General features: G+C 40.5%; 40 protein-coding genes, 1 pseudogene and 1 riboswitch (1 of these 42 running past the window's edge). Of the genes and pseudogenes, 16 read left to right on the top strand and 25 right to left on the bottom strand.

The window, feature by feature from the left end:
• From pepT to B2O97_RS16270, 3 genes are all read left to right on the top strand, one after another.
• On the top strand, positions 1-145 hold the end of the coding sequence (pepT, locus tag B2O97_RS16280) for a peptidase T (protein WP_070570281.1). It extends 1,118 nt beyond the left edge of the window; the window shows 145 of its 1,263 coding nt (coding positions 1,119-1,263); the start codon falls outside the window, past its left edge; it ends in the stop codon at positions 143-145.
• Positions 146-162: 17 nt separating this feature from the next.
• A complete protein-coding gene (locus B2O97_RS16275; protein ID WP_236560304.1) occupies positions 163-726 on the top strand; it encodes a nitroreductase family protein in 564 nt (187 codons plus the stop codon).
• Positions 727-935: 209 nt separating this feature from the next.
• Positions 936-4,109, top strand: coding sequence for a TonB-dependent receptor (locus B2O97_RS16270; RefSeq protein WP_115046466.1), 3,174 nt, complete (start codon positions 936-938; stop codon positions 4,107-4,109).
• A gap of 72 nt (positions 4,110-4,181) precedes the next feature.
• Here the strand turns inward: B2O97_RS16270 and B2O97_RS16265 are convergent, their stop codons facing one another.
• The 8 genes from B2O97_RS16265 to B2O97_RS16230 all read right to left on the bottom strand — a co-directional run bounded on the left by B2O97_RS16265 (position 4,182) and on the right by B2O97_RS16230 (position 16,351).
• Positions 4,182-4,889: a hypothetical protein gene (locus B2O97_RS16265; RefSeq protein WP_070570288.1), complete on the bottom strand. Its 708-nt coding sequence runs from the start codon at positions 4,887-4,889 to the stop codon at positions 4,182-4,184.
• The gene (locus B2O97_RS16260) at positions 4,879-5,427 is read right to left on the bottom strand and encodes an RNA polymerase sigma factor (RefSeq protein ID WP_070570290.1); all 549 of its coding nucleotides are present in this window, start codon (positions 5,425-5,427) and stop codon (positions 4,879-4,881) included. Before B2O97_RS16260 ends, B2O97_RS16265 begins: the two co-directional genes overlap by 11 nt.
• A gap of 143 nt (positions 5,428-5,570) precedes the next feature.
• A complete protein-coding gene (locus B2O97_RS16255; protein WP_070570292.1) occupies positions 5,571-8,168 on the bottom strand; it encodes a TonB-dependent receptor in 2,598 nt (865 codons plus the stop codon).
• Positions 8,169-8,938: 770 nt separating this feature from the next.
• A complete protein-coding gene (locus B2O97_RS16250) occupies positions 8,939-10,195 on the bottom strand; it encodes a YeiH family protein (RefSeq protein WP_115046465.1) in 1,257 nt (418 codons plus the stop codon).
• Positions 10,196-10,317: 122 nt separating this feature from the next.
• Entirely contained in the window at positions 10,318-12,099 is a 1,782-nt protein-coding gene (locus B2O97_RS16245) for an acyl-CoA dehydrogenase family protein (protein WP_115046463.1), read from the bottom strand.
• Positions 12,100-12,234: 135 nt separating this feature from the next.
• Positions 12,235-13,410 carry an acetyl-CoA C-acyltransferase gene (locus B2O97_RS16240; RefSeq protein ID WP_070570298.1) on the bottom strand — a complete coding sequence of 392 codons (1,176 nt, stop codon included), beginning with the start codon at positions 13,408-13,410 and terminating at the stop codon, positions 12,235-12,237.
• A gap of 30 nt (positions 13,411-13,440) precedes the next feature.
• Complete coding sequence (locus B2O97_RS16235) at positions 13,441-15,870, bottom strand: 3-hydroxyacyl-CoA dehydrogenase/enoyl-CoA hydratase family protein (protein WP_070570300.1); 2,430 nt, start codon at positions 15,868-15,870, stop codon at positions 13,441-13,443.
• A 40-nt stretch (positions 15,871-15,910) separates the two neighbouring features.
• Positions 15,911-16,351 (bottom strand): MarR family winged helix-turn-helix transcriptional regulator, encoded by a 441-nt coding sequence (locus tag B2O97_RS16230; RefSeq protein WP_046673745.1) that lies wholly within the window; start codon positions 16,349-16,351, stop codon positions 15,911-15,913.
• 275 nt (positions 16,352-16,626) lie between these two features.
• Here B2O97_RS16230 and B2O97_RS16225 point away from each other — a divergent pair, with 275 nt between their 5' ends.
• Positions 16,627-17,589, top strand: coding sequence for an isopenicillin N synthase family dioxygenase (locus tag B2O97_RS16225; RefSeq protein ID WP_070570303.1), 963 nt, complete (start codon positions 16,627-16,629; stop codon positions 17,587-17,589).
• Between the two features lie 88 nt (positions 17,590-17,677).
• Here B2O97_RS16225 and B2O97_RS16220 read toward each other — a convergent pair.
• The 4 genes and pseudogenes from B2O97_RS16220 to B2O97_RS16205 form a co-directional block, all read right to left on the bottom strand.
• Positions 17,678-18,403 (bottom strand): annotated as a pseudogene (locus tag B2O97_RS16220) (porin family protein).
• A 35-nt stretch (positions 18,404-18,438) separates the two neighbouring features.
• Complete coding sequence (locus B2O97_RS16215; RefSeq protein ID WP_236586155.1) at positions 18,439-19,635, bottom strand: PCMD domain-containing protein; 1,197 nt, start codon at positions 19,633-19,635, stop codon at positions 18,439-18,441.
• Between the two features lie 145 nt (positions 19,636-19,780).
• The gene (locus tag B2O97_RS16210; RefSeq protein ID WP_046673659.1) at positions 19,781-20,143 is read right to left on the bottom strand and encodes an MmcQ/YjbR family DNA-binding protein; all 363 of its coding nucleotides are present in this window, start codon (positions 20,141-20,143) and stop codon (positions 19,781-19,783) included.
• Between the two features lie 500 nt (positions 20,144-20,643).
• Complete coding sequence (locus B2O97_RS16205; RefSeq protein ID WP_070570305.1) at positions 20,644-21,198, bottom strand: thioredoxin family protein; 555 nt, start codon at positions 21,196-21,198, stop codon at positions 20,644-20,646.
• A gap of 227 nt (positions 21,199-21,425) precedes the next feature.
• Here B2O97_RS16205 and B2O97_RS16200 point away from each other — a divergent pair, with 227 nt between their 5' ends.
• From B2O97_RS16200 to dnaK, 3 genes are all read left to right on the top strand, one after another.
• Positions 21,426-24,113 carry a TonB-dependent receptor gene (locus B2O97_RS16200; RefSeq protein WP_286767704.1) on the top strand — a complete coding sequence of 896 codons (2,688 nt, stop codon included), beginning with the start codon at positions 21,426-21,428 and terminating at the stop codon, positions 24,111-24,113.
• Complete coding sequence (locus B2O97_RS16195) at positions 24,106-24,990, top strand: GLPGLI family protein (RefSeq protein WP_070570311.1); 885 nt, start codon at positions 24,106-24,108, stop codon at positions 24,988-24,990. Before B2O97_RS16200 ends, B2O97_RS16195 begins: the two co-directional genes overlap by 8 nt.
• Before the next feature lie 132 nt (positions 24,991-25,122).
• Positions 25,123-27,027, top strand: a complete 1,905-nt coding sequence (gene dnaK / locus B2O97_RS16190) for a molecular chaperone DnaK (protein ID WP_046673656.1) — start codon at positions 25,123-25,125, stop codon at positions 27,025-27,027.
• A 109-nt stretch (positions 27,028-27,136) separates the two neighbouring features.
• Here the strand turns inward: dnaK and B2O97_RS16185 are convergent, their stop codons facing one another.
• From B2O97_RS16185 to B2O97_RS16175, 3 genes are all read right to left on the bottom strand, one after another.
• Positions 27,137-27,820: a TIGR02117 family protein gene (locus B2O97_RS16185; RefSeq protein WP_070570357.1), complete on the bottom strand. Its 684-nt coding sequence runs from the start codon at positions 27,818-27,820 to the stop codon at positions 27,137-27,139.
• A 99-nt stretch (positions 27,821-27,919) separates the two neighbouring features.
• A complete protein-coding gene (locus B2O97_RS16180; protein ID WP_046673742.1) occupies positions 27,920-28,831 on the bottom strand; it encodes a sugar phosphate nucleotidyltransferase in 912 nt (303 codons plus the stop codon).
• A gap of 133 nt (positions 28,832-28,964) precedes the next feature.
• A complete protein-coding gene (locus tag B2O97_RS16175; RefSeq protein ID WP_046673654.1) occupies positions 28,965-30,506 on the bottom strand; it encodes a helicase HerA-like domain-containing protein in 1,542 nt (513 codons plus the stop codon).
• Positions 30,507-30,673: 167 nt separating this feature from the next.
• On the opposite strand from B2O97_RS16175, the gene B2O97_RS16170 reads away from it, so the two are divergent.
• From B2O97_RS16170 to B2O97_RS16150, 5 genes are all read left to right on the top strand, one after another.
• Complete coding sequence (locus B2O97_RS16170) at positions 30,674-31,012, top strand: hypothetical protein (RefSeq protein WP_239468770.1); 339 nt, start codon at positions 30,674-30,676, stop codon at positions 31,010-31,012.
• A 224-nt stretch (positions 31,013-31,236) separates the two neighbouring features.
• The gene (locus tag B2O97_RS16165) at positions 31,237-32,778 is read left to right on the top strand and encodes a SulP family inorganic anion transporter (RefSeq protein ID WP_046673653.1); all 1,542 of its coding nucleotides are present in this window, start codon (positions 31,237-31,239) and stop codon (positions 32,776-32,778) included.
• A gap of 209 nt (positions 32,779-32,987) precedes the next feature.
• The gene (locus B2O97_RS16160; protein WP_046673652.1) at positions 32,988-33,635 is read left to right on the top strand and encodes a carbonic anhydrase; all 648 of its coding nucleotides are present in this window, start codon (positions 32,988-32,990) and stop codon (positions 33,633-33,635) included.
• A gap of 178 nt (positions 33,636-33,813) precedes the next feature.
• Positions 33,814-35,484, top strand: a complete 1,671-nt coding sequence (locus B2O97_RS16155) for a glutamine--tRNA ligase/YqeY domain fusion protein (RefSeq protein WP_172462415.1) — start codon at positions 33,814-33,816, stop codon at positions 35,482-35,484.
• A gap of 456 nt (positions 35,485-35,940) precedes the next feature.
• A complete protein-coding gene (locus B2O97_RS16150) occupies positions 35,941-36,606 on the top strand; it encodes an OmpW/AlkL family protein (RefSeq protein WP_070570317.1) in 666 nt (221 codons plus the stop codon).
• Positions 36,607-36,750: 144 nt separating this feature from the next.
• Here the strand turns inward: B2O97_RS16150 and B2O97_RS16145 are convergent, their stop codons facing one another.
• From B2O97_RS16145 to B2O97_RS16125, 5 genes are all read right to left on the bottom strand, one after another.
• The gene (locus B2O97_RS16145) at positions 36,751-39,780 is read right to left on the bottom strand and encodes a DUF2723 domain-containing protein (RefSeq protein ID WP_070570319.1); all 3,030 of its coding nucleotides are present in this window, start codon (positions 39,778-39,780) and stop codon (positions 36,751-36,753) included.
• 243 nt (positions 39,781-40,023) lie between these two features.
• Entirely contained in the window at positions 40,024-40,980 is a 957-nt protein-coding gene (locus B2O97_RS16140) for a methylenetetrahydrofolate reductase (protein ID WP_046673648.1), read from the bottom strand.
• 70 nt (positions 40,981-41,050) lie between these two features.
• A riboswitch (SAM riboswitch) is annotated at positions 41,051-41,153 on the bottom strand.
• 229 nt (positions 41,154-41,382) lie between these two features.
• Positions 41,383-42,234, bottom strand: coding sequence for a hypothetical protein (locus B2O97_RS16135; RefSeq protein WP_070570361.1), 852 nt, complete (start codon positions 42,232-42,234; stop codon positions 41,383-41,385).
• Between the two features lie 110 nt (positions 42,235-42,344).
• Positions 42,345-42,869 (bottom strand): ribosome maturation factor RimM, encoded by a 525-nt coding sequence (rimM, locus tag B2O97_RS16130; RefSeq protein ID WP_046673647.1) that lies wholly within the window; start codon positions 42,867-42,869, stop codon positions 42,345-42,347.
• A 119-nt stretch (positions 42,870-42,988) separates the two neighbouring features.
• Positions 42,989-43,510 (bottom strand): 30S ribosomal protein S16, encoded by a 522-nt coding sequence (locus tag B2O97_RS16125; RefSeq protein WP_070570321.1) that lies wholly within the window; start codon positions 43,508-43,510, stop codon positions 42,989-42,991.
• Between the two features lie 442 nt (positions 43,511-43,952).
• Between B2O97_RS16125 and B2O97_RS16120 the strand changes: the two genes are divergently transcribed.
• Both B2O97_RS16120 and B2O97_RS16115 read left to right on the top strand, forming a co-directional pair.
• Positions 43,953-47,303, top strand: coding sequence for a UvrD-helicase domain-containing protein (locus B2O97_RS16120; RefSeq protein WP_070570323.1), 3,351 nt, complete (start codon positions 43,953-43,955; stop codon positions 47,301-47,303).
• 7 nt (positions 47,304-47,310) lie between these two features.
• Positions 47,311-50,190: a PD-(D/E)XK nuclease family protein gene (locus tag B2O97_RS16115; RefSeq protein ID WP_070570325.1), complete on the top strand. Its 2,880-nt coding sequence runs from the start codon at positions 47,311-47,313 to the stop codon at positions 50,188-50,190.
• Between the two features lie 107 nt (positions 50,191-50,297).
• Here the strand turns inward: B2O97_RS16115 and B2O97_RS16110 are convergent, their stop codons facing one another.
• From B2O97_RS16110 to B2O97_RS16100, 3 genes are all read right to left on the bottom strand, one after another.
• Positions 50,298-51,167: a cupin-like domain-containing protein gene (locus B2O97_RS16110; protein ID WP_286767703.1), complete on the bottom strand. Its 870-nt coding sequence runs from the start codon at positions 51,165-51,167 to the stop codon at positions 50,298-50,300.
• A gap of 422 nt (positions 51,168-51,589) precedes the next feature.
• A complete protein-coding gene (locus tag B2O97_RS16105; RefSeq protein WP_046673642.1) occupies positions 51,590-52,360 on the bottom strand; it encodes a uroporphyrinogen-III synthase in 771 nt (256 codons plus the stop codon).
• A gap of 11 nt (positions 52,361-52,371) precedes the next feature.
• Positions 52,372-53,346, bottom strand: a complete 975-nt coding sequence (locus B2O97_RS16100) for a DUF4271 domain-containing protein (protein ID WP_070570329.1) — start codon at positions 53,344-53,346, stop codon at positions 52,372-52,374.
• Between the two features lie 123 nt (positions 53,347-53,469).
• Here B2O97_RS16100 and B2O97_RS16095 point away from each other — a divergent pair, with 123 nt between their 5' ends.
• Together B2O97_RS16095 and B2O97_RS16090 are read left to right on the top strand one after the other, a co-directional pair.
• Positions 53,470-54,033, top strand: a complete 564-nt coding sequence (locus B2O97_RS16095; protein ID WP_046673739.1) for a DNA-3-methyladenine glycosylase I — start codon at positions 53,470-53,472, stop codon at positions 54,031-54,033.
• Between the two features lie 104 nt (positions 54,034-54,137).
• A complete protein-coding gene (locus B2O97_RS16090) occupies positions 54,138-54,635 on the top strand; it encodes a hypothetical protein (RefSeq protein WP_070570331.1) in 498 nt (165 codons plus the stop codon).
• 44 nt (positions 54,636-54,679) lie between these two features.
• Here B2O97_RS16090 and B2O97_RS16085 read toward each other — a convergent pair whose 3' ends face one another.
• Both B2O97_RS16085 and B2O97_RS16080 read right to left on the bottom strand, forming a co-directional pair.
• Positions 54,680-55,219, bottom strand: a complete 540-nt coding sequence (locus B2O97_RS16085; protein ID WP_070570333.1) for a phosphoribosyltransferase — start codon at positions 55,217-55,219, stop codon at positions 54,680-54,682.
• Between the two features lie 27 nt (positions 55,220-55,246).
• Complete coding sequence (locus B2O97_RS16080) at positions 55,247-57,421, bottom strand: transglycosylase domain-containing protein (RefSeq protein ID WP_286767702.1); 2,175 nt, start codon at positions 57,419-57,421, stop codon at positions 55,247-55,249.
• Positions 57,422-57,671: the final 250 nt, after the last annotated feature.

Here is a 57,671-nt window from a genome sequence, read left to right as displayed (position 1 = left end):
TTCGTTTATGGGGCTGCCTTGTCCAAATATTTTTGCCGGAGGGCATGCTTTCCATGGAAAACAAGAGTGGGTAGCTGTACAAGATATGGAAAAAGCCGTCAAAACAATTTTGCATGTTGTATCTTTATGGGAAGAAAAAGCATAAAGGAAAAATAAATTATAATGAAAAACGACGTATTAAAGGCAATACACTACAGAAGATCAGTATTTCAAGCTTCCTTTACTGAAGAAGAAGTCAGTAAAGAAGATATCTTGAGTATCTTGGAAGCGGCCAATGCTGCTCCAACACATAAAAGGACACAACCTTGGCGTTTTGTCATCTTCCGCAAAGAGGGATTGGAACGTTTGGGCACGGAGTTATCACGTATTTACAAATCGGTAACACCAGCAGAGAAGTACACTGAGGCAACAGAAATAACAATGGGCAAAAAAGCAACACAGTCAAACGTTGCGATCGCTATTGTTGTCAATTATACAGGTGAAGTTCCCGAATGGGAAGAATTGGCCTGTACAGCTGCAGCAGTTGAAAACATGTGGTTAGCTGCACACTCGCTAAACATTGGTGGATACTGGGCGACTCCCGGTTTAATCAATCATTTGGGTGGTTTCTTAAATCTCGAAGAAAATCAAAAATGTATTGGTCTATTCTACTTAGGACACCATCAATCTGAGGCGCGCGAACCTATCCGCACACCAATTGCAGATAAAATTCGTTGGGAAGAATAAATCTTCTCAACTTTATAATAAACAGCGAGCGGCTTAGAGGTATCTGAGCCGCTCGCTGTTTATAGGTTAATTAATTATGCATGACGGACCATCAAAACCCATTTTTATTAAATATTTCATAATGAGATCTTAACCATTTAACAATCTTGCAGAGATAATTTCGCAACATACTTGTGACAGACGCTAATCAACTAAAAAGTGAAATTATTATGCAAAGAAACATCGTTTGGTTAATGGTATTAACCATTATTACATTTCTCCAAATTCCAACCAACAGTTGGGCTCAGGGTACCGAAGCGACGATTACAGGTCGGATCATAGACAACAATGGGCCTGTAAAAGGAACATCTGTATCGGTAAGGAATGAATCAACAGGATTTAAACAAACGACACTGACCAACCAAAATGGTGTCTATACCTTTCAGCAATTACCTTTGGGTTCGCCATACAGCATCACAATCAACCACGTTGGCTATGCAGAACAAAAAAAGACCGACTATAAATTGAGCTATGGTGACGAACTCAATGTGGATTTCACCTTATCGTCAGCTGAAAATAAATTGGATGAAGTTATCGTTCAAGGCACTGCGGCTGACCTAAAAAACAAGATCAAGACATTGGGTGCATCTACCGCCATTACGGCCAATGACCTCAAAAAAATGCCTGTAAATGGACGTAATTTTTCCTCTCTGATTGATTTATCGCCTGTCAGCAGTGGTACAAATCTAGCTGGACAGCGCGCTTCATCGACCAATTTTACGGTAGACGGAATGAATTCGCGCAGCACAGTGGCCGGTGGAAATAGCGGCGGAGCTTATTCAATCTCCATGGAAGCCATTCGAGAGTTCAAAGTAGTGACCAATGACTACGATGTCACATTCGGTCGCAGCGGAGGGGGCAGCATTACCACCGTAACCAAATCCGGTACAAATACGTTAACTGGAAGTGCATTTACTTTTGCCCGGGCAGGTTGGCTTTCGAGTAAGTACAACCTCAATGGAACAGCCCGAAAACAAAAATTCTCCACCTATCAATATGGATTCTCACTTGGAGGTCCAATCATAAAAGACAAAGCTCACTTCTTTGTAACTTGGGACCGTCAGATGGACACCCGTCCTCTTCAGATCGCAGACATTCAAACAACGGAGGACATTGCACGTTACAAAGTAACCCAGGCTACATTAGATGAGTTTACCCGCATTGCTGTAGGTAAATATGGTGCAAGTGCCGATCGCCTGTTTGGTTCCTTTGACAAGAAGAAAAAGACCGACGCGGCCTTCGCCCGCATTGATTGGCAATTGAACGATAAAAACTTATTGACTATTCGGAACAACTTTGTCTACGACATGGACAATCAACAAGAGGGAGACAATACAGGCATCAATGCTTTTGAATCCTACACCAACAGAAGGTATATTAACAACAGCCTCATGGCCTCCTTGCGCACGTCGATCAGTTCCAAATTGACCAACGATTTGAAGGTGCAACATTTTTATGAGCGTTCTGAAGCACAGCACAATGTAGCTGGATTTGATCAGTCACACAGTATTCCACGTGCGATCGTTGAATCTGTTCAATCGGTGGACGGCACAAATAAATATACCAATTCAATACAGCTTGGTGGTCAGCGTTATGCACCAGAATGGTTCAACGGAAATATGTTACAACTGGTCAACAACCTCTATTATAACACAGATAAAATCAAATATACCTTCGGTGCAGATGTCATGTATACGAACATGGATTTCCGCTACGGCAGCGAAATGAATGGTCGTTTCTATTTTACTGGTCTACAAAATTTCGATAACCTGACTTCTTATCGCTATGCCCGTGATGTATATATGACTGACAAAGAAAACACCTTGGTCAACAATCTAGCTGTAGGTCTCTATGGACAGATGGAAGCTAAAATCGCTAGGGGTCTTGATGTTGTCGGCGGCCTACGTCTGGACAATACGAAATACCTAAAGAAGGCTACATTCAACCAAACAGTCTATGACGAACTGGGCCTTTCAACCGATAATGGTATCAACACTTTTCAGATACAACCCCGCGTGCAGTTCAACTGGGATATCAATGAAGAAAAGAAAAATATAATCCGTTTTGGCGCTGGTATATTCGGTTCGGCCCTCAACCCCTATTCTATGTTAAACAATATGTTGTTTGATGGCTCACGCATTGCCGGTGTAGATATTACTGACCCTACTTTAATTCCCAAACCAAATTTTGCAGGATATCGCCAAGACCCCGATACAGCTCCAGGGCGCGAACTGCTGGACAACCCGAAGATCGAAAAACTTGTTACCATCAATACCAATAGCAAGGATGTAAAAGTGCCAACTGTATATAAAGCGAATATTTCCATCAATCACTTTTTCACACCTTCGCTACGCATCGGTTTAAGCGCTTACGGAACCTGGGGGCGCAACAATTATATGTATGTAGATCGCAATATGGTGGAGGATCCTTACTTTAGGCTGACCGCCGAAGGTAACCGTGGGGTGTATGTTCCGGCATCAAGCATCAATACGACAAATGGTGCCGCCAACTGGACCAATAGCCGTAAAACAAAACAAATAGGCCGCGTACTGGAAATGAACAGTGAAGGAAAAAACAATTCTTATACGGTTGTGCTGGACGGAACTTATCGTTATTATAAAGACGGGCAGATAACCGTATCTTACACCTGGAACGACACAAAAGACAATACCTCCTACAACGGCAACGTCGCAAATTCCGCTACCCTTTCGCTGATGGTGAAAGATGATCCACGCGACTTGAGTACGATGACGTATTCGGACAATCAATTCCGCCATAAAGTTGTTTTTTATGGTACTATGCCATCGCTATGGGGTGTATCTATGGGTTTACGTTTTAGCGGAATTGCAGGAACGCGCTATTCCCTAGCGGTTAACGGGAATGTTAATGGTGATTTTGTAAATTCCAACGATCTTGCCTTCGTTTACAACCCCAGCAATAAAAACACACCCGATTACATCAAATCGGGCATTCAAGCCATTTTGGATGATCCAAAGGCAGAACAGAGCATTAAAAAATACATCAATGGTAACCTCGACCGCATCGCCGAAAGAAACGGCGGCATCAACGGTTTTTACGGCGTATTTGACTTACATTTGGCTAAAAATCTAAAAGTTTACAAGAAACATGGCATTGAAGCTTCGATAGACATTTTCAATGTAGCCAACCTATTGAAAAAAACTTGGGGTGTAGGACACAATCTGGGTAAGCAAAATCTATATGCCATCAAAAGCTTTGATGCAACCAGTCAACAATATATTTATAATATGAGTTCTGGTGTGGGAGTATCCAATTTAAATGGTAATCCTTATCAAGTACAATTAGGCCTGAGATATGCATTTTAAGTAATTCAGACTATATAAAAAAGCAGCGAGCCATTTCCTATGAAAGAAATGGCTCGCTGCTTTTTATCACTATTATTTTTTTTCGATTCCAAAACAATGCGGCGGTTTAATTACAATTACTTGTGCCGAGTTCCGTTCCTCTTTGACGGGGAACACAATTTTCAGACGCCCTTTTGTTCCCTGCCATTTTGGCCCAAACTGCAAAAGTCGAACCGCTTCATCAACGAGCGACTGATCTGGTTGTCCTTCAGCACTGATATGAGTAGGCACTCCATTTTTGTCGATTGTAAAATTGACAATAATTTCGCCTCCTCTTACAGATGTAACGGACTTCTGATTGAGGTACTGTTCAAAAATTTTCCATCCTTCACGCGGCGTTGCATCACCTCCATCCAACAATGGTTCAACAGACACCTTATTTTCAGGCTCGCTCAACTCTACATCCGTTGTACGCTCCGCTTTACCGCTAAAATGTTTAAAATAGAGCAAGGCCAATAAAGTCACAAAAAGTACCCCTGCGGTAGCACCTATCGCCAGACGCTGCCAAGTGAAATATTGGGCATGTCTTGTCGCAACTGTATCTTCTACACGACGATTGAGACGTTGCTGCAATAGACTCAATTGTCGGGCATCCACACCATTTTGTAATCGATAACCATCGATAGCATCTTGTAAAAAGGGATCTTCCAATGCTTCTCGTTCCAGTTGAAACATGTCCTCCTTAGTCATCAAACCATGGATGTAATTATGAATCCGTGATAATTGATAATTATTTTCCATTTTCTTTCCTTTCCATACAGATTTTTAGATTGCGCTTTCCATTTTGAATAGCACTCTTGACCTTATTCAAGTCATATCCGGTCAAATCTGCAATATCTTTATAACATTTTTGCTCGAGATAGAATAAACGTACACATTCTTGTTGTTCGTGGTTTAAAGTCTGCATACATCCCTCCAGTTTCTCAAAGTCTTTTTCTTCCCATTTGACTTCACTGGTATCATTTAACTTTTGTTCACTTTCGAACAAATTGTCTTCAATATCAACCTGTGTTGTCCGCTTATCTTTACGTAACTGCATCAGGCAATAATTTTTGCTGTAAACGTGTAACCAGCTCTTAAAATTATCGACTTCATATTGCCGAAGCTTCGTGATAAGTTCTTCAAATATCTGCATCACAGCATCCTGACTACGGTCGGGGTCTTGTAAGTATTTAAAGCACACACCATAAAGCAAGGACATATAGGGCGAATATAGTTTCCCCAGCGTAGACAAGTCACCGCTTGTTTTATAGTGTTGTAAAAGCTCTTTTTCGTTCATGCGCAAATCATTCACCTTAATGATGATTTAAGATACAAATTTCCATATATAAAAAAAGGAGCTATTGAAAATTAGCGCAAAACAAAAACCGTCCCCATAACGAAATGGAGACGGTCGATAAAAATATAATATGAATTACGGATTTAATTTCCTTGTTTCCAATTGTATCGCAGTGTAACACCGTAAGTCCGCGGATCGGCAACTACTCCTGCATACTGTCCATAGCTTCCAGGTGCTGCCAGCAATTGTTCGTAATAATCTTTATTGGTTAGATTTCTACTCCAAACAAACACCGAAATACCATTCGATCCCCTGAATCCTAGCCGAGCGTTCAATACCGAATAGGCATCAATGTTTAGGTACTGTGATGGTGAGGAACTGGATGAGAATTTAGACCGGTGAAATAGGTCTGCGCCCAAAAAGTAAGATCCATTAATTCCGATCAGCTTCCCACTTTTATTCGCTTCGCCGCCCAAGGACCAGGACCATTTGGAAACACCAGGAAGGACGCCACCAGAGATATCTTTAAAAGCTTGCGCTCCGCCAACCTCTTCTAAGGGAACAGGTGCGTTGGTAAATTTAACATATTTGGCATCAGTATAGGCCAATGCTCCATTCAATCGGAGAAAATGTCCGATGTTGATATTTCCATCCAATTCAATACCCTTTACACGTACCTTTTCGGCATTGGCCAGATAACCACGGTTTACCCCAGGCTCGGGTGTCTGCACTTGCGTTTGATAGTCTTTGATATCCGTTTGGTAGACGGTCAGATTGAGGAGTGAATTGCGTGTTGGATTTGTCTTCACACCAATTTCCTTATGACGGACAGCCTCAGGTTTTACTTCGGCGAGATCCAGCAACACCGCTCCATTGGCTGTGGGCAATCCGCCGACGTTGATACCGACAGGTTTATAACTGATTGAATACGTTGCGTAAGCATTTATCTTCGGATTGAAGCGATATCTTGCGGAGAGTTGACCAGAGAAATTGTCTGCATCCGCATTGACATCAAAAGTCTGATTGGTATATACACCGTTCTTTAAGGCAAGCAGGGCGGGATCTGAGGTCTGCAAACCACCATAGGTCTGTCTATCGTAGTTAGCCACCTTTTTATCGTAGTTGTAGCGCAGCCCTGGGAGGATATGTAATTTTGGCGTTACAGCCCAATCAATCTGTGTATAGGCTGCCAAGCTTGTGCTTTTAATCCCGTAAACGGTCTTGATTCCAAAATTATCAAATAATCCCGGTGTCTGCCACAAAGCACTGGTAGAGCTTTTTTGAAAACGCCAAAAGGCAGATCCTGTTTCTTCGGTATGTACAGGGTCTGTGCCCAGATCCTGCCAAAGACCAAATAAACCAACAACCCCGCTGACCTTTTCACTGATTTTACCAGAGTATCTGAACTCCTGTGACCACTGGTTATGGACGGAATTACCTGCTGAAACGGTGTATACCGGAAGTCCTAAATAATCGCGGTCATTGAGCGGAACCCATGTCCATGTCCGCCACGCAGAAGTTGAGGTCAGTGTCCCTTCTCCAATCTTGATATCGGCATTCAATGCGACCCCACCCAATTTATTATCAGCTTTAGATTGAGTATCCAAATCTATCTTACGTTCGAAAGCACTTTTATAGGGCAACTCGTAGCCAAGATCTTTAATAATTGCATCAAATTGTCTGTAGTCCGCACGCTGTGTTTTTACAACTCCGGCAACCGCCCAGCCATAACCGTCCGGTTTTTGTGATGACACGTCCCCAGAAAGTACGAGTTTGATATTTTCGGTTGGGGTAAACAGCAATTGCCCTCTAAAGCCCAGGTTGTTGATATCATTGATCTTCCTATTGGTATGTACATTAAACAAGTTTCCATCCCGCTGTGTACCAGAGAAAGAAGCTCTCGCAGCCAAGTTTTTGGCCAATGGTCCTGAGATTGAAGTCTTCGCCTGAATAAACCCCTGGTTTCCATAGCTGACTTCCACATTGGCCTCGGGTGTAAATTGAGGCAGACGTGAGGTGATATTGAAAGCTCCCGCGGTTGTATTTTTTCCAAAGAGGGTACCCTGTGGTCCCCGTAGTACTTCAATCTGATCAATATCAATGAAGTCTAGCCAAGTTGCGGCAGGACGAGCAATATATACGCCATCAAGATAAAACCCAACACCAGGATCAATCCCATCATTGGTGAGGCCATAGGTGGAACCAAGTCCGCGTATGTTAAGTGTTGTATTACGTGCGTTCGATGCATACAACTGAACAGTTGGCACCAGTTCTTTCAACCGGTTAACATTAAAAGCACCTGCATCTTCTAATGCTGCTCCACGAATAATTGATACGGGAATAGGCACGTCCTGCAATTGCTCTTTACGGCGACGTGCGGTGACGACCACTTGATCCAAAGCTTCCAATCGTGGCGTAAGTTCAATCACGGCCGGAGAATGATCTACCACGATGTGACGAGTTTGATAACCGACGATGGATACGATCAATGAAAATGGTAATTTTTGTCCAGTTACAAACTGAAAAACTCCTTTACTGTCTGTTTTTACTTGGTGCGTAACAGCTTCCAGCTGAACCGTTACCCCCTGTAATGGTTCTTTTGTTACGGCGTCAATTACGGTACCTGTTAATGAGGCATTTATAATAGGTTTAGGATTTTCTACTTGCGCATAGCTGTGGTAAGAACCCGTTAAAAGCAAGCTAAAAACGACGCTAATTCGAAAAATAGCATTTTTTTTCATAAATTTATTCAGTTTAATGGTGAATCTAAACAAGTGCCAACGCCAATCGATACTTGCTTCATTGTTAAAACTTTGTGAAAGGGAAGCCTCGGCTTCCCTTTTCTAATATAAGAGAGTGTAAGAGAGAAATTTTAACAACACATTCGTTTCTTGTCACTTTTTAGGGTAACAACAGATCCTTCTACCGAAGCAACCAATAAACTTGTTTTTGGAGAGTAATTTTGTTTCATTCTTTTTATCTTGTTATTTTCTTTTATTTCCTGCTGCATAAACGAATCAGTATATGCACTTATCAGGCGGCAATTTCAAACAACTTTCATCACATTTCTTTGTTATAAAATCAATTTCATGGCTAGTTCGATTCATAATCAAGTCAGTCCTTTTTGCTCGCCTTCCTATTTACCTGTAAATCAGATAACGATACAAATATATAAATATTTTTTAAAAGACTACTAATTTGATAGATTTAATGATATTTTTTTTCAAAAAGCCATTAAACCTTAATTTTAAGACACTTAAAGCAAATAAAAAGCGGCTCAAATTTCTTTCAGCATGAAAAAAATCGCGAAGGCAACCATCCTAATCACCAACTACCCAGCGAAAATCAAGAAGCAAGCGATTGTATAAAAAACGAAGATCTGTGCTACGAATCAGAAAAAAATTCACGCATAAACCCTTGATGAAAAAGCATAAAAAAGGCCGTCCTAGTTAGACGGCCATCTTTACAGTCATATTTTAACGATCTATTTCACCTTGAAACACTTACCGTCTTAGCGAAATAGCACCAGAGCAATCAATAAGGTAATAATAACATTAAAAGTTTGGGCAATCAGAAAAGCATATAGCGGTTTCTTATTGTCTTGAGCAAAAAGATCCTTAAAGTTCGTTTCCAAACCAATGGATGTAAATGCCAAGGTAAACCAGAGGCCCTGTAAGTTTTTCAAACTTCCTTTGACGGCATCAATCTTCTCAGGAGATATCACGAATGAAAAGAGCAACGATGCAAATACAAATCCCAACACAAACTTCGGGAAACGTTCCCATATAATTTTCAGCGTAGGCTTATCCCGCTTGGTTTCATCATCAACCGATTTCGCATAAGTCCAATAAATACTGATGGCAAAAGCAGCCAGCCCCAACAATACGTTTTGGGAAAATTTCACAATGGTACTGATTTTCAACGCTTCTTCTCCTACCAGGGAACCTGAAGCCACGACAGCACCAGTTGTATCAATACTCCCGCCGAGCCAAGCACCGGTAACTTCTTGCGACAAGCCCATCCACTCCGCCATATAAGGCATGAAAATCATCATTGGAATCGCTGTAATAAGGACCAGTGAAATGACATAGGAAAGCTTTTTGCTATCACCTTTAATTGCTCCCGAAGTTGCTATCGCTGCGGAAACACCGCAAATAGATACTGCACTCGACAGCATCAGCGACATCTCCTTGTCAATCTTTAATTTTTTACAAATCCAGAACGCAAAGTACCAAACAGACAATACGACAGCCAGTGCTTGAATAAGCCCCAAGGATCCCGCTTTCAGGATATCCCCGAAGATCACGGTAGTCCCGAGCAGAATTAGGCCTATCTTGACATACAGCTCGGTACTGAGCGCCTCTTTAAACCAATTAGGCAGTTTAAAGCAATTGCTGATGACTAAACCGATAATCAAACTAAAAATTACAGCTTCGAGATTGTATTCTTTAACTGTTGCATTCCCTGCCAGCACCAATGCAAATACGGTAAGGATAAATACAACAGGAAATACAACGAATAATTGTCTTACAGATTTCCCCAAAAGAAAGGCGCCCAATATCGCGGTAACGAATACAAAAATAAACTGCTCAAAAAGCTTCATTAAATTTGTCGGGTCGAAAACCGTTGCGACGAGTTCGGCGGAATTACTCCACGAAAAACTAGGTACTGGCGCAACAATTCCTGAGAGTGCGAGAAATATGGTAGCGATCCCCAAAATGACGACTACCCAGTCTTCTGTAAATGTAAATGATCTTGAAGATGTCATATAATGGTTAGGGTTTAAAAGGTTAAATTTAGCATAATTACAGTGACTTTCTAGGATTGTAACACAAAAATGGCCGAAGATTTCTCTCCGGCCATTAACCAAAACCAATAATCTATTATCAATCAAAAACAATATTTATTCTCATCTATCAATTTCTTTGCGATTCGCTGACGTGCATCTTTCACATTAAATGGCTGTGCTTTTGTGAATCTGCGCAAACCAACCAACATCATATTCAGTTCATCACCTTCACCAAAAGAATATAATGCTTCTTTACCGGCAGCGCTGATTTTATCAATAGCACCATACAGATAGATCTTAGCCATATCTTTTGCATAGTCTGCTTTATCAGATCCTGTATGCAGCAATTTTTCCGCACGCAACAAGACTGACTCGGTGATATAAACATACCCGATAATATCCGCAATATTCATGAGGATTTCCTCTTCTTTGGAAAGAGACATCATCAATTTTTGCACTGCTGCTCCCGCAATCAATAACCCAGCTTTTTTAAGGTTTGCCACAATTTTCTTTTCTGCAGCGAGAGGTGCATCGTCCTCTTCACCAAAATCTGGAATAGCTAGAAGCTCTCCAGCTACAGTTTGGGCAGGTCCCATCAGATCCAATTCACCTTTCATGGCCCGTTTTAACATCATGTCAACGACAAGCAATCGATTCACTTCATTCGTACCTTCAAAGATCCTGTTGATCCGTGAATCCCGATAAGCGCGTTCCATTGGCGCATCTGCTGAGTAACCCATTCCACCATAAATCTGTACCCCTTCGTCAACCACATAATCCAACATCTCCGAGCACCATACTTTGATGATAGCGCACTCAATTGCAAACTGCTCCACAGACTTCAATTTTGCTTTTGCTTCATCCATCCCGCCAGCAATCAATGCATCGTAAGCATCATCAATATTTTGACCGGCACGATACGATGCCGACTCCACAGCAAACAAACGTGTTGCCATCTCAGCCAGCTTATAACGAATGGCACCAAATTTAGAAATCGGCAGATTAAACTGCACACGTTCATTGGCATACTGCACCGCATGGTTGATCACCATACGTGCCGAACCGATCGTGGCAGCGCCCAGTTTTATACGACCAATATTCAGGATATTTACAGCAATCTTAAATCCGTTTTCACGATCAGAAAGCATATTCTCTACAGGAACGGCGCAATCATTGAAAAAGATCTGACGTGTTGAAGATCCCTTGATACCCAATTTATGTTCTTCGGGATTCATCGTGATGCCACCAAAATCTTTCTCGACAATAAATGCCGTTAGGTTTTTATCATCATCGATTTTTGCAAATACGATGAAGATATCTGCAAAACCACCGTTTGTAATCCACATTTTTTGTCCGTTGATCAAATAATGTGTCCCTTCGGCATTTAATTTAGCAGAAGTACGACCCGAATTTGCATCCGATCCAGCATTGGGTTCTGTCAAACAATACGACGCCTTCCATTCACCAGTAGCAAGCTTTGGAACATATTTTGCCTTTTGGGCATCATTACCATAATACAAAATAGGCAGCGTACCGATTCCCGTATGAGCAGACAATGCCACAGCAAAAGAAAACCCGCCACCTACCGCATCGGCAACAAGCATAGAAGTGTTGAAATTCTTGCCGAAACCACCATATTCTTCGGGAATAGAAACACCCAACATCCCCAGTTCACCGGCCTTATCCATCAAACTAGGCATAAGTCCTTCTTCTTGCGCATCGATACGGTCCAGCTTGTTCAATACTTCCGTATCCAAGAAATCCAAGCAGGTCTGACGAATCATTTTGGCTTCTTCATCAAATTCTTCCGGAATAAAAACGGCTGTATAGGGAGTCTCTCTAATCACGAACTCTCCGCCTTTAATTGCTTTATTTTCGCTCATTGTCTTTCTAGATTTATATGGACCAGGAAATCACTGCTTAGTGATGCTGCTGTCCACCATGTTTTTAAATACTTCTATGCGTTATGAGATCAGAGATCCATATTTCGTCTATATTGCTATTCCTAGCGGCTAATTTTAGTCCAATAACTCAAAAATACCAGCCGCTCCTTGACCAGTTCCGACACACATCGTCACCATGCCATATTTTTTGCCTCTGCGTTTCAACTCGTTTAAGACTTGGACCGTCAATTTAGCTCCTGTACATCCAAGTGGATGCCCTAAAGCGATGGCACCGCCATTGACATTCACTTTCTCTTCGTCTAATCCAAGTTCACGAATTACGGCTAGCGATTGAGAGGCGAAAGCTTCATTCAGCTCAAAGAGGTCAATATCTTCCTTTTTAAGACCGGCTTTTGCCAAAGCCTTGGGTATGGCATAGATAGGTCCGATACCCATAATGCGCGGTGGAACACCTGCTACAGCAAAACTAACAAGCTTTGCAATTGGTTTAACACCAAGTTCTTTCACTTTTGCTTCAGACATCACCAAGACAAATGCTGCTCCATCAGAAGTTTGTGAGGAATTCCCCGCCGTTACTGAACCATTCGCTGCAAAGACTGGTTTTAGTTTCCCTAAAGCCTCCAGGGAAGTATCAGCCCGAGGACCTTCATCTGTATCAACAACATATTCGCGCGTTGCAATCTTACCGTCTTTCAGGTAATTTTCTTTTACAGTAATAGGCACAATCCCATCTTTCAAATGACCGTTTTGAATAGCTGCAACTGCCTTTTGATTTGATTTAAGTGCAAAAGCATCCTGATCTTCGCGTGAAACATTGTAATCTTTGGCTACGGCTTCGGCAGTCAATCCCATTCCCCAATACCAGTCAGGATGCTCTTTTGCCACAACAGGATTAGGCACAATCTTCCAACCTCCAAAAGGCATTCCGGACATCACCTCTACACCACCGGCAATGATAACATCTGCCATCCCAGTCTTAATCTTTGCTACCGCGGTTGCAATGGTTTCTAGGCCTGATGCGCAGTACCGGTTAACGGTTACACCCGGGACCTTATCCGTGTCCAATCCCATCAGTGAAATGAAACGGGCCATATTGAGTCCCTGCTCCGCTTCCGGCATGGCATTCCCAACAATGACATCATCTATATCTTCTTTATTTAAATTCGGCACAGTGGATACAAGATGTTTAATAACATCCGTGGCTAAATCATCGGCCCGCATAAAGCGAAATACTCCCCGGGGCGCTTTGCCTACTGCTGTACGAAATCCTGCTACTATATATGCTTCCATTATTTTTAATTTTTTCGTGAGTAGTGAGTTCTAGTTCCGTAAAGGCTTACCCTTGGTCAACATAAATTGAATTCTTTCAAGCGTTTTGCGTTCAGCACAAAGCTCAAGGAATGTTTTACGTTCAAGATCCAGTAAATACTGTTCAGACACTTCCGTCGGTGACGATAAATTTCCACCACACATTACCCAGCCTAGTTTCTCTGAGATCTTACGATCATAATCAGAGATGTAATTGCCTTCACGCATTGATGAAGCGCCCACATAAACGATTCCTAATCCTTGATTTCCCAAAACTTTGATATCATTGCGAGGAGCAGGCTGAACATAACCCTCATCTGCCAATTCTAATGCCTTTGCCTTGGCATCCGCCAGAAGACGGGCACGATTCATGGTGATTGCAAATTTATCTTTCTGCAAATAGCCGAGCTCATAGGCTTCATAGGCAGAAGTCGAAACTTTTGCCTGACCAATAGTCAGGAATTTATCTTTTAACGTATTTTGGACAATTTGATCATCTTTAAATTCCTCCGAGGCACGTAGCGTAAATTCTTTAGTTCCGCCACCACCAGGAATAACACCAACCCCCAGTTCAACCAAGCCCATATAGGTTTCGGCGTGAGCCTGCACAAAATCGGCATGCATGGAGAATTCACAGCCCCCACCAAGCGTCATTTGAAATGGCGCAACGACTACAGGTATTGACGAATAGCGTAAGCGCATGGATGTATTTTGAAATGCACGAACGGCCATATTCAATTCATCAAAATCCTGTTCGACGGCCATCATGAAAATCATTCCGATATTCGCTCCAGCAGAAAAGTTTTTTCCATCATTGGACACCACTAAACCGCGATACTCTTTTTCAGCAAGGTCAATGGCTTTATTCAATCCCTGGATAACATCCCCACCAATGGTATTCATCTTGGTATGAAATTCACAATTAATGATACCATCGCCCAGATCAATAATAGAAACACCCGTATTTTTCCAGATTGTCTTACTTTCCCGGATGTGATCCAATACGATCAGATCTTCGGTACCGGGAATAGCTTTATACGATTTGGTCGCAATATCATAATAGTGACGTACACCATTTTCTATTTTATAGAATGATTCACATCCGGCTTCCAACATCTCGTGTACCCAGGAAGCAACCTCCCCGTCCTGACCCGGAAGTCGTTTTTCTTCGGTCTTAATTTTAGCTAAAGTCTCGCGAACACCTAGCGCATCCCATACTTCAAATGGTCCTAACTCCCAACCAAATCCAGCACGCATGGCATCATCGATCCGGAAGAAGTCATCTGTAATTTCGGGAACACGGCGGGATACATATTCAAACAATGGATAATGCATGGCACGGAAGAGTTCCGCCGCTTTATCGCTCCCTTGTTCATATACTTTCATCCGCTTGCGGATATCCTCCACAGGCTTGGTAGCTTCCAAGGTAGTGGATTTCACTTTTTGCTGTGAACCAAATTCCAGTGTTTTTAGATTTAAAGATAAAATCTCCGAATTACCATCGGCAGCTTTTACTTTTTCATAAAACCCTTTCTTGGTTTTCTCACCCAACCATTTATTCTCGACCATCTTGCTGATGAATGCAGGAAGCTGGAAAACGCCTTTGGCTTCATCTTCTGGGGCATTCTGCGCCAGTCCATTGGCAACATTCACCAAAGTATCAAGTCCTACCACATCGGCTGTACGAAAAGTCGCCGATTTGGGATGCCCCATTGCAGGACCGGTATATTTGTCGACCTCCTCAACGGTCAATCCAAGAGGTTCCACTAAATGAGTAACCGCCAACATCGAATAAACACCGATACGATTACCAATAAACGCCGGAGTGTCTTTACATAACACAACCGATTTACCCAGCATTTTGTCACCAAAGTGAAGTATAAAGTCAACAACCTCTGGCTTAGTATGCGGTGTTGGAATAACTTCCAATAAAGGGAGATAGCGCGGCGGATTGAAGAAGTGTGTGCCGCAGAAATGATCTTTAAAATCTTCACTTCGCCCTTCTGTCATTAAATGAATAGGGATACCAGAAGTATTGGAAGTAATCAATGTCCCAGGTTTTCGAAATTGCTCAACACGCTCAAAAACAGATTTTTTAACATCGAGCCGCTCAACAACAACCTCGATAATCCAATCCACAGAAGCAATGTCTTTTAGATTATCGTCAAAATTCCCTGTTTTGATACGTCTTACAAATGACTTGCTATAAATTGGCGAAGGGTTTGTTTTTAAAGCCGTTTCTAAGGAGCTGTTGACAATTCGGTCCCGAACGATCTTACTCTCCAAAGTTAAGCCTTTGGCTTGTTCTGCCGGAAGCAGTTCGCGCGGAACAATATCCAACAGCAAAACTTCAACACCAATGTTAGCAAAATGACAAGCAATTCGCGAGCCCATAACACCCGATCCGAGAACTGCCACTTTTCTAATATTTCTGTTCATCATAACATATTTATCATGCACTTCTGTACATTTGGTTTAATTCCTAGATGATTACTTCTTCTTTGTAACTTGTTGCGAGCTCATTGAGTTTCGCTAAAGAAGCAATCAATTGATCCCGTTCATTTTCTGAAAAATTGTCCGCTAAATATTGATTGAAATTACGAACAACATCTTTAGCAATCCGTCTTTTCTCTCGCCCCAATTCGGTTAAATACACTTTTACGGACCTCTTGTCGGTCTCACTCGTTTCGCGGTATATAAATCCCAATGACTCCAAATTATTCAACACCCGAGACAAACTAGTTGTTTTAACTCCTGTCAAATTTGCAATCTGAGAAACAGGTGTACCCTCTTTATGGATGTTAATCAAAATATATCCCGCAGCCTGGGTAAAACCGTACTGCGAAGCAATTTGATTATATTTATTGGCTATTGTCTGCCACCCTGTTTTTAAAAAATAATCGATTGTCTGATTTTGGTTCATAAGCGTACCCACAAGCTATTTATTATGCTTGCATAACAAATATACCAGTTAGCAATTAGAATAACAAGCTCGAAATTATAAATTTTGTCATATGTTCGTCAGCATAATTCGGCACACATACCTAACGATACTTGTCGTCAATTGTGAAATGTGGAAAACTTTTAAACACTGACATACAGCAAAATAAACAGAAACACAAAACTTTTATTAACAGTCCCTGTTTAATAATCAAAATTAATTCCGTTAACTTTGTCCTGAACAAACATCAACACTGTATGGCTTTAGTAAACATACCTCGCTTGGACTTGCTACATTATACACAAGGAACCCAAGAACAACGAAATCAATTTATCCAAGATATTGGCAAAGCTTTCAATGAAACAGGCTTTGTAACGATTGCAAATCATGGCTTATCAAAAGAGCTGATTGAGGAATTATATCAGGTGGTTCCTGAATTTTTTGCTTTGCCTACTGAGATCAAGGAAAAATATGAATTTCCAGAACTTGCAGGTCAACGTGGCTATACCGCAAAAGGAAGAGAAAAAGCCAAAGACGCGAAAACACCTGACTTAAAAGAATTCTGGCAACGCGGTCAAACGATTGTTGGTGAAGAATATTCCAAAGCTGATTTTCCGGACAATCCTGAAGTAGCTGAAATTCCTCGCTTTAATGGCGTAACCGCTGAGGTTTATAAAAAACTAGAAGATACAGGCCGCGACTTATTGAAAGCGATCGCGACCTACCTCGATCTGGAAGAAAATTACTTTGAACAATATGTCATCAACGGTAATTCTATTCTACGTGCTATCCATTACTTCCCAATAAACGATCCTGACGCCTTAGCCCCTGACGCAGTACGCGCAGGCGCCCACGAAGATATTAACCTCATCACCTTATTGATTGGAGCTAGTGCGGATGGTCTTGAAGTGATGACAAAAGACGGGGAATGGTTTCCTATCAAAGCCAAGGGTGAAGATATCGTCATCAATGTAGGTGATATGTTGCAACGGTTAACAAACAATAAGTTGAAATCTACTACGCATCGCGTAGTAAACCCACCACGTGAGAAGATGGGTACTTCCCGTTTTTCTATTCCTTTCTTTTTACATCCAAAATCCGCCATGAGTTTGGCTTCATTGGATTCCTGCATCGATGCGGAACACCCGAAGGCCTACGAAGATTATACCGCTGGTCAGTACCTGGATGAACGCTTAAGAGAAATCGGATTAAAAATGTAAAACTCCGCATCATTTAAATGAGCATAACAGTATAAAAAAGAAATGGCCGATCCTAGGATCGGCCATTTCTTTTTTATGGATATTAAAGCTATTTCAATTTATAACCTATACCAACATTCATAAAGATATTATGTAACCCGAAGCTAATACTTTCAAATCCGGTTTTCATAATATTATTGAAGCCATAATCCAACTGTGCCAACGCAAAGAATCTTCTGTCGATAGCATAATGTGCGCCCAAACTCATACCAACATCAATACTTCTAACACTCTCCGAGAAATCATAATCAGCATTATCCACAACAATCTTATTTCCGGTAGGCTCCTCATGCCTAAGATAGCCGTTGTAGGCCTCGCCATAGAATTCCTTTTTTACCGCAAAAGAAATGTAAGGACCTGCCTGTACATTCCAACGATTTGAAAGCTGATAGGTAGCTTGGATCGGAACAGTCAGATACAGGTTATGTACTTTTGTTGTGATATCACCCGTATAATAACCTCTCAGCTCCTCTTTTGCATCATTCACCGCATTGAATGTCGTCTTGTATCCTTTAACACTCGCCTATGTATCCATTCCCTTTCCTTCGAAGACGATTCCCAAAGATACTCCCCATTGGGAATCAATATGATAGTTTGCCCTTGCTCCGACAAAAAAGGGAACATTCGGATTATAGCTTTTAATCTTTCGAATTTCACGTGGCAATGATAGGGGGGCTGCGCCGCCGATCTTACCGCCTACCGTCACATCAAAACCCAATTTACCCTCATCCGCTGTGTTTTCCTGCGCATTGGCAATAGATCCTATCAAAACCATCGCAGCCAGTGCGATTGTATATTTTATCATTTTCATTACTTCTTCGTTACAATTTTGAGATCATCCACCGTCAACTTACTACCGACAGCACCTATAAAATTATCACCATATTTACTCGAAGACATTACAATCGCAATGCTATAATCCAAATTGGCAACATCAGCTTCGTTTACTTTCGCCGTGTACTTAAATGGCAATGTAAACTTGACAAAATCACCAGCCTTGGTTGCGCCCCCATTTTCCAACCTGGCAATAGCCACAATACTTGGATCTTTTAAAATATTATGTCCCGTCAAATAGGAAACTTTCTTGTTGGGATCAGATTGCGAGTCCATAAGCTGCTTGCGATTATAGAAAACAGCATAGATATCACAGGAATCCTTGGTATTAACAGGTTTCATGTTTTCATCCGTCACCGTTGCGCCAGGACTATACTTATAGTAACCTTCCAAGGCCAGCGGTATCTGATTGAAAGGAAGGCCAAACTGCGTTGCCGATAACGAGTCTGTCAATACAGGTCCTGTATCAAACGCTCCTATAAAAAGATTTCCGGCAGCAATAGGTTTCTTGAACATCGCCCCAAAAGCACCGGTCAACTTCGTTTCCAATAAAGCCGCTTTCGATCCTGAATGTGCATCCGAACTCGTTTTAGTGGGGTATGATTCGGGATCCTTGGTACCTCCTCCTAAGCTCAATGTCAAGGAGAAACTTGGATTTCCGGAAGCCCAATTATAGAAATCCTGGCCATCAATTTTATTATAAAATATGGTGTATTTATCATCCTTATCAATCGCCGTATCTTCAAAACCATATGCTGTTGGAACAAATCCACCATCTGTTTTCACAATTTTAATCAGGTAGTTTTTTGTAAACTGATGATCTTCGGACGTAACTTTATAATATACGCCGTTTTTTAGGAATTCATCAATAATTACTTTATTCATATCCTGAGTTCCGGCAGGCATTTTCAAAGAATCCTTCAAAAGCTCAATGGAGGCACCAGGAGTCAGGTCAAAAGTCATATTCAATTTGGTAAGATCATGAATATTGGGCTGAAGGTAAAGTGTAACTTGCGTATTTGAGATGACCGGGTTCAGCAAAAAGATATCTTCATCGGCATGAAGAGCGATAATATCCGCTTCCATATTGAGCGCTTCTTCCTTTATACAACTTCCCAAACTGAAAAGAAGCATAAAACAGATTATCCACGAGTAACTTCGTGTTCGTTTCATAAAAATAATATTTAGTGTAAATTTATCGACCAATGCTTTGAGCAATGCACTGATTTTAGCAAAGCTACCAATCCTAGCCTCAAAAAAAAGTCATTTAAACGACTTTTTCTGAATAGACAACTAATTCTTTACACGCAAAGTCCGGTTATAGCCCTTTGACTTCCGATCTGATTTTACTGGGCAGACTTTCAACAATAAGCTGATAGCTGTGTAAAATCAATTCCTCCAGCTTTCTATCATCAATCTCTTGATTGGCAACCACGGTATTCCAGTGCTTTTTATTCATGTGATAGCCCGGCAGTACGGTATGCTCATAACGTTCCCGCAATTCAATGGCCCTTTCGGGGTTACACTTAACATTAAATCGTAATCCATCAACCTGATCCAGGCCTACCAACAAAAAAATCTTACCGCCTACCTTAAATACCAATGTATCTGGCCCAAAGGGAGTCTCCTCCATCACCGGCCCAATCGATAAACAATAATCTCTTAGATCCTCAATATTCATATTTTTTTAGTTTTAGTTGTCGCTCAAGCAAACTGAAAAAGCCACCATAAAAATGGTCCATAATTCATATAAAGCTAACAAAAACACTGGATCGTTTTACTTAAAATCTTTTGATCTTTCGCAAAGGCGACATTAGGTCTATTTGCCCTAAAGAAATTACGTTACGCCGAAAATAGGTCCAAAATAAGCTGGAACTAGACAATAGCAAGAGTCAGATAACTTCAGCCTTTACAGGGATTAGCTACGGACATGAAACGTAGCTTCAGCGTTACTTCTTCGCTTGCAACCGAAGAAGTAACGAACAAGTACCGAGGAAGCACCGAACAAGCTCCGACTAATCTCCGAATATCGTATACTTGTCTTATATTGAGATAGGTTTACATAGCTCCGGGTTTAACAGCAGTTTTTCAAACCATGCTCAGGAAAGACCAGGTCTATTCCTGAGATGATGATCCGGTTAAACTTAAAAATTGCCAGTTTATTATAAGGATGGAATTTTCTTATTTTTCGAACAGTGCCTGGATTTCCTTTTGGATTTCGGTTCCTTTATCGGCATTGTACCACTTTTGAATCTCCTCTTTGATTTCGGAGAAATCTGCCCCTTGCGCTTTCATATGCAAAAACAGCTCCTGGCAGGCTTGAGGTCTTGGGCCCCAGACAGCCAAATCTTGCCCCTGTTCGTTGCGTATCACCAGAATTGGAATAGATTTGCCTCCGTTTGTTAGATAAGAATCGATCAGAAACGGAGCACTATCACGCAGTTGGATATCCACCGTGATATTGGGATTTTTTGAGGCCATCTTCGCCAACATAGGTACCGAATGCGCCGCATCCCCGCACCAAGGTTCAGTAATAATGATCCATTGTTGCTTTTCAGTAATTGACTCAACAAATTGTTCAAAAGTCGACGTTGGTTCGAAGCGTTTTAACCAACGGCCCATTCTTGTCCAGTTCATTTTTGTGTACTGATAATATTCATCATCTTGATAGGTAGGGTGATTCTCAGGATGATTTAAGATATCTTCGAATTGTTGTAAGTAATTTTCAAACGTCATAATACCAATTTTGTGCAAAGGTAAATTTTACTTCCAACTTTCTCAAACAACCTTCCGCCAACAATCTGTATTGAATGCAATAAAAAATAGGATGCTCAAAAAGGACATGTAGAGCAAGAAAAAATGTGATTTCCTCTGCCTTATATACCAAAGATTTTACATTCAGAAGAGATGTTTTACATTTATTAACGATTAAGTAAATTATCTTTGAAAGATACAACCCGTACATGAAAAGATTAGTTCAATTAATACTTTTACTATTTATCGTCGTCAACAGTGCTTACTCCCAAATAAACATCAAGGGGAGGATTCTAGATAAGGCGGATGACAAGCCCCTGACCAATGCTTCCATTATTTTACTGAACCGCGATTCAGTCCTCCGTTATTTTAACCGAGCCAATGAAGAGGGAAAATTCCAGGTTAAAAATATCAAACCCGGGAGCTACATTATTTTGGCCACTTACCCTAAATTTGAACTATATAGTGATACGATCCAAATTGCAAACAAAGATCTCGATTTGCATGATATCAAAATAAATTCCCAAAGAAATGTTTTGCAGGAGGTGATTGTCACCCGACGTCTTCCAATTACACTGAAAGGCGACACCATCGAATATGATGCGGCGAGTTTTGCAACAGAAAAAAATGCGAAGCTAGAGGATTTACTACGTCGTCTACCCGGTTTTACGGTTACCGGAGATGGAAGTATCACGGCTCAAGGAAAATCTGTACAGAAAGTGTTTATCGATGGGGAAGAATTTTTTGGTTATGATCCTAAAATAGCCATTCGCAATGTACGGGCAGATGCCGTTGACAAGGTGCAGCTCTATGAGAAAAAATCGGAGGAGGCGGAGCTGTCGGGCATCGATGACGGAGTAAGGATCCAAACTGTTAACGTTGTACTCAAAGAGAAAGCAAGAAAGGGTGTCTTTGGAAACATGGAAGCATTGGCTGGATCAAAAGAATTGTATGCGGGAAATCTCTTTGCGGCGAAATTTAATAAGACTGAGCGGATTGGCATCACCGCGAGTCACAACAACATGGGCAGTTCAAGTGGTCGTGAAGGTTCTTTACGGATGAACAACCAGATTACGGGCGAACCACTGAATACAAATCTTGGAGCAAACTATGAAAATCAGTTCTTCAAAAAGGCCTTAAAAGTAAACGCCAACTATGGTTACGACAACAACAGCAACAAGAACCACTCGGAGACTTACAATAAAAATGTGCTGCCTGATCAATCCATTCAGGAAAAAAACAGTAAAAACGATAGCGAGAGACATAGCCGAAGTAATGGTTTCAGGTCAAACCTTAACATGCGACTGGATTCCACGCAAAATATGGAACTCCAATCCAATGCCAATTGGGCTACCAACGCTAATCTAACTTACACAGACAGCAAAACGGGCGATGGATCGGGCAACCCAATCAGTGACTTTAGGGAGAACAATCAATCGAACTCCTCAAGTTCCAACAATAATTTTCGCCTAAATTATAGAAAACGATTAAAAGCGGGGCGTTCTTTAAATGTGATGGTCGGCAATAATCACAAAGAGTCAGATTCAGAGAGTAAAGTCAATTCACGGACTTATTTTTACAAAACCGGGGATAGTACAATTATCAACCAAACGCGACATGGCCGGAATAAAGGCAATGACTTCAACTCTTCGATCAATTTCAACAACCGTATCAGTGACTATATCAATCTGGCTTTAGGCTACAGCTTCAATCATTCGAAGAGTACAAATACCCAAAATTCAATAAACAATATTACCCAAAAGTTTGATTCACTATATTCTCAAAACCAGATCGACAATAATACCAATCAAGGTGTGAACGTGCACTTTTCCTATCGCAAAGAAAAGTTGGAGATCAATTTTTCCAACCGTACGTTCTACAAGAATCAACAGTTAAATGATAGTTATAGATCAATTGATCTTGCCCGGAATTTCTGGGATAACAATTTAAATGTTGATGCCAATTATCGCCTTTCAAATAGCAAAAATATACGTTTAGCTTATCAAAGTTCCAATATCATCCCATCGTTTGATCAGTTACAACCACTGCAACCTCAGACCAATCCGTTGTTTCAACAAGTCGGTAATCCCGACCTAAAACGCGCGGTGAACAATAACATTTCGGCCAATTATAACGCGTTCAGTTTATTGAAAGGAACGAATATCAATATCAACGGGAACTTGTCATTTATTAATAATCCAATTGTCAACAAAACAACCATACTAGACAACTCGGCTCAAATCAGTTCTTATGAAAACCTATCGGGTAAATCCAACTGGAATGGCGGCTTGAACATCAATCATATGCAGCCATTGGCCAATCGTCGCATCAATTTTAACAAGAGTGCAAACGTCAGGTTTAACAACAGCTACAGCTATACCAAATTTGAAGGCGGACAGTCCGGCGGCGAGTTTCTACTGAATAATGCAAAGAATACCAACTTTAGTTTAGGTTCAAGCTTAAATGAGCAGGACTCAGAAGGATTCGACTTTGATCTTTCGGCGAATGCTGGTTTTAATGTACAGCAAAACTCGATCAACACCCAATACAACGCAACAAGTTTTCAAGGTGGGACTTCGGCGTACATCAAATACTTTCTACCGAAGAAGTTTAATGTCATGGCAAACATTTACTATAGCTATACAGGACCTACGAAACTTTATAAAAAATCAATCAATCAATTTTATACCAATATTGAATTAGAGAAAAAAGTACTGAAAGATGAGAGTATGACACTCAGTTTAAAGGCCTTTGACCTGTTCAATACATTTAACAACACACGTCGTAATGCGAGTGACACCAACTATTCAGAGTCCGTTCAACAGGTATTGACACAATATTTTTTGGTCGGTGTAAAATGGGATTTCAACAAATATCTAGGGAAAGGAAATGATTAAAAAAATATATTTGACCGTTATCATCTGCTGCCTGTGTGGTTTATCGCTTCAGGCACAATATGCCTATTTTGGAAGTAGGGGTACGATCAGTTTTGACAAAGTCACGTACACAAAAGCACGCATGCGGCAGCTATCCAACGACATGAGCTCGAAAGGAATGGACAGAGGGATGGGCATGATGGAATATCTCGACAAGATGCCGGATTCACATACGGAAAAATTAAACTTCTACTTTGATGAGAATTCTACCGTGTTGATGCCTGAGGAAAGCGTAGTTAACGAAAAACAACGTGGTGAAGTCAAAATGGCCGCACCTACGATAACTTCGGGCACAGGCAGAGGGGGCAGATCTCAGGGTGCGGTCCGAATCGGAGGAAACCAAAGAGGGCAATTTAGGGGTGGCGCCAACAAGAACGGCAAAGTCCTCTACCAGGATCTGAAAACCGGCACAGCAGACATTCAGCTTGACATCGACGAAAAATACATTCTTTCGGAAACTTTGGACAGCATTACTTGGCGTTTCACGGAGGAATTCCGAAATATCGCCGGAGTAAACTGCCGCAGAGTCAATGGTGCTACCAAAGACTCACTCTATCTGATCGCTTACTATTCGGAAGAGATTCCAATATCGGCAGGACCAGCATTAAGCCATGGTCTCCCGGGCATGATATTGGGTCTTGTCATCCCTGAAATGCATATTCAATATTGGGCTACAAATATCGCCTATACCAATAAACTTGTTCCTTCTGATTGGCGGGATAAAAAATCAAAAAAAATGAAACTTGCTGAATTTTCGGAAATCTTTGGCAGATATATGCCACGCAATCGCCAAAACGAGTCAGCTAAAAAAAGGATATTAGAGCAACTGGTGTATTGAAAATGTCAGTTTGGCAGTACCTAAAGACAAATTGATGACAAATAGTGTTTTTTTTACAAAACTTTTGGATTGGCATAAGGGTTGATAATAGACTGATAGAATTTATTTAAGTAAAAAATTAAAACACAAGATATGTCTAAAATTATAGGAATTGACTTAGGTACTACAAACTCATGTGTTGCCGTAATGGAAGGTAACGAGCCTGTAGTAATTACGAACAACGAAGGTAAACGTACAACTCCTTCGATCGTAGCTTTCGTAGAAGGTGGCGAGCGCAAAGTTGGGGACCCAGCAAAGCGTCAAGCAATTACTAACCCACATAAAACTATTTATTCCATCAAACGTTTTATGGGACTTTCATACGATGAAGCTGTAAAAGAAGCTGAACACGTACCTTATAAAATCGTTAAAGGTGACAACAATACACCGCGTGTAGAAATTGACGACCGCAAATATACACCACAAGAGATCTCTGCTATGATTCTTCAAAAAATGAAGAAAACCGCTGAGGATTTCTTAGGTCAAGAAGTAACTGAAGCTGTTATTACAGTTCCTGCATATTTCAACGACGCACAACGTCAAGCAACAAAAGAAGCTGGTGAAATCGCTGGTTTATCTGTAAAACGTATCATTAACGAACCTACAGCAGCAGCTTTAGCTTACGGTTTGGACAAAGCACACAAAGACATGAAAATTGTTGTGTTTGACTGTGGTGGTGGTACACATGACGTTTCGGTATTGGAATTAGGTGACGGTGTATTTGAAGTTAAATCTACTGACGGTGACACACACTTAGGTGGTGATGACTTTGATAACGTAATCATCAACTGGTTGAATGAAGAATTCAAAAGTGAAAACAATGGCTTTGACTTGAAAAAAGATCCAATGGCATTGCAACGTCTGAAAGAAGCTGCTGAGAAAGCGAAAATCGAATTATCAAGCGCAACTTCTACAGAAATCAACTTGCCGTATATCACTGCAGATGCAACTGGTCCAAAACACTTAGTTCGTTCATTATCACGTGCTAAATTTGAGGCTTTGGCAGCTGACTTGATCAAGAGAACAATTGCTCCTTGTGAGTCTGCATTGAAAAATGCTGGTTTTAGCAAATCTGATATTGACGAAATTATCTTAGTAGGTGGTTCTACGCGTATCCCTGCAATCGTTGATGCTGTAAAAGCATTCTTCGGAAAAGAGCCTTCTAAAGGTGTAAACCCGGATGAAGTTGTCGCTTTAGGTGCTGCTATCCAAGGTGGTGTATTGACAGGTGAAGTAAAAGACGTTTTATTATTGGATGTTACTCCACTTTCATTGGGTATTGAAACAATGGGTGGTGTGATGACTAAGTTGATCGAAGCAAATACAACAATTCCAACTAAAAAATCGGAAACGTTCTCTACTGCTTCAGACAATCAGCCATCTGTAGAAATTCACATCTTACAAGGTGAACGTCCTATGGCAAACCAAAACCGTACAATCGGCCGTTTCCATTTGAACGATATTCCACCAGCACCTCGTGGCGTTCCTCAAATCGAAGTTACTTTTGATATTGATGCCAATGGTATCATCAAAGTATCTGCGAAAGATAAAGCGACTGGAAAAGAACAAAACATCCGTATCGAAGCATCTTCAGGTTTGTCTGACGACGAAATCAAACGCATGAAAGAAGAAGCTGAAGCAAATGCTGATGCTGACAAAAAAATAAAAGAAGAAGCTGACAAAGTAAATGCAGCTGACGCTTTAATCTTCTCAACTGAAAAACAATTGAAAGAATATGGCGATAAAATTTCAGCAGATAAAAAAGCGCCAATTGAAGCTGGCTTAACAAAATTAAAAGCTGCTTACGAAGCGAAAAACTTTGCTGATATCGATGCTGCTTCTGAAGAATTGCAAAATGCTTGGAATGCTGCTTCTGAAGAAATGTACGCTGCTTCTCAAGGTGGTGCACAACAACCTCAAGGTGATGCAGGTCAAGCTCAAGGTGGAAACCAAGGTGGTGATGATGTAACTGACGTAGATTACGAAGAAGTGAAATAATCACTCCTCCTCATAAAAAAAGCTCCAGGATTATTCCCGGAGCTTTTTTATGTCTATTACTTTCACTATCTCGTTTAACCTTCACCGCAATACACTTATGCATTTCCAGCTACTTCTTATCCTTATAGTGACTTAAGATTCCTTTGTCCAAAGTAGCCCAAATACCTGCTGGCATCGCCGCTCTCTTTAAGGCATTATTGGTCCAGGTATTGCACGAATAAAACATGCTATAGGCTCCTTTTGCTTCGTAAAAGGCGTCTGAGTCGCCATACTGCGCATCTGTTTTCACCAAAATAGCTTCCGCTTGATTTCGATCCAACGAATCTTCTATATATTTTATCAGATCACGGTATTGGGATTTACTGATCTGATAAGCAAAACATAATTCATCTTGCTGAACCGAATTGTAGTAGGTCACATGAATGGCAGACTCCCCTAATCCAAAGGCAGCCACAAAGGCTGTCGATGCTTTAAGATCCTTCCATTCTGGTGTATCCAAATAGAATCCTTTATCCCCCCAACCGATACCGACATACCGATATCCGCTATGTTTCCCCACCGTATTCCCATAAGGAAATAGTTGCGACCAATCCATCTCTTCGTTAACGACAGGCAATACGATATCGGTATGAACACCATTGGACTGAACAAAAACCTGAATCGTCTTCTCTTCGTCTATATTTTTCCTTGGAGCCGAAATTCTTGACAAACTGTATTCAGCAACAATATAGAGCACACAAAAAGACAACAATCCTAAAATAAGATAACCAAACACTTTAAGAATTTTTTTCATCAAAGATTTATTTCCGCTCAAGTAATCTAGCGCACAGGTCAAAAAAAAACCTGTATTGCTTGACAATACAGGTGAAAGATAAGCTATTTCTTTTAGCTCTTAAAATAACTTTTCTGGATATACTCCATCAGCCACCAATTTTGAAATTGATTCTTGTACGATAGGTTTATCTTCCTTATAAGTTACGCCAAACCATTTCGAAGAAGTTGGGATTACCTTAAAATCAGCCAATTTATGCTTCACCATATAATCTGGTACAGAAGGAATGAAAAATTCTGCTTTTAAATTTTCCTTATTTTCCTCAACAAATGCAGGAAACATCGCCTGGGCTACTTCGAAAATCTTTGGTGTAAAACCCCAGAAGTTCATCGAAACACGGGTTTTAGGATCTAGATCTGTCTCCACCCCATTTTCCTCATAAACGATTTTGCGATCGTCGCCTTCGCCTTTGTAGTATATATTTGTACGTTCAGTTACACTTTCCATATGTCCAGAAGGGGTAACCTCACATACTCCGCGTGAAACGTAGCCATAATCGGACATGGTATTTCCAACCTGGAAGCCCATCAACGACATTTGTTGATCAGAAACCTCGGTTGTTAAGAACTCGGCCATTTTCTGAAAAGAATCCGATCCGTAGAAATCGTCTGCATTGATTACACAAAATGGTTCATGCACTTTATCTTTAGCACTCATCACCGCATGGGCAGTACCCCAAGGTTTTGTTCTTTCGATAACGTGATTAACACCGAATTTTGTTAAGTCAAAATCTTGAAAAGCGTAATCTACTTCTATTTTACCTTTCAATTTTTCATCAAATACTGTTTTCATCTTTTCCAGAAATTCTTCCCGGATAATGAATACAACTTTTCCAAATCCTGCGCGAATAGCATCGTAAATTGAATAGTCAATAATTGTCTCGCCGTGTGGGCCAAAACCATCTACTTGTTTTAAAGAACCATACCGGCTAGCCATTCCTGCTGCCAAAATCAAAAGGGTTGGTTTACTCATATTTAATTGCGTTAATAGAATTTTCTTTTCGTCCGCAAACTTAGCTAAAATTGCCCTCAAAAGCAAATTTAGCTAAGTTCGGCTCCGCCTTCAAAAGTATAGTATTGAAACGAAAAGAATCCAAAAATTAGTATTATTTCTTTTTTAAGAATGCGTTTAATAAACCCGTCGCTAGTTTGCCCAAAAACTTAACTCCCTCTCTTGCTAAGGTCGTTGTTGCCGTTCGTTGGGCAGCTTCTAGAGGTGTCTGTCTTCTGGAGCTTGGCCGACTTGCTTTTTCCGCTTCTTTTTCCTGGGCCGCGCGTTGTTCTTCCTGTGCTGCAGCCTGCATTCTTTCGTCTATGATTTCAGCCGCAGAGCGATTTTCTTGTCGCTCCTGATATTTTGCCCGCAAATCAGACTGATTGATAATTTGGCTAACCGTTGCATCATCTGCAGGTCCCATAACTGCACGCGCCGGCACCAAATGTGTAGCGACAACCTCTGTAGGAATACCTTTATCATTCAATACTGTGATTAATGCCTGTCCAGTACCCAAAGAAGTCAGGACCTGATCAATTTCATAAAAATCGGATTTTGGATAGGTTTTTACAGTCTTCTTTAAATTTTCAGCATCGTTGGGCGTAAAGGCACGCAATGCATGTTGCACACGGTTACCCAGCTGGGCCAATACAGATTCAGGTACATCGGTTGGAGACTGTGTACAAAAGAAAACGCCGATCCCCTTCGAACGGATAAGGCGAATGATTTGATCCACTTGAGTCAAAAAGGCTTTAGGAGCCCCATTGAACAGCAGGTGGGCTTCATCAAAGAAGAAGACCAACTTGGGTTTGTCCAAGTCACCCACCTCAGGCATATTTTTAAATAGCTGTGCCAATAAGCTCAATAAGAATGTAGAATAAAGAACCGGCTGATCTTGCACGTCAGAAATATTCAATAGGCTAATCACACCCCTACCATCTACCTTCTGAAATAGATCGTTAATATCAAATTCTTTCTCACCAAAGATATGCGCTAGCCCCTGCTGTTCCAATGCGACGATCTTACGCAGGATGGTTCCCGAGCTTGCCGAACTAATCTTACCATAATCACCTTTGATTTCTTCGCTGCCGGGTCCTTCAGAAAGGTAAGTAAGCAGTTTCTTCGTATCTGAGAAATCAATCAACGGCATTTGGTGATCCTGTGCATATTTGAACATCGCAGCCAATACGCCGGTCTGTGTTTCATTAAGTTCGAGTATCCGGCCCAACAAGACGGGCCCAAAATCTTCTACAGTAATCCGCATCGGAATCCCCTTATTGCCGGACAGTGAATACAGTTCTACCGGAAACGACGATGGCTCAAACGGCACCCCCACGGCATTTCCCCGATCAATAAGGGCTTGGTTGGTCACCCCTGGCACTGCTAGGCCCGATAGGTCACCTTTAACATCCAGCATAAATACTGGTACAGAGGCATCCGACAATTGTTCAGCGATCAATTGTAGCGTACGTGTTTTACCGGTTCCGGTAGCCCCTGCAATAAGTCCGTGACGGTTCATCATTTTCAAGGCTAAATTCACTTTTGCCTCAGCCAAAATTTCGCCATTAAGCATTCCCGCTCCCAGATAGATAAATGCTCCCTTGGGATTATAGGAAGCTTGAACCTTCTCTATAAATTGTTCTTTATTTGCCATACAAAAGGCTTAATATTTATAAATCAATAAAAATTGAAAACTTTTCAAAAAATAATCTCTTCGTCACAATTTCGTGCCAAATTTTATTTTTAGTGCACTATTAATTTGAATTTAACATAGAATTACTATTTTTACGATGTAAACAGTAAGATTAAAGGTAATAAAAAATGTTAAATAAGCAGTTTAGATTTGTGGCAGCATTCCTTTGTGCTATCATCTTTTTCACAAAGATGGCCATCTCTATTTCGCCTATTTTTTCAAACAGCTTAGATCAAAGTACCATCTTACAGGTCGTTTTACAACTGGAAATCGAAAACAATAACGGCGCAAGTAATGATACACTTGAAACTGCCTCAAAATTTTTCAATACAAAAACAGAAGAACCTATTGTATTTGAAACCATTCTCGTTGAGAACCAAGGAAAACAGAAGAATTATCTTAAAAATGAGAAAAGCATTTTACCTTTCCATCCTACGGTTCCAACACCGCCTCCTAACTATTCATAAAGGCATCCCTAGGGATGTATCCCGTCAACCCGCATGCTAAAGGTAAAGTATGTGCGGTAATCTTTGATTTTTCTGAAGTAATCGGCTTTGGCTCTGTTGATGTTATCGTTGATTTGGCTCGGCACTAACGCTTTGTTATGCTGTTGAACGCCAAACGGTATACATGATACAACGCCAGTTAAAGGTCGCCTGATGAAAATTTTTTACAGATAAACACAAATTTTATGTTTGGAACTCGTACGTCGGCTTTTCTGAAACTATCGAAAAGAGACTTAAAATATGACTTCCCTGCTAGTGTTGTGGTGTTTTTGGTGGCACTTCCATTATGTTTGGGAATTGCAATGGCCTCTGGTGCGCCATTGTTTGCAGGATTATTGACTGGTGTAATTGGTGGAATCGTTGTCGCTTCAATCAGTAAATCACCACTCAGTGTAAGTGGGCCAGCTGCTGGTCTTACAGTTATTGTCTTAGGTGCTATTCAGAGCCTAGGGGCATATGAAACCTTTCTACTTGCCGTCGTGATTGCCGGTGTAGTACAAGTTATTCTCGGTATATTAAAAGCAGGGATGATCGGAAACTATTTCCCTTCAGCAGTCATTGTCGGTATGCTTGCTGCGATCGGTATCACAATTATCATGAAGCAGATTCCTTTGGCATTGGGCTTAGTGGAAACACATGCCTTCGAAATGGACAATGGTCATGGTATCGGTGCCTATTTTGACACGATAGCCTCTGCGATCAACTTTGGTGCATTGATCATTTGCGCCTTGTCATTGGCGATCCTAATCTTTTGGCCATCTATTCCAAAGCTCAACAAGGTGCCAGCCCCATTGGTTGTCGTGATGCTAGGCGTAAGTTTAGCTTATCTTTTCAACGGCTCAGCATTCCAGTTGCATGACAAGCAATTTGTACTAGTCCCTATTGTCGGTTCTTTTGCTGAATTCACAGGATTATTTACCCTCCCGGACTTTACACAGATTGTCAACAAAGATGTGTGGATAGCTGCATTTACGATTGCAATTATTGCAAGTTTAGAGACTTTATTGAGCATCGAGGCCGTTGATAAAATAGACCCCTACAAAAGAAATACGCCAACCAACCGCGAACTTGTTGCACAAGGCATCGGAAATATGACCAGTGGACTTCTGGGCGGTCTGCCGTTGACCTCCGTCATTGTACGCTCATCAGCAAACGTCAATGCAGGCGGAAAAACAAGGCAATCTGCCATCATGCATGGTATATGGCTATTGGTCGCTATGCTCGCTATCCCAACAATGCTGAACATGATTCCTTTGGCCTGTCTGGCGGCCATCCTTCTCCATACAGGATATAAATTGGCTAAACCAAGTCTATTCACCTCAATGTACAAAAAAGGCTTAGATCAATTTATCCCATTTTTTGTCACCATTGTAGCGATTGTGTTTACCGATCTCCTTATGGGGGTAGGGATAGGTATTGTCGTGGCGACATTCTATATCTTAAGAGCCAATATGAAAAATGCTTTTAAATATAATATTGAAAAAGACAATGAAGAAGATAAGGCTGTCATTACATTAGCGGAGGAAGTATCATTTTTGAACAAGGTTCCTATCCAACAAAAATTGTACAGCTTACCAAAATCGATCAGTAAGATCCGAATCGATGGGACATTCAGTAAATTTATAGACAAGGATGTCATCGAAGTCATCAAAGATTTTGAACAGAATGCCAGAAGTAAAGGCAAAGACATCGAACTTTTGCAGGTGGTCTATAAGAAACCTTCATAGGATACGGACCTTTGACGTATCTCGTAGGCCATTCCCTTCCATTGGTCGGCTAGCAAGCTGGATTGAAATGGGGGGGAGACGGTTATTGAATAGCAAGAACAGCTATTCAATAAAAATAAGTTGTTTGAAGTAAACAATGAATTTAGACATTTGTATTATTATAATAAAATTGAAACGATGCCTTCGGGCAAGAGTGAAATAAGAAGAATATGGAAAATAAAGATTTAAAAATAGGATTTGACAATATCATTAAGGGAAATAAAGAGTGGATGGAGTTTGTAAAGAATGATGCTACAGGGCGGTTCCAACAGCTTTCTAAAGGTCAAAATCCAGAAATTCTTTGGATCGGTTGTGCCGATAGCCGAGTACCTGCAAATGAATTGACAGGTACAAAGCCTGGAGAGGTATTCGTTCATCGTAATATTGCCAACATGGTCATTCACTCCGATATGAGTATGCTTTCCGTCTTAGACTATGCGGTCAATGTTTTGAAAGTAAAACATGTCATTATCGCAGGTCACTATGGCTGTGGTGGTGTAGCAGCCTCTTTAAGCCGCAAGCAGTACGGTATTATTGACAACTGGTTGGGTCATATCAAAGATGTATATCGCTTACACAGTGCAGAGATTGATGCGATCCAAGAGCATGATAAAAAAGTAGATCGTTTAATCGAGCTCAATGTACAAGAGCAAGTTTTCAATCTGTGCGCGACGTCAATCATTCAAAATGCATGGAAAGAGCGTGATGATCTTGCCGTGCATGGCATGATTATCAATATCGGCACTGGAGAATTGATCGATCAACACTGTACGTTTACCAATAATGACGAGCTAGGTGAAGTCTTCGCTTATAAATAGCGTAGTAATAAAAATCGGTAAAAAGGGACGAAATTTCGTCCCTTTTTTATTGTGGGTCCAAACCTTATTACGTCTTCCCATTCTTACCGATACAGCCAGCACATTCAATCACTCATACTAAGGCGAATATCTACGATCTCCTAGCTAATATCTCGCTACGAATAATTAACTTTGTATTATGAGTGAAGAAAAATCATTAAATTTTATCGAGGAAATTGTCGAAGAGGATCTTCGAACAGGAAAGCATGGCGGACGTGTATTGACACGTTTTCCTCCTGAGCCAAATGGTTACCTCCACATTGGTCACGCCAAATCCATCTGCTTGAATTTTGGATTAGCACAGCAGTATAATGGCAAGACTAATCTACGTTTTGATGACACTAACCCTGTCACTGAGGATACCGAGTATGTTGAAAGCATCAAGAAAGATATTCAATGGCTTGGATTCCAGTGGGCAGAGGAATTATATACTTCAGATTATTTTGAGACACTATATCGTTATGCCGTTGAGCTAATAAAAAAAGGTCTAGCTTATGTGGACGACAGCACTGCTGAAGAAATTGCAGCAGCAAAAGGTACCCCAACAGAACCCGGTGTTCCGACACCATATCGCGACAGGTCTATTGAAGAAAATTTGACCTTATTCGCAGATATGCGCGCCGGTAAATACCAAGATGGCGAAAAAGTACTTCGGGCAAGGATTGATTTGGCTAGCCCAAATATGCACTTGCGCGACCCTTTATTATACCGCATCAAGCACGCTCATCACCACAGAACGGGGAATCAATGGTGTATCTATCCGATGTATGATTTTGCACATGGCCAATCAGACTCCATTGAGAAAATTACACACTCCATCTGTACATTGGAATTTATTCCACATCGCCCACTTTATGATTGGTGTATAGATAAATTGGAGATTTTCCCTTCCAAACAATACGAATTTGCACGCTTGAATATGACCTATACTGTCATGAGTAAACGTAAATTACTGCAACTGGTCAATGATAAGTTTGTTGAAAGCTGGGACGACCCGCGCATGCCTACGATCTCAGGATTGCGCAGAAGGGGGTATACACCGGCGAGTATCCGCAACTTCTGTGAAAAAATCGGTGTTCAAAAACGTGAAAACATGATCGATGTCAGTCTTTTGGAATTCTGTATCCGTGAGGATCTCAACAAAACGGCATGGCGCAGAATGGCTGTCCTTGATCCAATCAAATTGGTGATCACAAACTATCCTGATGGTCAGGTAGAGGATCTTATTGGTGAGAATAACCCTGAAGTCGAAGGCGGTGAAGGTTCACGCTCCATTCCATTTTCAAAAGAGCTCTGGATAGAGCGCGATGATTTTATGGAAGATGCACCAAAAAAATTCTTCCGCTTGGGCCCTGGGCTTTCCGTACGTTTGAAACATGCTTACATCGTTACCTGTCATGATTTTGTGAAAGATGAAAACGGAAACGTGACGGAAGTTCATTGTACCTATGTTCCAAACTCAAAATCAGGAGAAGATACTTCAGGATTAAAAGTTAAAGGAACAATCCATTGGATCTCGGTTCCACATGCGAAAGAAGCCGAAGTAAGATTGTACGACAGATTGTTCAATGATGAAAATCCTGCCGCTGCAGAAGATTTTAAAGCATCGATCAACCCTGAAAGTTTACATATTATCCAACGTGCTTACATTGAACCGGATCTGGCTAACGCTACGCCTGGAAAGGGATATCAATTTATACGATTGGGTTATTTTACATTAGACACACAGTCAACGCCAGACCATCTAGTCTTTAACCGTACGGTTACATTAAAAGACTCCTGGGGTAAGGAAGTGAAGAAAAATGCGTAAAACCGTAACTTCTAAAATAGAACAGGTCGGATTCATTCCGACCTGTTCTATTTTAGGAGCGTTCCTATTCCATTCAATATGCATTGACATACCGGATTTGTATCCCCATTAGCCCTGCTAAACGAGACTCCAGTCCCCCACTTGCCCCCAACTCTCCTAGCAGTTATTCTGGTGCACAATCCGCAGTTGCGCGAATGACATACTTTCATAACGTTTGCTCGTCCTCAGGCGAGACAAATGCGTGTAATAGCCCTATTATCCCAATGTGGCTTGAAAAACTATTACAGCGGATTTACACCTACCCATACTTTCCTATTTTTTACAACAGTAATTTATAAAGGTACATCATCTGCAATAGGAAAAACATCGTATCATTCATTTTTCAACCTGATTATCGTCACTCTTTTGCCCTGATTTTAGCAATAGTTTTACAGCAAACAAAATACCCTTAATGATATGAAAAAGCTACTTTTAATTGCACTAACACTTACCCTAGGCGCACTAAGTTTACAGGCACAAACAATCCCTAATCAACGCTGGCAAATGAGACTCAGAGGTGTGACAGTCATGCCAAACGAATCGGCCAAGATTAATACCATAGGCGGAGACGTCGACATCAATACGAAATTTATCCCTGAACTTGACTTCACCTATTTCTTCACAAAAAACATTGCGGCGGAATTGATCCTTGGGACTACAAAACATAAAGTTAATACAACAGGTTCAAATTTAACTGCCATTGGTGGCAGTCCATCCAGCAATGTGGATCTTGGGAGTGTATGGCTCCTCCCTCCCACACTGACAGCGCAATATCACTTCCTCCCCGACGGTGCCATTAAACCCTATGTAGGAGCGGGAATAAATTACACCATATTCTATAGCGTCAATGCGGGGCAAACGGTTAAAAATGTAAAATATGATAATGCTTTCGGCTTTGCGACTCAACTGGGAATTGATTTTAAGCTATCTGAAAAATATTTCGTGAATTTAGATGCTAAGTATATTCTTTTAAAGACCGATGTCAATGTGGATGCGTCAAACCTCGCCCCCAACCTATCCATACCGGCAAAAGTTGACATCAACCCCTTCCTGCTCGGCTTTGGAGTCGGCATGAAATTTTAATAACTCGGCTCATTCCCTATCCTATATGTATCGAGGCCTCTTCCAATATTTTAGAAGAGGCCTCATCTGGTTTCTTATCTCAAATACGTTAATCCAATGCCCCATTAGGCGTGCCTGGTAATTTGGTTCAGTTCATCATCAAAATTATTCTACGCCGTACCAATTTTGATATTGCTGCCTCAACTGCTCAACACGTGCCAATCGTTTGGTATCCTTTGCTTCCAATAAAATAGCCTTATACCGGTCTACAGAGTCCAAGCCGGTCTGAATATCATTCCACTCAAAGCTCAGGTTTTTCTTATCCATTACCAATTGATGTAGGTATTCCATATTTTCAGCGACATAGTCAAGGTTACGGTCCATCATCCTGTTGGCCAGCTGAGGTTGCCCCGAGCGATACAGACTATCGATAATATCGGCATAATTGATGGCGTCCGACATCGCATATACGCGATCGGGCAATTGATCGTATGCTTTTTTTGCCACCTCCCCAGCTTGTTTGACCTGGCCATTGGCTAAAAGCATTCGGGCAGCTTTTCCAAATATATCACGGGCGTACATGCTTGCAAAGCGGAACGAATCTGTATCCAAGTATTGTGCATTTTTAACATTACCCCAATGATACGTATGCATAATATTGCTATATAACGCCTCCATATTAACTAGCCCACCCTGCTCACTTCGTTTTCCTGTCGACTGATCTGTAGCAGTGACAGGCATCAATCGAGAAGTAAAGCCCTCATTGACCAGGTATTTATCCAGTCCCAACTTAATATCACTTGGCAGCATATTCGAAAAATATATCGGTCTGTCCCAATGATTATTTTCAAGCACGGATAACAGGGTTAAATCCGACCTGGTCAGATGATCATTCGGAATTTCCCATTCCATTGCAGAAACTATAGCTCCCTGAAAATACGCCGGAACCGCATTTTTCTTAACCACCTCGTCTTTATCAATGCGCAATTGGACTTTCTTGGAAGGGAAATAGTTTTCCATATCACCGGAATTCAGCTGAACTTTATACTCCGGATCATCCGATGTGACAAACTGCAATAACTGCTGTATATCTACCGCATTGTCAAGTTGTCTATCTACGAAAGGGATATAATCACGAACGCCTTTTTTCGTCTTTTCAGCGGGAATCGTCACGGGGAGCCCTGCCGCTTGATACGTGGGTTGTTTGGCCTGTTGCATATACCAATCGCCTGTGAGATAGCTTAACACGACAACCCGAACATCCGGACGTACGCCCTCTACTTCTTGCAAATACCATACAGGAAATGTATCATGATCGCCATAGGTAAATAGAATAGCATTTGGAGCACAGGATTCCAAATAATTGCGTGCCATATCCCTTGCCAACGATTTTTCGGACCGATTATGATCATCCCAGTTTTGATGAGCCAAAATAATAGGGCCTCCCAACAGCGCAAAAGAAATACCTGTCGCTAAAGCGTAACGTGTTTGTACAAAACGGTTGAAAAACCGAACAAATGCTATTACTCCCAGCCCAATCCAGATCGCAAAAGCATAGAAAGACCCCACGTAAGCATAATCTCGTTCCCGGGGTTGCATAGGAGTTTGGTTGAGATAAACTACGATCGCTACCCCCGTAAACACAAACAGCAAGGTCAGTACCAAGGTATAAGGTTTATTGTTTCGGTACAACCAGATCGCACCAGCTATTCCGAGTAGCAGTGGAAGAAAAAAATAAGTGTTCCGGCTCGGGTCATGCTCCTGCGATCGAGATATTTTATCTTGCCCCCCTAAACGCCAATTATCCAATGGTCTGATCCCCGACAACCAGTTGCCGTCACTATAGGTCCCATATCCTTGCCTGTCATTCTGTCTACCCACAAAATTCCATAAGAAATATCGGGTATACATATCTCCCAGTTGAAAATTAAAAAAGAACTTAAAATTATCGGAAAACGTTGGCTGTTGCCCTTCTTTCAAATTGAGGTAACTTCTGTAATAAGCTTGATGGCTTCCATCTTGGCTATAGATACGCGGGAAAAAGGTTTCCTTATCAAATTGATATTTGTCTACCTGTGTGAAGGGAACATACTCCGACTTATCTTTCCGATAGCTCGTCTTACTATCGACGCCAACCACTTGCGAGTCATAATAAGGTCCTTTGAGTAACGGTTCCCGTATATATTGTTCACGGCTCAAATATCCTAAAAAAGAAAATACATTATCCGGCGCATTATTGTTCAAGGATGGATTTGCTTTCCCTCGGATCATGACCATGGTGTAGGAACTGTATCCAAATAAAACAAAACAAAGAACCAGCAAGGCTGTATTGAGTGTATATTTCTGCTTTTTATAGGAATAATATAGACCGTAAATTATCAATCCCCCCAATAATAGGCACGAGAAAAAAATTCCGGTACCAAATCCCATTCCCAATGAGTTCACAAATACGAGATCCACTTTAGCCGCTAGACCGACTAACCATTGAATAATTCCCCACAAAACGGCCCCCAAGATCAGCACTCCGACGAGGAAAGCTTTTATTGTCCCTTTCGCATTAACCTGTCTCGCTCTTCGGAAATAAACAACCATCGCGATAGCCGGGATTGCTAAAAGATTTAATAGATGCACTCCGATCGAAAGCCCCATAACAAAAGCAATAAAAACCAGCCAACGATCGCTACCGTCTTCATCTGCACGGACTTCCCACTTTAAAATTGCCCAAAATACAACTGCTGTACATAAGGAAGACATTGCATAAACTTCAGATTCTACTGCCGAATACCAAAATGAATCGCTGAAACTAAATGCCATTGCACCGACAACTCCTGCGCCGAAGATCTGCAGGTAGGTTGACAAAGAAGCTTGTTTGTCTTTGTTGAGTAGCTTTTTAGCAATGGCGGTTATTGTCCAAAATAAAAAGGTAACAGTAATTCCACTGCAAACTGCAGAACCTATATTCATCCAATAGGCGATCTGCCCCTTATTCCCTAAAGCGAGATTAGAAAATATATTCTGAATAAGAAGAAACAATGGTGCTCCCGGTTGATGTGCCACCTCCAATTTATAGGCACAGGCTATAAATTCACCGCAATCCCACCAGCTTACCGTCTTTTCAACTGTAGCGATATATACACAGGTGGCAATTAGTCCGCAAGCAAAACCGAGTAGAGAATTTAATCTATTGTACGTCATAAGGTCAATTGGTCTATTGTTAAAATCCTTTTTAGCACTTTAAGTTAAAAAGTTATCCTGACTCCGACACACGAATTAACACTATTTAACACCAGTACCTGACTGTAAACAGGCTATTCAACACTGAATATAGAGATCGACCTAAACCACGCTGCCGAGACTTTCAACCTATTTCAGGCTTTCACAATGAATATTATCATAAAAAAGGGAGCTTATCTGCTCCCTTTTTTATCATTTTATGAGTTAGGCTAGTTTTTCAACAATCTTCTTTGTTGGACCAGGATTACTCATCGTATAAAAATGTAATACCGGAGCGCCAAATTTAATCAGCTCCTGACACTGTTGTACCAACCACTCTTCACCTACCTGTCTGACGTCGGCATTCGTTTTACATGCCGCGACAGCGTCACTCAGTTCCTCTGGAATATCTAAATGAAAAATTCTTGGCAAGGTCACCAATTGCTTTTTTGTTGTCAGTGGTTTTAATCCCGGAATAATGGGCACATGGATTCCATTGTCCCTACATTTTGTTACAAATTCCTTGTATTTTTCAACATTAAAGAACATCTGAGTCACAATAAACTCTGCTCCCATATCGACTTTTTGTTTCAGATATTTAAAATCAGTATTGAAATTTGGAGATTCAAAATGCTTTTCGGGATACCCGGCTACTCCGATGCAAAAATCAGTCTTTTCCGACGTGATAATGTCTTCATGCAGATACTTTCCTTTATTCATATCGGTTACCTGTTCCAATAGGTCTGTTGCAAAAGCATGTCCACCATCGGTTGGTATAAAATCGGCATCGCCCTTACGTGCATCACCCCGCAACACCAAAACGTTATCTATCCCCAGGAAGTTCAAATCGATCAATGCATTTTCAGTTTCCTCTTTTGTAAAACCCCCACATATCAAATGTGGCACCGCATCCACTTTATATTTATTCATGATGGCCGCACATATCGCCACTGTCCCAGGACGTTTACGATAGGAAACACGTTCCAGTAATCCACTCGCATGCTCTTTATAGATATAATCTTCCCGATGGTAGGTGACGTCGATAAAAGGAGGTTTAAACTCCATCAGTTCATCCATGGTTTTAAAAATACTTTGGATGCCCTGCCCTTTCGCCGGTGGCAATAGCTCAAAAGAAAACAATGTTTTTCCTTTGGCATTCTGGATATGATCGATAATCTTCATTAAAAAACTGTTTTTAGTTTGGTTGGCTTACATCGAAACGCACACGTCGAGGAATCGTTTATCTACATGTAACTTATCTTTCCCACATGGAGTAGGGTAGAATTTAGCACCTTGAACAATACAGGTTGCTAAGGCTTCAACGGGTCTATTCCCTCGGCCTTTCTCTATAAGCGTTGCTAATATCGTTTTAAAAAATCAAAAGACAAAAATATTTTTTCGAAAAGGCAAAAATAGCAGCAAAAAGACTTCAATAAACGATGTTTCAACGTCACTTTAGCTTTGTGTCCATGCAACGACAGGATTCTTCGCGCTACCAAGAGTTAAAGACCTAGAAAAACCAGTAGAATTAACGATCGAGGATCATAGACAGCGAAGAGATTGACTATGCCACAAGAACATTGGCTAAAGATTAGCTGCCAAAGAATTCCGTAAATTTTTGAGATAAAATGTGATCAATAAGAGTCCCCGAACATGGTACTCTTCTTTCGATCCATATTTAAATCCGTCAAATAAATAGTGATAGGCGACTAATGCCTCTTTTTCGTTGTAAAATAATTCCTTCCAAGAATCAGGAACATCTGCCCATGCCTTGAGCACAATGCCATTCTCGGCATAAATAATTGGTGATTCGACACCATCCATTCGATAATCGTGATGGGTGCCAGAGCTTGATATGTGTTGGAAATAAGCGATAGAATAATCTACGAAATTCAAGGCCCTCGCTTTTATCTCCTTTTCACTTTCTGATTTTACCGGAGCATTTCGCCATAAATTCACTTGGCTATCAAATTTACTGGGCGTTTCCCGGATAAGGGTTTTATCTAACACAAAGTTGATATAAAGTCTTTCACTAGTGGGTATACGTGCTGAGCTAAACTGTGAAAAATCACCTCTCAGCTGAACAAAATCTTTTTTTATTTTAACAATATCCAAAGCGACACTACCTTTTTTCTCATCCGTCAATTCTAATCTATCACCGTCAAATTTGTACTTACCAAAGAGTAAGATATCATCAATCGCCATGACAAACTGGTCCTTATCATGAAGCGAAAGAAAGGATCGGTATAGAATAGGATCATTACCATAGGTATCTGCCTCCACATTTTGGGGAGATTCTCTTTTTAATTTATGATACTCATCATTTGGATAGCCCAATATCATTTGGTAGTTACCTTCAGGAAACTCCTTTTTCTTCCCAAAGAAAGTACACGAAGACAATGAGAGTGTGAATAACAGCAGTAATAACGGTTTCAAAATCAATTAATAATTATGCCCAATAGTAATATTAATATATAAGGACCAAGATAAGAAATTACTGCAATAGTAAGTATAGGATATTCAATTGAATAAGCTTGGGGATATGCCTATTCCTTATACAGATCGACCAATCCCTCAGGCAATTCAACTTCAATGATCTCCTCTTCGCCATCAATTCCTAAGATCAAATCGTCGGACAGCGGAAACATCAGTTCTTTGCCATCCATATCTACTGTGGCGACAAATTGTTGTGGGAATTCCTGAACATCTGTTATTTGCCCCAGTTCGCCATGGTTTTCATCGATCACTAAAAATCCGATTAAATCAGTATATCTAAAATCATCCGGGTCTCGCTCGGGCATTTTATCATTGGAAAGATATAGCTTTTTACGAACGAGTACCTGAGCCTTATCGATATGATCCACATCCTCAAATGTTACATAAGCAGTGCTATTTTTTTGAAATTTAATGGCATCAACAAAATAAGGAACAAGCTTTTTGTTCACTTCTACAAAGACAACATCGATATCCAAACTCTCGTATTCTTCGAATTCAAAAAACAGTTGTACTTCTCCTTTAAGACCTCTTGTTTTACTGATGTAACCGATGTAAAAGCATTGATCAATAGTCATATTTTTCTTATTTGGCGATTAGCTGTGAGACATGATTTGGCAAACGATTAGCCTATTGGCTGTTTCAAAAAAAGCCGGCTCAAGATTGAGTCGGCTTTCTCGAATACTTTATGAAAGAATTAACCTTCAGTTTCTTCTGATGCAGGAGCTTCAGTCTCTTCAGCAGCAGTTTCTTCTGCTACAGGAGCATTTTTAGCAGCAACAGCAGCAGCTTTTTCTTCTTTTTTCTTAGCTTCAGCCACTAAAGCAGCTTTTTTAGCTTCAGCTTTAGTTTGTGCTAAACCATCTTTTTTACCAGAGATTCTAGCTTCTTGAGCGTCAGTCCAAGCTGTAAATTTAGCTTCAGCAGCAGCTTCATCAAAAGCACCTTTTTTCACACCACCTTGCAAGTGTTTTTTGTAAAGAACACCTTTGTAAGAAAGGATAGCACGAGCAGTGTCAGTTGGTTGAGCACCTTTATTCATCCAATCCAAAGCTTTTTCAAAATCCAAAACGATAGTTGCTGGATTTGTGTTTGGGTTGTAAGAACCAATACGTTCGATGAATTTACCGTCACGTGGAGCGCGAGAATCCGCTACGACTACGTGGTAAAAAGGACGTCCTTTTTTACCGTGTCTTTGCAATCTGATTTTAGTTGCCATTTTTTAATTTTATTTTATGTATTCAACATATCCCCCGAGCTTCATACTAGAGGGGATGCAAAGATAGTTATTTTTTTTTAATCAGCGTTATAATTTAATAAAACTTCACTGAAAACGACAGGGTTAGCTTCTTTCAGTAACCACTTTCAGGTTAAACACGTCCTACGCACGTTAAGATTTTGCTCTTACCATACTGTAGGTGAAACAAGTCTTTCAAAAAATCAGTGTACAAAATAGCCCTTTTCTTCAAAACTTTCGTGACTTCGCAGATACCAACAGCAATGATAGCAAACTGAAAGTTTTTTCTAGCCAATAAAATAAGACACTTTCAAAAAAAAGCTATTTTACCAAATGTAAACAGGATGAACCGTTTGTGTACTTTCCCTTCGAAATAGTCACTGACATTTTTGCCAATTCACTTTTTACTTTCTACCTTCATTCTATGAAATCTGTTGCGCCATTAAAAATACTCAAAGCTTCGGCCGGTTCAGGAAAAACCTTTAGCTTAACTTTACACTATCTCACACTCCTACTATCCAACGAGAATAGCTATAAGGAGATTTTGGCGGTCACATTTACCAATAAGGCAACCGCTGAGATGAAGGAACGTATCCTTTCGGTACTCCATGGCTTGGCAACAGGCGATCGTAGCCCTAAAATTGAAGATTTCAGAAAGCTTCTTCTCGAGCAACAGCCAGATTGGAACCCGCATCTAATACAAGAGAAAGCTTACCGTGTCTACCGTCGTATCCTACATGACTATAGTCATTTTACCATAAGTACAATTGATGGTTTTTCCCAAAAAGTCATTCGTGCATTTACTTATGAACTCAATCTTGATGCAGCTTATAAGATTGAAATGAATGTCAATAAAGTGAAAAATGACTTAACAGTCATGCTTAATCAATTGCTGGATGAACGCCCCGACTTACTTGACTGGATTATAGCGTATGCGGAAAAGAAAATAGCAAAAAATGAAAATTGGAACTACCGCCAACAATTAATGAGTTTGGCAAGCCTTATTTTCTCTGAAAACTTCCAGGAATTTGACGGCTATATCAACTCTGCTAATCCCAAGGAGGTTTTTAATCTCCTGAATCAGGAGGTTGAACAGAAGATAAACTCCTTTACCGAAGCGCTCTCCATGACGATTGAAGCGTTTAGTGAAACGTTCAAAAATTTTAACATCTCCGAAAATGACCTGAAAGGCAAATCGCGCAACAAAATAATCTCCGCAAGCAAAACCAACAAAAAAACGGAAAAACTGAGCGCTTCTGAAATCGCCAAAGTATTGGAAAAATACCTCCAATTGATCGATAATGAGGATGCTTTTACAGATAGTGACAAAAATATACGTTATGATCTTATCGCCGCACTCAGCCCCATCCTGGCATCTTTCCAGAAGCTACATGATAATCTATCCGCTTACATTGCGTATCAAGCGGTACAAAATAATCTCTATTATCTACGCCTGCTCAAGGAAATGAGCGACTTACTGACGCAATGGCGACGGGACAATGGCGCTCAATTAATCTCTGACTCACAAATTCTATTAAACAAACTCGGATTGGATGAAAATAGCGATCCAACATTTATCTGGGAGAAGATTGGCAATCGTTTTAACTACTTTTTGTTTGACGAATTTCAGGACACTTCGCGTATTCAGTGGAAAAACTATAGTCCGCTTTTGATTAATGCATTGGCCGATGCCAAGGGCACAGTGAGCGAACACCTGATCGTTGGTGATGTCAAACAAAGTATCTATCGCTGGCGAAATGGTGATTGGCGAATTTTACTCCAACAGGTAGAACAACAGATTGGTCATACCTTTCACCTGGACGAGGATAGCAAAACAACCTTTATCGAAAACGGGAGCCTCGACACCAACTTTAGAAGTCTTCCAAATATCATTCATTTAAACAACTACCTCTTTAGTAGTATTCCCCAACATCTACAGCAGGTACTGAATGAAAAAGTATCCGAAAACCTCGATGAAGAAGGTAAACAGTGGTGGATTTCTGCCGGCAATGACAACATGTTGGTCAAAGCTTATGAAAACAGTCAACAAGAGGTCCCTGAGCATAAAAAAGGAAAACTTGACCAGTTAGGATCTATTGAAATCTCCTACATTCCTGTCACTGATGGACGCTATCGAAGAAATCAGGTTGTTGAAGAATCGCTCCTGCAGCTATGTCAAAAAATAGGCGACTGGATCGGCAGCGGTCGTTATCAGGCTCAACAGATCGGTATCCTGGTACGGAGTAATGCGCAGGCTAAATTGGTGATCCAAAAGCTCATGGATTTCAAAAAAGAGCAACAGCTTACATTTGAAGTGATATCAGGCGATGCATTATCCCTAGCGAGCAATGATGCTGTAGGATTATTGATCGAAACGTTGAAGGCTTTAGTCTATAATTCGGACAAACATACCATCCATAAAGCAAAGATGGTCTATCTCTACCAGCATATTCAAAATAAGACAATCGATCAAAATGCATGGTTAAAATTTGCTAGCAATGACATCCGTACCCTGAAAGATTATCTCCCTGAGGCGCTGATTGACTCCTGGGAAATGGCACAGAAGCAGCCTTTAGTCCATTTAATTGAGAAACTTATTGAAATCTACGGTTTTACAACCAAAGACAATATCCACCTCCCCTACCTCCTAGCTTTCAAGGATATGATCTCAGCTTTCTCCACCAATGGCGAACGTGGCATTATACAGTTCCTGGAATTTTGGGAAGAGGATGGCAATCGGGCTGTGCTCCCTTCCAACGGAGAAATTGATGCGATCGAGGTAACGACAATCCACAAATCAAAAGGCCTGGCTTATGATGTTGTGATGATTCCATTCTGTTCGTGGGATCTTGACGGCATGATTAATGGCGATTTTTGGATCGAGACATCAGATACCCCTTTTGCCCAATTGGGAAAAATTCCAATAAAATATACTTCCACGGTCGGCAAATCAGTATTTTTCAAGCAATATTTTGAAGAGATGCTGTTCAACTACATGGATGCCCTCAATACATTGTATGTAGCAACAACACGTGCTGTTGAACACCTCTATATTACGGCACCTTCCTTCAAAGAATCTGTTGACAAGAAGACGGGCGAAATTACTGGTTATGATATCAAAGATGAATATATCAGCGATGTACTCTATCAGGTCTTAGAGACTTCAACATCCCCGTTTACACTGGAAGAAAGAGGCATATATATCGATCAGATAATCGAACGAAAAAAAAGTCAGGCTCAAAAAAACAATATTATTTCCCTTCGCCATTATCCCATTTCCAAAGAATTGGAAATGGCCTTAGAAAAATCCAGTACGCGCAACATCAACGATATTATGATGCTGGAGAAAGCCGCGCAGTACGGCATATTGGCCCACGATATTATGGCCCAAATTTCAAAGGAAGAAGATATCCACAAACTGGTACGCCAGCTGATTCAGGAAGGCATCCTCTCCAAGGAAGAAGAGCCTTTTCTCATGCAGGAAATCAATCAGATCTGGCAGCACCCCATGATCAATAAATGGCTCACAGGAAACTATAAAATCTGGAACGAAGCGAGCATCATTACCGCCAAAGGAGAGACCATTCGTCCTGATAAAGTCTTCACTTCCAAAGAGGAAACAATTGTACTGGATTTTAAATTCACACAGACAGATTATATCGGACACAAATATCAAGTCGACAATTATAAAAAGAATTTGGAGAACCTGGGCTACAGCAACGTTAAAGCCTATCTCTACTATGCGAAATCAAATCAATTAACTGAAGTAAAATAACAGCACGATGCAAACAGCCTTTCTAAAATTAGTAGCAGCAGACATTCAAAAGCGTTTTGGAAACGACCTGAGTGAAATAGCCATCGTGTTTAATAATAAACGGCCAATTACCTATCTCAAAAAACATCTTTCTGAAGTGTACGGACAGGCCATTTGGTCGCCACAGTTCTTTACGATCCAAGAGTTTCTTAGGCTTTCGACCGATGATACCGAAGCCAGTCCTTTAACCCAATTTTTCCACCTGTTTAATATTCATAATGAGTTATTGGTCGCTGAAGGCAAACTACCAGAAGCGCTGGAAGAATTTTATCCGATTGCCGAAATTATATTGAGCGACTTCGGCCAACTGGATTACGACCTCGTCCCCATCGAGCAGATTTACTTAGAACTTTATGACAATACCAAAATCGACCTTGCTTTTCAACATCTCACACAAGAGCAGCAAGGGTTTATCCGTCAATTTTGGCAGTCTTTTTCTATTGCGGGGCATAGTGGAGTACAAGAACGTTTTCTTCAACTTTGGAAAAGACTGCCCGTATTATATGATCGATTCAAAGAAAAGCTTAAAACAGAGGGCCAAACAAACTATCCGACAGTCTACCGTGATCTGGTTGAAGGTAAGGCTACGCATCAGCAGTTTGCATCTTCCTTCCAGCACATCCTTTTTGTCGGTTTCAATGCACTGAACAAGGCCGAAACAAAATTATTTAAACAATGGCAGGATGAAGGCCGTGCATTATTCTACTTTGATGCCGATGCCTATTACCTCGAAGACACGATGCAAGAGGCCGGCCTTTTTATTCGACGTAATATTTTTCAAACAGGTTTGGTCAACGCTTTAGGCGATAGCCCGAATATTATTGGCAATAGGACCTCAACCGTAAATCTATATGCCAGCACCGGAAAGATCAGCCAAACAAAATTGCTGTATGACATTCTCGAACGCAATAATAAAATGGAACAAACATCCGCCATTCTCCTAGCGGATGAAAACCTACTTGTCCCTTTGCTGCAAAGTCTACCCGAGGTCAAACCCAATATCACAACAGGATATCCCTTGACACAGTCTCCTATTTACGGAATACTAGACCTATGGCTGGAAGTCCATTTGGAGATATCCCAGTTCAAGAAACGGAAGATTCCTTATCAGATAATAGAAACCTTCATCAACCATCCGCTCAGTATGGTTTCTTTAGCCGACAAACTTCAGATTCAGAAGGAGATTACCGATAAACAGCTCTTTGAGATCGCATTGGAGGAACTTCATATCAAAAGCTCTTTGCCTCAATTTTTTGTACCGATTGACAATTCAGCCTATTTGATACCCTCGCTCATCCTGCTCGTTGATGATCTGTTGCACAGTATTTCTTCTCAGGAGCGTATCCGCCAAATTGACAACAACCTCCTGATTGAAACAAAGAAAACATTGAATCAGCTGCTATTGGGCTTTGAAACTGTTGCTCCATTAAGTATCAGCTTCCAAATCGGCTTGATTAAAAAAGCCATCGCCCCAATAAATTCGGCCATAGAAGGTGATCCCCTAGAAGGTATTCAGATAATGGGGCTCTTGGAAAGTCGTTGTTTAAATTTTGACAACGTCTATATTCTAGGAGCAAATGAAGGCATTCTACCCAAAACGTCAAATTCACCTACTTTTATTCCTAACAGCCTAAGAAGTGCTTATGGGCTTCCCATATTAGAAAATCAGGATGCCTTGTCGGCCTATTTATTTTATCGCCATTTTCAATACAGTGAAGGAATACATATTTTCTACAATGGCTTGGTTGACGAAAGCTCTACTGGCGAAGAAAGTCGCTTTATCAAACAGCTGGAGTTTGAAAGTAAATTTAGATTTGACCGAAAAATTCAGCAACAGACCATTCAATTTGCGGATAAAGCCCAAGAAATTGTTATTGAGAAGCGTGGCGAGGTTTGGGAAAAGATGTACCAGGACTTTATCGTCAACCAGAAACGGATATCTGCAACGGCACTGACGACTTATCTGCAGTCCCCGTTGCAATTTTTTCTAAAACATATTGCCGGCATTAAAGAGCCCCCTTCCATCTCTCAGGAATTTGAGATGAATAAACTGGGAACTGTCATCCACAATGTGATGGAGAAGATATTCCTACCGTTCAAAGGACAACAGGACTTTACGCCCACAAGTGTCTTGCAGAAGCAGTTCGACAAGGTAGAGGCACAGGTGATCCGTGAAATAGGCCTGCAATATCAGATCGAATTAAAGGCAACAAATGATTTAAACAGCTTGCAGCGGATCATGCTGAAAATTGCCTGCGAGTATGTCAAGATGTATCTCGAATATGACATCAACAACTACAAAGCATTTCGGATTATTGAACTCGAGAATGACAACGATTATGTACTGCCCTTTCCTATTCAGATCAATGGAGAAGAACAACAGGTCACACTTTACGGTATTATTGACCGGGTAGACGAGGTCGTAACACACGACGATCGTATTATCAGTAGAATTGTCGATTACAAAACAGGTGGTGATTCGATCATGTTTAAAGGAATTGATCAGGTATTTGCGCCAAACACCGAAAATAAGGCGATGGTCCAAACCCTATTTTATGCCTATGTATTCGAACAGAAGACAGGAAGAAAACAACTTGAACCCCATCTCTATGTTGCGCGTAAAATGCGGGAAGAGGGCACATTATTCAGTGGTAAAGAAGGGGTATTGACCGATGAATTCCTTGCTTTCCAGAAAGAGAATTTTGTCGAATTCTTGCGGGATACTCTTCAGGAAATCTTTAATCCGGCTATTCCATTTCGACATAATCCGGACACGGTAGTTTATCCAAGCGACCCTTATACAATATTCTACCGGGAAGCGAGTAAATGGGCTGATGCAGAAGAATAAGTACAACAAAGGCTTTAATAGGGAGAGATAAAACTAAATGCGGTACATCAGTGGTACATAAAGTGTATTTAAAAACAAAAGGGGAATGTAAAATTCCCCTTTCTATATTAACGTTTGTTTCTTTTGATTGCATTATTGGCTCGGCGTTTCGCCGTTTTGATTTTGTAGTGGAACCAATGGTCTTTGAAGATCTTTCGCATGGTATTGTCAAAATGTCTCGTGATAAACAGATTACGCGCCCCCTTCAACTTTTCACTGATCGAATTTGCTAATGCCCTAACAGAAATCGAATAGCCCTCTGTCTCATATTGAATGTAATGCCACCAGCCTGCTGGCATATATAAGGTTTCGCCAGGATGAATGACTGCTTCATAACCTTCTAGGTACTTAATTCCGGGATATTCCTCTTCACTACTATATTTTGGGTTGGCAATACTATGAAAATTGTAGGGCAATTTGTACATCAAATCAGATTGATCATTCGGAAAAAGCCAAATACGTTTTAATCCTTGAAATTGAGAGATAAATACGTGTGACATATCGATATCGAAATGATTACGGGTACTTGACCCCTCTCCACCAAAGAACATAAATGGCAACCATTGCAAGACCTTACCTCCCGTGACATCATTATAAATAACATCGTTTTTCAGTTCAGGACGTATTTTGAGCAGATTGAACAAAAACAACCGTAACTCAGTAGGTTCTTTTGTGATCAGATCCAAATACTCTGCAAATGTCATATGGCCAACAGGAGCACTGGCAGCACGGTCCATTGATTCCTCCTCTTTTCCATAGACATCTATTTTTATATCTCCTGCGATTTCCTTAAAGTAATCATAACTCCATTTCTTCCATGCTGGACTTTCTGCACTGATAAAATCTGATATAATTACAGGAAAACCTGGTTTCAGATAATTCTTTAAGAAGTCCTCTGATTGAATGCCCGAAAATTTATCAACTTGCTTTAACTTCACGACTGACTAATTTTGCTTAATTACAAACATAAAAAAAATATTTCTATCAAATTTTAAAAATATTGTCTATGCTTTATTTTTAATTGGAACAAATTACTCCTAGCAATTTAATAGAAATATATTTAAAATCTCCATGACCTTCGTCACTTTTATTACATTTTAACATCATCGATTCGACTCGCAACCATTTCTACCCCCTTAAGATAAACATATTATTCATCTATCTTTTATAAGAGGAACATACCACAGCTATTGATCATCTGCCGATACGTAAAATTGTCGTCGTACCGACATCGATTCGGAATGATAAAACGCCCTTCCCCATAGAAGTCTTTAGCGATTTTGTGGTCCTTAAAATTGCATAAATAACAAAAAAAGGGTCTTAAGAACCCTTTTTTTGTTATTTACCTTATGTTAGGCTACTACTTATTTACCTTTTTGATATATTCTTCGACAGCCATCGTCATACTTGGCGCTTTTGGTGTTGGAGCAGGGATATCTAAAATTAATCCGTGATCTAAAAGAGCCTGTTGCGTAGAAGCGCCAAATGCTGCAATCCTTGTATTATTCTGCTTAAAATCAGGGAAGTTATCATATAAGGACTGTACACTTGAAGGACTAAAGAACACGATAACATCGTAGAAAACATCTTTCAAATCCGTCAAATCGCTTACCACAGTTCTAAAAAGCACAGCTGGTGTAAATTTATAGCCGTTTTGTAGTAACCAATTACTTGTTTCCTCATTAGCAACATCCGAACAAGGGAACAAAAAATTCTCCCCTTTGTGTTTTTTCAATACCTCTTCAAGGTCTTTCGCGGTCTGTTTACCAAAGAAAATCTTCCGTTTTCTATATTGAATATACTTCTGAAGATAAAGGGCAATCGTCTCTGAAATACAGAAATATTTCATTTCTGCAGACACTTCAAACCGCATCTCTTCGCAAATTCTAAAATAATGATCTACAGCATTTCTACTCGTAAATATTACGGCAGAATAATCTGCTAAATTAACCTTATCCCTACGCACATCTTTGGCAGGAACTCCTTCTACGTGTATAAAACCTCGAAAATCTAATTTTAACCCGTATTTCTTTGCTAAATCATAATAAGGGGACTTATCGTTTTCAGGTTTTGGTAAAGTCACCAGTACACTTTTTACCTTCTTTGCTCTTTCTACGTCTGAAGTTTGCATATTAACCAGTTTTAGCTCAATAATCTTAACAGTATTAATATTGGTGCTATTTCTAGGCAACAAAGGTACAAAATTAAATAGGAAATTGAAAATTTATACATGGACATAATATGAGTCGCTGTCTTAAGAAATCGATAGAAAAAGAGTAAGGCCGCTCCAACGATGGCCAAATGCAGCACCACACCCACCGATGTCAACGGCACAAGACTCAAAATTAATAATACAGGAAGCATTAAAAAAAGTGTATTGAAATAAATCAGATACAGCACGGTCACATATTCTTTTACCAACTTTCTGATTTGAAACACAAAGGATAAGAACCGAATAAACCCGATTTTTAGTGCAAACAAAGCGCCAACCATTCCCACAGTCTTCATATAATTGGGAAAAGTAATAAAATCTAATCTATTTAATTCATACGCATAAAATAGACTTACAAATAAGCCCATTGCCCCAGAGAATAATATAAACAGAAAAATAAATGGCCAAGATGTCAGGATCGTATCCTCCTTACTTACTGATAGTAAGACCCGATCGTCCCAATAGCCCTGAAAAACCAATTTGATATCTGACGGGAAGAATACCCGAATCATCCCAACACCAAAAATTAATGCGAGAACTGTAAATAAAATCCAATTTTCACGATGAGCCTTGAGCGTGCCATATTGCCGATCCAAATTACTACTTCTTAATTCACCCTGAAAATACTGCTGTACATCAAAATTATAAATGTTATGAACCTTCAGCCCTTCCCCGTTTACGGTTACGATCCGATATTGATTCTGTAACGCAGGGTTCAAAGATGCCAAGACTTTCTGGTTTGGCGATTCAACAGAATCTTTTACTACATTTAGACTATCAGCCTTAACTGTGCTGCTGTTTTGTACAACCGCCCGAAAAGTCCGCCGCTGCGCATTCAATCCCGTAAAGGAAAATAGCAGAAGCACTACAAATAGAAGATGATATTTGAAGATAGTTACGCTCATTAAAATGAATTGTCTCTTAACGGCAATGAAATACTCATGAACCGTCTCTATTCGAAACTCTTTAATTTTGGTCGTAAAGTTAGGATAAAAAGTTATATTGCATTCAAAAAATCTTCAGAGAACATGTACAAAGAAATCATACGTTGTCAATGGTGCGGGTCTGATCCGCAATATGTAGACTATCACGATAAAGAATGGGGGCGACAAGTCCGCGATGACAAAACTTTATTTGAATTTTTGATCCTGGAGTCTGCACAAGCTGGCTTAAGCTGGATCACAATTCTTCGTCGAAGAGCAGCATACCAAGAAGCTTTTGCCAACTTTGATGTTGATCAAGTCGCGGCCTATACCAATGAACATGTTGCGAGGCTTTTGAGCGATTCGGGAATCATCAAACACAGGAATAAAATTGAATCCACCATTACCAATGCGCAACATTTCAAGAAAATTCAAGCAGAATATGGTAGCTTCTATGACTACTTATACAGCTTTTTGCCCGAAAAACAACCGATTGTAAACCACTGGAGCAGTTTGCAACAGGTACCTGCAACGACAGTTATTTCTGATAAGATAGCAAAAGATATGAAGAAAAGGGGGTTCAAATTTTTCGGCTCTACCATTTGTTATGCGTATATGCAGGCCGTTGGAATGGTGAACGACCATATCGAAACCTGTTCGTTTAAATAGGCTAGCCAGTAAAATGCGCATCGATTTCGCAAATCAATTTGAAAGAATCAAAACAAGTGCTCTACCCCATAAAAAACGAACCTTTAAGAACAGAAATGCCAGCTATGAATCAAATCGACCTAACACAAAACCAATTGGTATTAAAAGAAAAAAAGGGACCGCTAGTTGCCAGAATATTCATCTATTTACTGACCATAATGACGATAATTCTCCCATTAGGCGGCTTCATTGCCAATGTTCTCAATGACGGGGTAACACTTATGAGTGTTGTCTTCTATGGTATATTCGGATTAATAGCATGGTATATGATCCGGGTTTCACTATGGAATACCTATGGCACTGAAATTATTCATTTTCAAAAAAACAAATTTAATTACGCAGCTAACTACCAATGGTTTAAAGGAAGTCTAAAAGAATTTGATTTTGAAAAGATAGACTTTACAATACAAAAAGCGGGCTATGAAGAAGATCATAAAGGTGTCTTGGTCATTAAATTTGATGAAAAGGAAATGTTTGAAACTGTCTCTAAATTCCCCTTGTCTGATCTGGAAATTTTGCTCATCAATCTGAAAGCATTATACAGCGATCAAACGCTTGAATAGAGCGAAATTCTACCATTAAAATCTAACGATCACTTGATAGCACATTAGATTGCTACGTTTTTATAAATATCGGGGAGATTCCGACAAAGACCATTAAAGTCCATACCATACCCAACTACAAATTCCTTACTTATTTCAAAGCCAACATAAGTTAATTCCTCAAAATGATACTGCAGCGCCTCAGGTTTAACCAAAAGTGCGCAAGCAATCACACCGGCTGGATTTAATTTTTTTACAGCATCCAAGGTGTATTTGAGTGAATGCCCGGAGTCGACAATATCTTCTACAATAATCACATCCCGGCCTTCAAGGTCGATACCAAGTCCTAAAAGCTCGTTTAATTCAGATTGTCCCGTTCCAATATAAGATGCCAACTTAATAAATGACATCTCACAAGGAACATCAATTTGCTTAAGCAAATCTGCCATAAACATAAAACATCCATTCAAGACACCTATAAAAACAGGCAGTTTGTGTTCATAACGCCGGCTTATATCAATCCCCATTAGGCGCACTCGCTTCTGAATTTGTTCTTCTTCAAATAAAGGTTCGAAAAGCAATCCGTCAATTTCTATCTTTTTCATGTTAATATCCTTCTTTCGCCACAAACACTATTTGTGTGCGTCGTTTTGTTTTTCTTCTTTTTTACGTCCCAATATCTTGTCAAATAGCGATCGTTTTGGTTTCTCTGGTTCAGTCGCCTCCTCATCTTTCTTTTCCGTTAGATCCATTTGTTTTAGCTTCTTTGGAACAGATACACTTTCAAGATTATCGGCAGGAGAGCTACTTTCGAGACGATCGAACAACAATGGATCATCTCCCATATCAAATACATCAAGCGAATCTACCACAGCTGGTCGAGCTGCCCGCAGATGCGGTTGCAGAACAACTTCATAAAAACCATAATTTGAAGTTGTTGAATCCACACTAATCTGCCCTGTTTTGGTCATAATATGACCATAGGTATTAAAATAGCGCAACATATTCCCTTTCAGGTGCCCTGTCCAATCAAAAAAGTTGAGTCCTTTTTTAGGTCGTGGAACGATACTGGACAAAAATATACTCTCTCCAAGCCCCAACTGTGCCGGTGTTTTTCCAAAATAATAACGCGCAGCTTCGGTGATACCATATACATTATTCCCCCATTCGATGACATTCAGGTAAACCTCGTACATGCGTTGTTTGCTGACTTGCTGTGAACGCTCCATCAGCCATACCAGCAAAATTTCTTCCAGCTTCCGCACAACGGTCTTATTCCGATTTAGAAAAACATTTTTTACCAGTTGCATAGATATCGTACTCGCCCCGCGCTTAAACCCTTTTTCCTTGATATTTGTAGCAATGGAGAGCTTAAAAGCCTTCTCCTCAAAGCCCTTGTGTTTAAAGAAAAAGGGGTCTTCTGTATTGATCAAACTAATCTGCATATAACGGGATATTTGATCTAGCGGTGTAAAATTAGGGTTTTGAGGCCCCACCACAATCTCCCGCATCGGCTTACCATCTTCGTAAGCTGTATACGTGAAAGGCGTATTTAGCATCGCAATATCAGCCTCTCCCCATTTAACGACTTTTAAATCCCTATCATCCATTTTGGAAGAGAAAAGAAGCTTTTCGGGCTTTTTTATTTCGAGCGCAAAGTTTAGATCGTATTGAATGTGCCCCTCCACCTGAATACCGTCTAAACCTGGAAATAGTCCAACTGGCATGGCATCAAAAAAGTGCTGAGCCTCGATCTTATCTGTGTGAATAGCGAAGAAGAGCTCTTTCTCCGGCTTGTGCACATATTTGACATAAGGTGAAAACACAAAATCTTTGACCTGTACGGTACTTTCTTTACTCACTTCAATCGATGATGCTCCAATATTCAATGCCCCCTGCATGATGGCTTCAGGAAAGATGACATCTTTACTAGAAATACGCCAGTGATTTACTTTCAAATTTTTAAAGCCCCATTGCCCATGCAATTCCAGCAATTCCTTATTCCTCCTGTGCGCCTTGTCCAGTCGGAAGGATATTTCATCAAAACTTACTGCAAGACCAAATTTGCGTTGCAACAAGGGAAGATTGACCTCCTTTTTATCAGAAAAAAGGCGAAGGTCACATTCTTGATTATCCGAATCTATTGTTCCAGTCAGATTCCAGGCCGCTTCATGGTCGTTTAGCAGGAACTTCGTTTCCATATCTCCACCGTCGATCACCGCAGAGGGAATGACAATGCGCTGTGAAGTGCTGTCATCGCGATAGGAAAGCTCAAGATTCTTGAGATCAAGATCATTTGGAACCTTAAAAAACACATTTTTCAACAATCGATCTGCTAAAGCTGCCAGATTCTGTTTTGGATTATCATTTTCTACGGTATCTTTTTTCTGTTTCTTGAATAAGAAATCGTAGTTACTGACCGAGTCTTTTTTAACAAGAGAAACGGTCCCATTATCCAAAATAACCTGCCCCAATTTTACATCTCCGAATAGCAAAGGCCACAATTTTACAGATACCGTAAGATCATTGATTTGTGCCAATTGATCGCGATGTCTGGGCAACAATTGTATATTCTTAAACTGTACTGCACTAATTCCCTGGAAGGCATAATATTGGATCTTCAATTCCATATCATACTTTTCAAGCAACTTTGCTTTCGCTTTGTTGATTGCTCCCATGAGCATGGCATCTCTTTTCTGATAAGCATAGGTACCAACTGCAATAGCCAAAACCAGCATAGCAGCTAGCGCAATATAAAGCCATCGCCACTTGCGGGACTTAAAAGATGTTATAAATCGATTGGACATAATTATTACTTAATGCAAATTCGTGCATATCAACAGTCAAACTTAGATAAATTAGCTTTTATATGCAATTTAATTGCGTGGCATATATACGTAATTTATCGATCTCTCCTCTGCCTATTGAGGAATTTATTTATTGAGGAATTATACATGAAGTTTTTCTAAGCACACATAGACGGATAAAAATGATAAAAGCCATTCCGACCAATGGCATGACAACTTTCCAATAAGCTTATTGACCTATCCTTTTGCT

The sequence above is a fragment of the Sphingobacterium sp. UBA865 genome (assembly GCF_002295765.1).
Lineage (GTDB): Bacteria > Bacteroidota > Bacteroidia > Sphingobacteriales > Sphingobacteriaceae > Sphingobacterium > Sphingobacterium multivorum.
Note: the sequence above shows the minus strand (reverse complement) of the source record. Positions and strands in the feature narration are given on the sequence as shown.

Bases quoted from the DNA above. Each gene is read 5' to 3' on its own strand.
- B2O97_RS16115 (WP_070570325.1), top strand. From the start codon at position 47,311: ATGCAAACAGCCTTTCTAAAATTAGTAGCAGCAGACATTCAAAAGCGT.
- B2O97_RS16100 (WP_070570329.1), bottom strand. From the start codon at position 53,346: ATGAGCGTAACTATCTTCAAATATCATCTTCTATTTGTAGTGCTTCTG.
- B2O97_RS16245 (WP_115046463.1), bottom strand. From the start codon at position 12,099: ATGAGCGAAAATAAAGCAATTAAAGGCGGAGAGTTCGTGATTAGAGAG.
- B2O97_RS16150 (WP_070570317.1), top strand. From the start codon at position 35,941: ATGAAAAAGCTACTTTTAATTGCACTAACACTTACCCTAGGCGCACTA.
- B2O97_RS16170 (WP_239468770.1), top strand. From the start codon at position 30,674: ATGTTAAATAAGCAGTTTAGATTTGTGGCAGCATTCCTTTGTGCTATC.
- B2O97_RS16105 (WP_046673642.1), bottom strand. From the start codon at position 52,360: ATGCAAACTTCAGACGTAGAAAGAGCAAAGAAGGTAAAAAGTGTACTG.
- B2O97_RS16165 (WP_046673653.1), top strand. From the start codon at position 31,237: ATGTTTGGAACTCGTACGTCGGCTTTTCTGAAACTATCGAAAAGAGAC.
- B2O97_RS16205 (WP_070570305.1), bottom strand. From the start codon at position 21,198: ATGACGTTTGAAAATTACTTACAACAATTCGAAGATATCTTAAATCAT.
- B2O97_RS16250 (WP_115046465.1), bottom strand. From the start codon at position 10,195: ATGACATCTTCAAGATCATTTACATTTACAGAAGACTGGGTAGTCGTC.
- B2O97_RS16140 (WP_046673648.1), bottom strand. From the start codon at position 40,980: ATGAAGATTATCGATCATATCCAGAATGCCAAAGGAAAAACATTGTTT.
- B2O97_RS16255 (WP_070570292.1), bottom strand. From the start codon at position 8,168: ATGAAAAAAAATGCTATTTTTCGAATTAGCGTCGTTTTTAGCTTGCTT.
- B2O97_RS16080 (WP_286767702.1), bottom strand. From the start codon at position 57,421: ATGTCCAATCGATTTATAACATCTTTTAAGTCCCGCAAGTGGCGATGG.
- B2O97_RS16155 (WP_172462415.1), top strand. From the start codon at position 33,814: ATGAGTGAAGAAAAATCATTAAATTTTATCGAGGAAATTGTCGAAGAG.
- B2O97_RS16260 (WP_070570290.1), bottom strand. From the start codon at position 5,427: ATGAACGAAAAAGAGCTTTTACAACACTATAAAACAAGCGGTGACTTG.
- B2O97_RS16225 (WP_070570303.1), top strand. From the start codon at position 16,627: ATGGCTTTAGTAAACATACCTCGCTTGGACTTGCTACATTATACACAA.
- B2O97_RS16275 (WP_236560304.1), top strand. From the start codon at position 163: ATGAAAAACGACGTATTAAAGGCAATACACTACAGAAGATCAGTATTT.
- B2O97_RS16125 (WP_070570321.1), bottom strand. From the start codon at position 43,510: ATGGCAACTAAAATCAGATTGCAAAGACACGGTAAAAAAGGACGTCCT.
- B2O97_RS16085 (WP_070570333.1), bottom strand. From the start codon at position 55,219: ATGAAAAAGATAGAAATTGACGGATTGCTTTTCGAACCTTTATTTGAA.
- B2O97_RS16200 (WP_286767704.1), top strand. From the start codon at position 21,426: ATGAAAAGATTAGTTCAATTAATACTTTTACTATTTATCGTCGTCAAC.
- rimM (WP_046673647.1), bottom strand. From the start codon at position 42,869: ATGACTATTGATCAATGCTTTTACATCGGTTACATCAGTAAAACAAGA.
- dnaK (WP_046673656.1), top strand. From the start codon at position 25,123: ATGTCTAAAATTATAGGAATTGACTTAGGTACTACAAACTCATGTGTT.
- B2O97_RS16180 (WP_046673742.1), bottom strand. From the start codon at position 28,831: ATGAGTAAACCAACCCTTTTGATTTTGGCAGCAGGAATGGCTAGCCGG.
- B2O97_RS16235 (WP_070570300.1), bottom strand. From the start codon at position 15,870: ATGATGAACAGAAATATTAGAAAAGTGGCAGTTCTCGGATCGGGTGTT.
- B2O97_RS16090 (WP_070570331.1), top strand. From the start codon at position 54,138: ATGAATCAAATCGACCTAACACAAAACCAATTGGTATTAAAAGAAAAA.
- B2O97_RS16230 (WP_046673745.1), bottom strand. From the start codon at position 16,351: ATGAACCAAAATCAGACAATCGATTATTTTTTAAAAACAGGGTGGCAG.
- B2O97_RS16175 (WP_046673654.1), bottom strand. From the start codon at position 30,506: ATGGCAAATAAAGAACAATTTATAGAGAAGGTTCAAGCTTCCTATAAT.
- B2O97_RS16215 (WP_236586155.1), bottom strand. From the start codon at position 19,635: ATGAAACGAACACGAAGTTACTCGTGGATAATCTGTTTTATGCTTCTT.
- B2O97_RS16160 (WP_046673652.1), top strand. From the start codon at position 32,988: ATGGAAAATAAAGATTTAAAAATAGGATTTGACAATATCATTAAGGGA.
- B2O97_RS16095 (WP_046673739.1), top strand. From the start codon at position 53,470: ATGTACAAAGAAATCATACGTTGTCAATGGTGCGGGTCTGATCCGCAA.
- B2O97_RS16265 (WP_070570288.1), bottom strand. From the start codon at position 4,889: ATGGAAAATAATTATCAATTATCACGGATTCATAATTACATCCATGGT.
- B2O97_RS16210 (WP_046673659.1), bottom strand. From the start codon at position 20,143: ATGAATATTGAGGATCTAAGAGATTATTGTTTATCGATTGGGCCGGTG.
- B2O97_RS16240 (WP_070570298.1), bottom strand. From the start codon at position 13,410: ATGGAAGCATATATAGTAGCAGGATTTCGTACAGCAGTAGGCAAAGCG.
- B2O97_RS16270 (WP_115046466.1), top strand. From the start codon at position 936: ATGCAAAGAAACATCGTTTGGTTAATGGTATTAACCATTATTACATTT.
- B2O97_RS16145 (WP_070570319.1), bottom strand. From the start codon at position 39,780: ATGACGTACAATAGATTAAATTCTCTACTCGGTTTTGCTTGCGGACTA.
- B2O97_RS16120 (WP_070570323.1), top strand. From the start codon at position 43,953: ATGAAATCTGTTGCGCCATTAAAAATACTCAAAGCTTCGGCCGGTTCA.
- B2O97_RS16195 (WP_070570311.1), top strand. From the start codon at position 24,106: ATGATTAAAAAAATATATTTGACCGTTATCATCTGCTGCCTGTGTGGT.
- B2O97_RS16185 (WP_070570357.1), bottom strand. From the start codon at position 27,820: ATGAAAAAAATTCTTAAAGTGTTTGGTTATCTTATTTTAGGATTGTTG.